Origin of the sequence: uncultured Croceicoccus sp. (assembly GCF_947496385.1) — a bacterium.
GTDB lineage: Bacteria > Pseudomonadota > Alphaproteobacteria > Sphingomonadales > Sphingomonadaceae > Croceicoccus.
Genome location: NZ_CANMCP010000001.1, coordinates 683,772 through 741,162, shown reverse-complemented (window position 1 = coordinate 741,162; position 57,391 = coordinate 683,772). Strand labels below are relative to the sequence as shown.

The following is a 57,391-nucleotide window of genomic DNA, read 5'->3' as shown; positions in this document are numbered from 1 at the left end:
CATCTTGAGGATCAGCTCCCATTCCTCCTCACGAACCTCGCCCACCGAAAGCCGGGAGAGCTTCACCAGCTCCATTTCTTCGAGTTCGGGTGTGGCCTTGACCTGCTTCAACGTGACAGGGTTTTCGAGCTTGCGAACGGGTTTCACCTTCACCGCGGCCCATTTGCCGGTTTCATCCGTCGGATCGGTGATACCATCCTCGCTGATCTCGACGATGCCGACGATCTCCAGCCCGATATTCGAGTGATAGAAGAACGCCTGATCGCCCTTTTTCATCGCGATCAGATTGTTTTTCGCCTTGTGATTGCGGACGCCGTCCCAGGTGCCTTCGCCCTGCTCCACCAGATCGTCCCACGAATAGACATCGGGCTCCGACTTCATCAGCCAGTATCGACGCGCCATTTCTGCCTCCCTTTCAAGCTTTGGCCGTGCATAGGGATCGCGCACGCGGGCGCAAGACGCAGCCGGGCAAATTGCACAAGCGAAGGCAAAACGCATGAGAAGCGCGGCAGCCGAAGGCCGCATGCGTTTCGGAGATATAAGGAGGGATAAGGGAAAATGGTGGAGCCGAGGGGGATCGAACCCCTGACCTCTACAATGCCATTGTAGCGCTCTCCCAGCTGAGCTACGGCCCCGTCATTTTCCCGAAGGCGGCGATGGGCCGCGGCCTTCGTTTCGCCGACGTCATCGCGTCGGGAGCCGGCTCTTTAGGGAGAGGTTTCGATGCTGGCAAGCGGAAAAATTGCAAATTTCCGACCTCACCCCATTCATCCGCCCCTGTCGCTCACTGGCCGGCCGGAACGGCGCGCGAAGGCCGGGGATCGTCCCCGCTTCGCGCGCCATCGAGGATCAGCTGTCCTCTTCGTCGTCGTCCTTCACATTGGCGACACCGAGATCGTCGTCCCCGCCAAGATCGACGTCGTTGTCCGGCGAATCATCGTCGTCGTCCACGTCCAGATCATTGTCCAGATCGTCATCGCCCAGATCGGAATCGTCTTCCTTCTTCTTGTCCTTCGTTTCCTCGAAGGGGATGGGCTGCTTGCTTTTCAGCACGGGTTCGGGCGTCCATTCGTTCCCGCACTCGATGCAGTGGACCGGGTCGTCCTTGCCGAGATCGTAGAAGCGGGTTCCGCATTTCGGGCAGGTGTGCTTTGCACCCCATTCGGGCTTGACCATGAAATTCCTCGTCTGGCGATGCCGGCAAAACTGCGCCGGCATATCTGGCTGCAATATTAAATGGGCGCGCGAGGGGCGGGCTTCAACCGCATGTCCGTCCCTGCGAAGAGCGCGCGCCTTGCCATAGGCCGGTCCCCCTGTCAAAAGCCCGCCGCAATGACCACACCCGGACCCCGCACGATGACCGCACCCGATCCCCACGCAGATCGTCTGCGTCCCCGCCGTTTTCGCAAGCCGGGCGCATTGACCGGGCGCATGCGCGTGCCCGGCGACAAATCGATCAGCCACCGCTCCATCATGCTGTCCTCACTGGCCGTTGGGCAAAGCACGATTTCCGGCCTGCTCGAAGGCGAGGATGTGCTTGCCACGGCGGCCGCCATGCGGGCGATGGGCGCGACGGTCGTGCGCAATGACGACGGCATCTGGCATGTCGACGGGGTGGGAAGCGGCGGATTGCTGCAACCCGAAACCGCGCTGGAGATGGGCAATTCGGGCACATCGACGCGGCTGCTGATGGGGCTCATCGCAAGCCATGGGATCACTGCGACCTTCACGGGCGACGCCAGCCTGTCGAAGCGGCCGATGGGCCGGGTGATCGAACCGCTTTCGCGCATCGGGGCCGAATTTACGGCCAGTCCCGGCGGGCGCCTCCCGCTCACCATGCGGGGTGCGCATCCCGGCGTGCCGATCCGCTACGAACTGCCCGTCGCCTCGGCGCAGGTGAAGAGCGCGGTGCTTCTGGCGGGGCTGAATATCGCGGGGGAAACCAGCGTCATCGAGCCGGTCGCGACGCGCGATCATTCGGAGCGGATGCTGCGCGGGTTCGGTGCCGATCTTTCCGTCGGTGAGGAAAACGGCGCGCGGGTCATCACGCTCGCCGGGCCTTCCGAATTGCACGCGTGCAATATCGTTGTGCCCGGCGATCCGTCCTCCGCCGCGTTTTTCGTCGTGGCTGCATTGCTTGTGCCGGGCTCCGATCTGATCCTCGAAAATGTCGGGCTGAACCCCACCCGCGCGGCGCTTCTCGACGTGCTGCGCGCCATGGGCGGCTCGATCGAGGAGCAGGACCGCCGCGAGGTCGGCGGCGAGCCTGTGGCCGATCTGCGCGTGCGGCATTCCGCGCTTTCGGGCGTGGAGGTGGACCCCGCCGTCGCGCCGGCCATGATCGACGAGTTTCCTGTGCTCTTCGTGGCGGCGTCGATGGCAAGCGGGCGCACGGTGACGCGCGGGCTCGAGGAATTGCGGGTCAAGGAATCGGACCGGCTTTCCGCGATGGCGGCGGCGCTCACGCTCGCGGGGGCGCAGGTGGAGGAAACCGCCGACGGGCTGGTCATCGACGGGCGCGGCGGCGACCCCCTCCCCGGCACGCCCGATGGCGCGCAGGTCGCTACCCATCTCGACCATCGCATCGCCATGAGCATGGCCATCGCCGGCCTGTGCAGCGTGAACGGCGTCGAAATCGACGATGTGACGCCCATCGCCACCAGCTTTCCCGCGTTCGAGCGGCTGCTCGACGAGGCCGCGCGGTGACGAGCGGTACCGCCAATATCGTGGGATTTGCCGGCATGCTGTGCATCGTGTCGGCCTATGGTTATCTCACCGCGCGTGAGGCGCCCAACCCGTTCGTCGTCCACAGCGTGAACCTACTCGGCGCCGGTTTGCTGGCGATCTCGCTCACCGTGAACACCAATCTGCCCTCGCTCGTGCTCGAAGGCATATGGGCATGCGTTGCCATCTGGGGCCTGGTGAAGGCCGCCGCCGCCCGCAGGAGCGTGCCATGATCATCGCCGTGGACGGCCCGACCGCATCGGGCAAGGGTACCATCGCCAAGGGGTTGGCCCGGCATTACCAGCTGCCGCATCTCGACACCGGCCTTCTTTATCGCGCGGTCGGGCGGCAGGTGCGGCTGAATGGCGGAGATCCGGACGATCCGCTCGACGCGGCGCGGGCCTGCGAATTCCCGGACAGCCTGCTCGCCGAACCGATGCTTCGAACAGAGGCGGTCGGCGCGCTGGCGAGCCGGGTGTCGGTGCACAAGCGCGTCCGGGCGGCGTTGCTGGCGCGGCAACGCGCCTTTGCCGCGCGGCCCGGCGGCGCGGTGCTGGACGGACGCGACATCGGCACGGTGATCGCGCCCGACGCCCCGGTAAAACTGTTCGTCACGGCCAGCCTCGAGGCACGGGCCATGCGCCGTTTCCGCGAAAGCCAGAGCCGGGGCGAGGATGTCACGCTGGACGCGATCCACGCCGATCTGGTGCGGCGGGACGCGCGCGACCGCAACCGGGCGGAGGCGCCTCTGGTCGAGGCAGCGGATGCGATGGTGCTCGACAATTCAGACCTCGATGCAGCCGAATCGCTGGCCGCGGCCATCGCGCTGGTCGAAAGGCGGCGCGGCGAGCAGGCCTGACCGAAGACGAAAGCTTGCCGCGCGGGCGGTTTCGCTTGCAATTCTCCGCAAATTCACTTAGGCGCGCGCCCGTTCGACGGGTTTTTGAAAACGTCGTTCGAAGGCTGGCAGGACGCACCGACAGGCGCATCCTTTGCGCGCATCGCTTGGTTTCGTGTTGTCCCGTTCGTCGGGCCACGCCGCCTGTGTTTCGCAATTCCGTCCGCTTTCGACCGGCGAAAACCCCGAAGGACGCCTGTATCGGCATGGGGCCGTGCGGGCAGTTCGGCCAAAAGACCGGCGGAAAAACCGCCTGGCCGGAAACATCGATTGAACAGGATTTCACCTACATGGCCACTTCGGCAAATCCGAGCCGCGACGATTTCGCGGCAATGCTCGACGAAACGCTTGGTAATGAGGCCGATGGCGGCTTCGAAGGCCGCGTCGTCATGGGCACCGTCACCGGTATCGAGAATGACAAGGCGATCATCGACGTCGGCCTGAAGAGCGAAGGCCGCATCCGCCTGTCCGAATTCGCGCCGCAGGGTCAGCCGCACGGCCTGTCCGTCGGTGACGAAGTCGAAGTGTATGTCGACCGGGTGGAAAATGCCGACGGCGAAGCGATGCTGTCGCGCGACCGCGCCCGCCGCGAAGCCGCATGGGACCGCCTCGAAAGCGAATTCGGCGAAGGCAAGCGCGTCGAGGGTCAGATTTTCGGCCGCGTCAAGGGCGGCTTCACCGTCGATCTCGACGGCGCCGTGGCGTTCCTGCCCGGCTCGCAGGTCGATATCCGCCCCGTGCGCGACATTGCCCCGCTGATGGGCATTCCGCAGCCTTTCCAGGTGCTGAAGATGGATCGCCGCCGCGGCAATATCGTCGTGTCGCGCCGCGCCGTCCTCGAAGAAACCCGCGCAGAGCAGCGTCAGGAACTGATCGAGAAGCTGGCCGAGGGTCAGGTGATCGACGGCGTGGTGAAGAACATCACCGATTATGGCGCGTTCGTGGATCTGGGCGGGATCGACGGCCTGCTCCACGTCACCGACATGAGCTACAAGCGGGTCAACCACCCGAACGAGATCGTGAACATCGGCGACACCGTCACCGTGCAGATCATCCGCATCAATGCCGAGACGCAGCGTATCTCGCTCGGCATGAAGCAGCTTGAAAGCGATCCGTGGGACGGTGTCGCGGCCAAGTATCCGGTCGGCATGAAGATGTCGGGCACGGTCACGAACATCACCGAATATGGTGCGTTCGTCGAACTGGAACCGGGCATCGAAGGCCTCGTCCACGTCTCCGAGATGAGCTGGACCAAGAAGAACGTCCACCCCGGCAAGATCGTTTCGACGAGCCAGGAAGTGGAAGTCATGGTCCTCGAAGTCGATTCGGAAAAGCGCCGCATCTCGCTCGGCCTCAAGCAGGCGCAGTCGAACCCCTGGGACGATTTCGCGGAGAAGCACCCGATCGGCTCCACCGTCACCGGCGAAGTCAAGAACGCGACCGAATTCGGCCTGTTCATCGGCCTCGATGGCGACGTCGACGGCATGGTTCACATGTCCGACATCGCGTGGGGCATTTCGGGTGAAGACGCCCTCGCCCTGCACCGCAAGGGTGAGGAAGTCGAAGCCGTCGTGCTCGACATCGACGTCGAGAAGGAGCGCATCTCGCTCGGCATGAAGCAGCTCGAAAAGGGCGCACCGGCCGTTGGCGGCGGCGCGACCGACGGCCTGCGCCGCGGCGAAGTCGTCACCGTCACCGTTCTCGAGGTTCGCGATGGCGGGCTCGAAGTGCAGGTCGGCGAAGACGGCGCGACCGGTTTCGTGAAGCGTTCGGACCTTGGCCGCGACCGCGACGAGCAGCGTCCCGACCGTTTCCAGACCGGACAGAAGGTCGATGCGATGGTCACCGGTTTCGACCGCACGAAGAAGCCCAACTTCTCGATCAAGGCCCGTCAGCTGGCCGAAGAGAAGGAAGCGGTTGCGCAGTACGGCTCGTCCGATTCGGGCGCATCGCTCGGCGACATCCTGGGCGAGGCGCTGAAGGGCAAGAACTAAGCCCTTCACGCTTTCCCTACGGAAACAACAAAGGCCCGTCCGCTGGAAACAGCGGGCGGGCTTTTGCTATTGCGGGCCTGCATCTGTCGTCGCCCCGGAACCGGCGAAGGGGCCGGCGGATTGATACGGAGAACGCAGGCCGCCATAGTTCCATTCTGCCGATCGAAGGACCGCCATGTTGCACATTCACCAGTTTCCCTGCCTGTCCGACAATTACGGATACCTCCTGCACAATGCGGAAAGCGGGGAGACCGTCTGCATCGATACGCCCGATGCCGACGCGTATCTGCGTGAGGCAGAAAGCAAGGGCTGGACGATCACGCAGATCTGGAACACGCACTGGCATCCCGACCACGCCGGTGGAAACGAGGCGATCAAGGCCGCGACCGGATGCCATATCGTCGCGCCCGCCGCAGAAGCACCGAAAATCGCGGCGATCGACCGCACCGTCGCGGGCCGCGACACGGTTCGCGTCGGCGCGCACGAGGCGCAGATCATCGATGTCGGTGGCCATACCCACGGCCATATTGCCTATCACCTACCCGACGCGGAAATCGCCTTTGTCGGTGACGCGTTGTTCGCGCTCGGCTGTGGCCGCATGTTCGAGGGGACGGCCGATCAATTCTGGAACAGCCTGCTGCGCCTTAAGTCATTGCCGCCGCAGACGACGATTTATTGCGCACATGAATATACCGCCGCAAACGCCCGATTCGCGCTGCATGCGGATCCCGATAATGGCGCACTTCGCGACTATGCCGAAGAGGTGGAGGCGCTGCGGGCGCAAGGCAAGCCGACGGTTCCCACGACGCTGGAACGGGAACTGGCGTCCAACCCGTTTCTTCGGGCCGATGACGCCGGAATGCAGGGGCGCTGGGGTGGCGGTGATGCGGTGGCGACGTTTGCAGCCCTGCGCGCCGCGAAGGATGCATTTTGAGATCAGCTTGCGCCGCGATAGCTGACAAATACGAAAAGCCCGGCAGGATCGCTCCCGCCGGGCTTTTATTCTGACGCTGGCAATAGGGTCAGAAGCTGGCGATCGCCTTGTCAACCAGCGCACGATCGGCGACCGCGTTGTGGTTGCGGGCGATGATCTGCCCCGATGCTTCGGCCGAGGCGCGGGCTGCCTGCGCGCGCAGTTCCTCGACCGCGGCGCGTTCGGCGCCGGCAATCTTGTCCTGCGCCATGCGTTCGCGGCGGGCGATCATCGCCGCCGTGTCGGTTTCCGCACGCTCGACAATGGCACCGGCCTCGCGCCGCGCATTTTCGAGCATGGCCTCCGCGTCGCGTTCGGCACCGGCAATCTTGTCGGCATATTCTTTGCGAAGAGCTTCGGCTTCGCCGCGCAGGCGCTTTGCATCGTCGAGCTGCTCCCGGATGGCAGCGATACGCGCATCCAGGCTGCCTGCGACGAGTTTCGGCACACCTTTCCACAACAGGATAAGGATGAACACGAGCATCGCCATCGACACCCATGCACCCGGCCCGATGAAGCCGAACGCCACAGGTTCGACATGCTCGCCGCCGTGGTCCTCGGTCATGCCTTCGAGTTCGGCAGCATGATCGAGGCGTTCCTCGACCCCGACGGAGGTAACGGCCATGCCGTTCAGAAACAGTTGGTAATCAGCCACGGACCATGACCTCCTTGACGGCGTTGTGCGCCTCGGCCTGCGACACGTTGAGCGCGGCAATGCGCTTCACGATGTCCTGGGTCGCTTCGGTGGCGACATTCTCGATCTCGGTCGCGGCATTGCGGCGCGAGGCATCGATGCGTGCCTCGGCCGCGGCGAGCTTCTCGTCGATGCGGGACTGTGCCTCGGCGACGGCACGCTCGGTCTGGCCGGCGGCATCGGCTTTCGCCTCCGCGATGAGAGCCTGAGCCCGCGCGCGATTGTCGTTTTCACGTTTGCGCCATGCCTCTTCCTGCTCGTCCGCTTCGCGGCGGGCGGTTTCGGCGGCGGTAAGATCGTCGGCGATACGCTTGTCGCGCATGTCGACCGTGCCCATGACCTTGGGCACCATGCCTTTTCCGACCACGAAAAACACGAGACCGAAAATCAGCAGCAGCCAGAAGATCTGGCTGGCATAGGTCGCGGCGATTTGTTCGATTTGTGGCATCGATCAGTCCGAAGGCATGATTGGATAGGTATCGATCCGGCCAGGGCCCCTGCCCCGGCCGGATCGCACAGGCAATGCGATCAGGCCACGAAGACCAGGATCATCGCCACGACGAACGCCAGCAGACCGAGAAGTTCGGCAGCGGCGAAGCCGATGAACAGGCGGCCCTGCTGACCGTCTGCGGCGCCCGGATTGCGCAGCGCGCCTTCCAGGAACTTTGCAAAGACATTGCCGACACCCAGCGATGCCAGACCGGCACCGACAGCGGCGAGACCGGCACCGAGCATGCGTGCGCTTTCTGCGTCCATGGTAATAAACTCCCTTTCGTAGATTCGGTAATTCGAAGACTTAGTGAAGGTTTTCCGCGTCATTGATGTAGAGCGCGGTCAACAGGGCGAAAACATAGGCCTGCACGGCAGCGACGAGCAGTTCGAGCGCGCAGATGCCGATCATCAGGAGGAACGTGGGAATGCCGACGAGCACGCCGGTGCCGACCCCCGCGTTCGAGCTGCTGATGACGAAGCCCGACAGGACCTCGAGCAGAAGGTGCCCGGCCATCATCGCCACGAAAAGCCGCAGCGCGAGGCTGAACGGGCGGACCATGAAGCTGACCAGCTCGACCAGGAAGATGAACGGGATCATCAGCGCGGGCGTGCCATGCGGCACGAACAGCGACAGAAAACCGATCCCGTGCTTCGCAAATCCGACGATCAGCACGATCGAGAACGACATGATCGCGAGAATGCCGGTGACCGTGAAATGGCTGGTGAAGGTAAAGGGGTGCAGGCCGACGACGCCGAGCGGCAGCAGGCCGAGCACGTTGGCGAACAGGATGAACATGAACAGCGAGAACACGTAGGGCACGTATTTGCGCCCGGCCTTGCCGATGTTCGCCTCCAGCATGTCGTCGACGAAGCCGGTGAAGCTTTCGACCGCCATCTGCCAGCGCCCGGGGACGAGCTGCCCCTTCATGCCCAGCGCGACGAAGCCCCAGAGCACGACCGCCGTCAGCGCCATCCAGAGCGCCGAATTCGTGAATGCGAGATTATATCCGGCCACTTCCCACCCATCGGAGCCGAAAAGCGGCTCGATGGTGAACTGGTGCATCGGATCGACCTTGGCTTCGGTTGCCACGCGATTGTCCCTGTCGTTCGAGGCGGCCCATGGCAATCTGCCCGGATCGTCCCTTATCCCTCAACGCGTCCCCGCCCCGTGTGGGCGACGATCGCAGCTATGCAAAAACACCGGCGCCCCTTTCGATACTGCCCGTAAAGCCAGGCAGATCAATCGGAACGCGTGTTCGAAATCCTAATTATGTTTCTGAAAGCAACGACTATCCCGAGGAACAGCATCACCAACAGACCCCACGGCCCGGTACCTGCAAACCGGTCGATCACCCAACCGATCAGCGCGCCGCCGATAAGCCCGCCCAGCAATTCCGCAAGCACCCTGTTTCCCATGCGATAATTCGCATCGGTCCCGTGGGATTGCGGCCGGTTGCGTTGCTCTTCCCGCTCTTTCGCAGCCTTGAGCTGCGCGTCGAGCGCGTCGATTCGCGCATCCTCGCCAAGTGGCTCCCGCCCGGACCGCTCTTCACCCATGCCTGTAGCTCCTCCAACCAAGAAGTCCGCTCGGCAAGTGCGATTAGCTGCCCGTCGAGGGCGCCGCTCCTTTAGGAAAGGGGTTCGGGCAAGTCAACACAAGCGCACGCCTTCATCGCAGTAGCGGCGAAGGATCGTTCCCGCGCACCCATCGATGCGGCGGCCCCCCGGACGTTCAGCCCACCGCGGGACAGCGCGGATCGAGCTGCGGCGCGCCGCTCCCGCGGGTCTGCCAGCTTCCACCCGGTGCCTGATACTTTTCGCCCGGCGAGGTGCGCGCGATGAGGATGCAGCCCTGGGCAAAGGCGAATTCCTCGATCGTGACGCCGGCGGCCCGGGCACGGTCGGCATAGCTGGCCTTGCGGCGGATATTGATGTCGTCGATCACCGCGCGAAGCCCGGCCGGCGGCGCGCCGGTAAAGCCGAGATAGCCGTCGATCCTCTCGCCGACGGTGCCGTTGGCGCGCGCCTCGGCATAGGCGGGTTCGCGCTGCATCGCGCCGGCAGGCTGCGCCATGGCGAGAAGCGCGAACGCCGGCAGGGCGAGGCCGGCAAGGCGGCGGGCAAGAGTGTGGCGGGGCATCAGAATATCTCCGGATTGCTTTCGATGTTCTCTTCGGCCGAGGCGACGAGCCTGTAGAGAACTTCCTGTTTGATGTTCACGTTCAATTCGATGACGATCGGGTCGGACGGCGCCGTCACATTCACGCATGCGGTGACAAACGGGCCGAGCATCGCGACCATCACAATGCCGCGTATCATAATGGCACGCCTTCGAACGCCATGCACAGCTATCGTCAAATTGGTCCGGTTCATGGCACGGTCTCGCTTTCTGCGGGCTGAATGATGGGGGTCGGCTCGGCGTCCGGCGATGGCGCGGGGACGGCGCGGTCGTCGGGGATCAATCGCACCCCGTCGTCGTCGACCAGCCCCAATTCGCGCGGATCGCGAACCGCCGAAGGATCGTAGAGTGACTTGAGGCTGCCGATGAGTTGATAGAACGGTGCGCGTATGTTCACGTTGAAGCGGAACGGAAGCTTCGCGATGCGCCGGGTGAGGAAGTTCGATTGCGTGCCCGGCCCCTGCGACACGCCGTCGAAGCGGACCCGCGTGACGATCTCCCCTTCGAGCGCGCCGTCGATCGCGACGCTCATCCGCTTGTAATCGAGCGAGCGCAGCGCCGCGAAGGCGAAATTGGCGATGGGCGACAGATCCTTGTAACTCAATTCCCCGACATAGGCGATGTTGCCCCCCGGCGGACGCGATTGCAGGCTACCGCCCTCCACCCGGCCGCCCGCCTCGTCGAACACGATGGGAATGCGCCCGTCGAACGTGCCGCTCGCACTCAGATTCGCGACGCCGAGCCGTTCGATCACCCGCCCCGCGTCCAGCCCGGCGATGACGAGCGTGAAACTGCGCCGCTCCGTCGCGCCGAGCGTCAGCGAGGTCGGCTCCAGAACGAGCCTTCCGCCCAGGAACGGCCAGCTGCCCCCATTGAGGTCGAGCCGCAATCCCGGGCGCAATGTCACGAACACCTCGCCATCGGACACCGGCACGCCGGGGTTCAGCTCCGCAATAGACAACCGCTGGTCCGGCGCGGTTTCGAGGTTCAGAAGATCGGTAAAGCGCAACGTCCCCGCCATCCCAGTGACCGGGCCGAAGGCAGCCGCGAAATCCAGCGAATCGGTGCTGACCACCCCGGTCGATTTGACGCCCTCGCCGTTCCAGTCGATCCGCCCCCGCCCGCGCACCGACCCGCGCGCATTGGCAATATTGCCGAGAGCGAGCCGCGTGATGTCGGTCGGTTGCAGGTCGTCGCCGAAAGCAATTCCCGCGACCGAAAGATCGGCCCGGCCCTGCCCGTCGGTCAGGTCGTGGCGAATATCGGCATCGACGATGGCAATTCCGGTCCTTGGCTCGCGGAAAAGCGCCTCTGCGCTGATGATGTTATCGGCAAGGACGAGGGTCGCGCCCCTTGCGATCATGGGCTCGAATCGCGCGTCGTCCTGCCGGTCGGTGAGGACGAAGGCGCCGTCCTCGATCCGCAAGGCCCCGTCGCGATACGACCATTCGCCGCCCGCCTCCCCGATGTCGAGCGGCACGGACGGAAGCGTCACCTCGGTCCCGGAAAACGCGCCGCCGATGTCGCGCCCGATCCGCGCGGTGAGATCGTCGATGGCAAAGCGCACCGCCGTCGCCTGCGGTCCGAGCGCCACATTCATCGTCCGGGCGCGAACCACCGCAGGCTGCCCCCCGCGCAAGGCAAGCCCGACCGGCCCGGACACAAGGCGCACCGGCGTTTCACCAAGCCGTCCCGAAAGATCGAGCCGCGGCGCCCCGACGGCCACGCGCGTGCCGCCCGGCCCGATGGCCAGCATGGCGGACCCGCCCGCCGGGCACAGCAGCAGACTCTGCCGATTGAGCGTGAAATTCGCATAGCGCAGCGAATCGAAGCGCGGCGCCATGCAATCATCCCACATCCGCAAGCCGCGACGCGACAAATACGTCCCCGATACCGGCAGGCGCAGCCCCTCCACCGCGCCGCCGGGGAGCGGGCCGCTCGCCAGTATCTCGCCGTTCATGACGAACCCGTCGCGCGATTGCCGCACCTGCATTTCGGGGATCGCGATGCGCGCGTCGCCCGCCGCATAATCCGCCATGCGCAGGCGGAGCAGCGGCGCATCCCCCTCCCCGTCGATCGCGCCGACGAGCCGGGGCATGCCCGTGCCGCCCGTGGCGAAACGCGCGCGATAGAGACGCAGGCTCTCGCCCAACCCGATCTGCACCTGATTGAGCGAGAGCAGCGGCGCGCCGTCCCCGCCGCGAAGCCCCGCCCGCGCGATGGCAATGCGCGTCTCCCCCTCGGCGGCGCGCGCCTGTAGCGCGGCGGAAAAGGATGCTCGCGGCATGGAGCGGCGCAGCACGGCGCGCACCCGGCCTGCGAGCGGCGCGAGCAAGGTATCGGCGCCGGATCTCTGCACCTGTTCCAGCGCCGGATCGACGACGCCGGACAGGTCGAACCCGCCGCCGGACACATCACCGGACAATTGCCAGCGATCGAACCCGCCCGCGCTCCGGATATTGCCGTCGAGCGCGACGCGCGCAACCGCGGCCCCCGCAAACGCCGCGTCGCGCCCGGAAAGGTCGAAATCCGCCACCATCGCGCCGCTTTCGCGCACCGATACCGCAAGCCGCCCGTTCAGCGCGCCGACCGCATTGCCGCCCACCGCAACCCGCCCGGTGCGAAGCGCGCCGCTCACCATGGCGCGGCGCAAATCCGCGCCGGTCTCCCCGCGCACGGTCCAGCTCGCCTGCGCCAGCGAAAGGTCCGATTCGGGACAGCGCGCCACATCGGCGCGCAGCGGCCCGACAAAGCGCGGCGCCTCGTCCGCGATGGCGAGCCGGCCATAAAGGCTGAGCCCTTGCGCGGTGCAGCCTTTGGCGGAAAGGCGCGGCACCACCGCACCCATCGTCGCGGCGAACCCGTCGCGAAGATTGCCCCCGCCGGTAAGCTTCACACCGAGATTGCCATAAGGCGACAGCACGCGCGCCCGCCCATCCAGAATGTCGATGTCGAGATCGGGCAGGCGAAACGGCTCCCCCGTGCTTTCGGGATAGAGCACCGGATCGAGAGTGCCGAAACTGACCCTGTCGCCGCGCAGCACGCCATAAAGCCGGGGCCGCACGAGCCGTATCCCGGTGATTTCCGGCGTCCCGAAACGCAGGCGCGTGGCAACCACCGCCCGTTCGATCACAAGGTCGGGACGGTCTGGGTCGCCAACCACGATATTGGCGAGCACCTGGCGATCCGGGCCGATTTCGACGATGTCGTAGCGGGCCGGCACATCCATGTCCGCGAGCATGTCGTCCACCGCACCGCGCGCGAGCCGTTCCCGCGCGATCCAGATTCCAGCCGCGAAAAGAGCCACGACCGCGAAAAGCCCCGCGACGATGCGGGGCCAGCGACGGCGGCGTACGGGCGAATCGCCCACCGCCCTATCGTCCTCGCCTTGCGTCATTGCGTCCTGCCGTCATTCCTCGTGCGACCGCGCGGAACCGCGGCGGCGCAGACTTGCGCAGCATCGCGGCGAAAGGCAATGGAAAGCATGATCTGTCCACACACCTTCCCGGCGGGGCGCTTTGGCCCTCCCCGACACGCGCGCTGCTGTGCGTGCTGCTACCGCTCGCGGAAAAGCGCATCGTGACAAAACCGCAGGACGAATTGCCGATGGACGCAGGGCCCACGACGCCGGTCGAGCCGAAAGCCGGAACCGACCCCAGCGGCCATCGCGCGCGCCTGCGCAAACGCCTCCTTCAAGGGGGCAGCGACGCGCTGGCCGATTACGAGATCGTCGAATATCTGTTGATGACGGCCATCCCGCGCCGCGACGTGAAACCGCTGGCCCGCGCGCTGATGAGCCGGTTCGGAAGCCTTGCCGGGATCTTCAACGCCGACAGGACCGCGCTCGAAAACCACCCCGGCATGGGCGAGACCAGCGCCGCGGCGATGAAGATCGTCGCCGTGGCCACCCGCCGGCTCGCCCGGGCGGAGGTCATGGACAAGCCGGTGCTGGGAAGCTGGCAGGCCTTGCTCGACTATCTCACCATCGACATGGCGCATCTGCGGGTGGAGCGTGTGCGCGTGCTCTATCTCGACAAGAAGAACCGGCTCATCCGCGACGAACATCTGGGGGATGGCTCCCTCGACGAGGCCGCGATCCACCCGCGCGAGGTGATCGGCCGGGCGATGGAACTGGGCGCGGCCGCGCTCATCCTCGCGCATAATCACCCCAGCGGCAATCCGCAGCCCAGCCGCGCCGACATCCAGATCACCAATCGCATTGCCGAGGCCGGCCGGCTTCTGAACATCGCGGTACACGATCACGTCATCATCGGGCGCGAGGGGACCGTCTCGATGAAGGCGAAGGGCCTGATCTGAGCCGCATCGCGCCCGCCGCACTTGCCAAATGCGCGCCTGCGCCCTAGCCGCGCGGCCAAAGCCCCCAATTCTTGCGAACCGGAGTACGCCCGATGGTCCCACGCTATGCCCGCCCCGCCATGACCGCGATCTGGGAGCCGGAGGCGAAATATCGCATCTGGTTCGAGATCGAGGCCCACGCCACGCAGAAGCTCGGCGAATTGGGCGTCGTGCCCGAAAGCGCGGCAAAGGCATTGTGGGACTGGTGGGCGACCGACCCGAAAATCGACGTGGAGGCGATCGACGCGATCGAGGCGGTGACCAAGCACGACGTCATCGCGTTCCTCACGTGGGTCGCGGAACAGGTCGGCGACGAGGCCCGCTTCATGCATCAGGGCATGACGAGCTCCGACGTGCTCGACACGACGCTCGCGGTGCAGCTCGACCGGGCGGCGGCGATGCTGCTCGACGACATTGACGCACTCCTCGCCGCGATCAAGAAGCGCGCCGAGGAGCATAAATACACCCCCACCATCGGGCGCAGCCACGGCATCCATGCCGAACCCGTCACCTTCGGCCTGAAAATGGCGGAGGCTTATGCCGAGTTCAGCCGGTGCCGCGAACGGCTCGAATTCGCGCGACGTGAAATCGCCACCTGCGCGATTTCGGGTGCGGTCGGTACCTTTGCCAATATCGACCCGTCGGTGGAGGCACATGTCGCGGAAAAGATGGGCCTCGCGATCGAGCCCGTCTCGACGCAGGTGATCCCGCGCGACCGTCACGCGATGTTCTTTGCCGTGCTGGGCGTGATTGCGAGTTCGATCGAGCGGCTTTCGGTCGAGGTGCGGCACCTCCAGCGTACCGAAGTACTCGAGGCGGAGGAATATTTCTCCCCCGGCCAGAAGGGGTCGAGCGCCATGCCGCACAAGCGTAACCCGGTGCTGACCGAGAACCTCACCGGGCTTGCGCGCGTGGTGCGCTCCGCCGTGATGCCCGCGATGGAGAATGTGGCGCTGTGGCACGAACGCGACATATCGCATTCCTCGGTCGAACGGTTCATCGGGCCGGATGCGACCATCACGCTGGATTTCGCGCTCGCGCGGTTGACCGGGGTGGTGGAAAAGCTGCTCGTCTATCCCGAACGCATGCAGAAGAATCTCGACCGGATGGGCGGGCTCGTCCATTCGCAGCGGGTTCTGCTCGCGCTCACGCAGGCCGGCGTCAGCCGCGAGGATGCCTATCGCCTGGTGCAGCGCAATGCGATGAAGGTGTGGGAATCGGATGGCGAGCTTTCGCTGCTCGAACTGCTGAAGGCGGACGGGGAAGTCACCGCGGCCCTCACGACGCAGCAGATCGAGGAGAAATTCGACCTCGATTACCATTTCCGGCAGGTGGACACCATCTTCGACCGCGTGTTCGGCTGAACCCGGCCGCGATTGCAGCAGGGTTGGCCAAACGGGCGTTGCGGCGTAGGCTGCACGCCCGACGACCCGATCCCGAGAGGAGGCCAGGACCGCCATGCAGGTTCTTCGCACGATAATATGGGTGGCGCTGCTGGTGGCGCTGGCGCTGTTCGCCGCGTTCAACTGGTATCCCGTGGATGTGCGAATCTGGGAAAACCTGGTGCTCGAAACGAAGCTGCCGATGGTGATCCTTGCCGCGTTCCTCATCGGGCTGGTTCCCATGTGGCTCTATCACAAATCGGCGAAATGGCGGCTCAAACGGCGGATCGCCTCGCTCGAAACCTCGCATCGCAGCCTTGTTTCGAGCCAGCAGGCCGATCCCGCCCACCGCCCCCACGATGCAGATGACGCCCCGCTGCGCAGGACAGAGCCATGACCAATCCCGTTTATCTCGCGCTCGACGTGCCGCAGCTCGATGCCGCGAAGGCGCTGGCGAAAAAGGTCATGGGGCATGTCGGCGGGTTGAAGCTGGGGCTCGAATTCTTTTGCGCGCATGGCCATCACGGCGTGCATGAGCTGGCGCAGCTCGGCCTGCCGATCTTTCTCGACCTGAAACTGCACGACATTCCCAATACGGTGGCGGGCGCGATGCAGGCGATCCACGTGCTCGAACCGGCGATCGTGACCGTCCATGCAAGCGGCGGCCGCGCCATGATGGAAGATGCCAAGGCCGCGGCCGGCGAACATACGCGCGTCGTCGCCGTGACCATGCTCACCAGCCTCGATGACAAGGATCTGTCGCGCACCGGCGTCGCCGGCACCGCCCACGATCAGGTCATGCGCCTTGCCGAGCTCGCCGAGAAGGCCGGGCTCGACGGGATTGTATGTTCGGGCGAGGAAGTCGCCGCCGTCCATGCACAGTGGAAGGGCGGCTATCTCGTGGTGCCCGGCCTGCGCCCCGCGGGCAGCGAAACGGGCGATCAGAAACGCACCGTCACCCCGCGCAGCGCCCGCGACAATGGCGCGAGCGTGCTGGTCATCGGGCGGCCGATTTCGAAAGCGCCCGACCCGCTCGCCGCGGCGCGCGCGATCGAAGCGACGCTCTGAGCCACCGACCGCATGGCCTCAGAACCTGAGATACGCCGGGCCGGGCCGGACGATGCCGCCATGCTCAAACCCCTGCTCGAAGGGGCATATCGCGGCGATCATGCGCGGCTGGGCTGGACGCACGAGGCCGACATCGTTCAGGGTGAGCGCATTGCCGAGGCCGAGCTTCACGCGATGTTGCGCGATCCTGCGGTGCACATGCTGCTGGCCACGGATCGGGCGACGGGGGCCGCCATCGGCTGCGTCGCGATTACGGACCGGGGCGGCGGGCTTTCCTATCTCGGCATGCTGTGCATCGCGCCCGAATTGCAGAGCGCGGGCCTCGGCACCATGCTGCTCCATGCAGGGGAGGCACGCGCCGCATCCATCGGCGCCGCGCGGATCGAGATGACCGTCATCGAAAATCGCGACACGCTGATCGCCTGGTACCTGCGCAAGGGGTACAAGCGCACGGGCGAACGCCGCCCCTTCCCCGTGCCGCAGACGCCTGCGTTGTTCTTCATCGTCTTGGAAAAAACGCTGTGACCCCGCGCATCAAGATATGCGGCATCAATACGCCCGCGGCCATGGAGGCGGCGATCGCCGCGCGCATCGATTATGCGGGGCTGGTCTTCTTTGCCCGGTCGCCGCGCCATGTCGATGCGGCCGGCGCGCGGAAACTGGCCGCGATTTCGGGCGATTCGATCCGGCGCACCGGGCTGTTCGTGGATGCGGGCGACGACGCGATTGCCGAAGGCGTGAGCGCAGGCGGGTTGAGCGCCATTCAGCTCCACGGGGATGAAACGCCGGAACGCGCCGCTGCGCTGCGTTCCCGTTTTGGCATCGCGGTGTGGAAGGCGCTCCCCATCGCAGGGCCGGACGACATTGCGCGGGCGCGCGATTATACCGGCGCGGTCGACATGCTCCTGTTCGATGCGAAGACGCCGGTGGGACAGCTTCCGGGCGGCATGGGCCTGCGCTTCGACTGGGCGCTGGTGCATGGTTACGATGGCGGCGTGCCATGGGGTCTTGCGGGCGGATTGTCCCCCGCGAATGTCGGCGAGGCGATGGCCGAGGCGCGGCCCGCACTCGTCGACGTGTCGTCCGGTGTGGAAAGTGCGCCCGGTGTGAAGGATGCCGCCGCCATCGCCGCCTTTGCCCGCGCGGTGCGCACGCGCTGACACATCTGGACTTCGCCGCGATGCTCTGCCAATCGCGGGCGCATGGAAACCACATCGCAAACCGGCATGCCCAACAGCTTTCGCAACCAGCCTGACGACCGGGGCCATTTCGGCCAGTTCGGCGGGCGCTACGTGTCCGAAACGCTGATGCCGCTGATCCTCGATCTCGACCGGGAATATCGCGCGGCGAAGGAAGACCCCGCCTTCGACGCGGAGTTCCAGGATCTCCTCACCCATTACGTCGGACGGCCCAGCCCGCTCTATTTCGCGGAACGACTGACCGAGGAATTGCGCAAGGATGCGCCCGACGGCAAGGGCGCTCAGATCTGGTTCAAGCGTGACGAACTCAATCACACCGGCGCGCACAAGATCAACAATTGCATCGGGCAGATCCTGCTCGCCGTGCGCATGGGCAAGACGCGGATCATCGCGGAAACCGGCGCCGGACAGCATGGCGTGGCGACGGCGACGGTGGCGGCGCGTTTCGGCCTGCCCTGCGTCATCTACATGGGGGCAAAGGACGTAAAGCGGCAGCAGCCCAACGTATTCCGCATGCGGCTGCTCGGCGCGAAGGTGGTGCCGGTCAGTTCCGGTTCGGCGACGCTCAAGGACGCGATGAACGATGCCATGCGCGACTGGGTCGCGAATGTGCATGACACGTTCTACATCATCGGCACGGCCGCCGGGCCGCACCCCTACCCCGAAATGGTCCGCGATTTTCAAAGCGTCATCGGCCACGAAGCGCGCGAGCAGATGATGCAGCGCACCGGACGCCTGCCCGACCTGCTCGTCGCGGCGATCGGCGGCGGGTCGAACGCCATCGGGCTGTTCCATCCCTTCCTCGACGATGCGGATGTCGGCATGCTCGGGATCGAGGCGGCGGGCCACGGCCTCGACAAGGAACACGCCGCCTCGCTCGCGGGCGGATCGCCGGGCATTCTCCACGGCAACAAGACCTACCTGCTGCAGGACGAGGACGGGCAGATCATCGAGGGCCACTCGATCAGTGCAGGCCTCGACTATCCCGGCATCGGCCCCGAACACAGCTGGCTCAAGGAATCGGGCCGGGTCGATTATTCGCACATCACGGACAAGGAAGCGCTCGACGCGTTTCAGCTGCTCTGCCGGACGGAGGGGATCATCCCCGCGCTCGAACCCAGCCATGCCATTGCCGCGGTCGTGAAACGCGCGCGCGAAATGCCGCAGGACGCGATCATCCTCGCCAATCTGTGCGGACGCGGGGACAAGGACATCTTCACCGTCGCCGAAGCATTGGGAGTGGAGCTGTGAACCGCTTTCAAAAGGCATTCGGCAAGGGGCACCCCGCGCTCATCTGTTTCGTGACGGCGGGCGATGGCGATACCGCCGCCAATCTCGACGCGCTGGTCGCGGGCGGCGCCGATGTGATCGAACTGGGCATGCCGTTCACCGATCCGATGGCCGACGGCCCCGCGATCGAGAATGCGAACCTGCGCGCGCTGGCCAAGGGCACGACGACGCGGGACATCCTCGACCTGGCGAGGGGGTTTCGCGACCGCCATCCCGACGTGCCGCTCGTGCTCATGGGCTATGCCAATCCGATGGTGCGGCGCGGGGCGGACTGGTTCGCGCGCGCGGCGAAGGATGCGGGCGTCGACGGCGTCATCTGCGTCGACATTCCGCCCGAGGAGGATAGCGAGCTCGGCACGCATCTTCGCGGCGAAGGGCTCGACATCATCCGTCTCGCCACGCCGACCACGGACGCGGCGCGGCTGCCCGCCGTGCTCGACGGTGCGGGCGGGTTTCTGTACTACGTGTCGGTCGCCGGCATCACCGGCAAGCAGCAGGCCGCGATGGCCTCCATCGAAACGGCGGTCGCCGCATTGAAGGCCCGAACCGAACTCCCGGTGGCGGTCGGTTTCGGCGTGCGCACCCCGGAACAGGCGGGCGCCATCGCCGCGGTTGCCGACGGGGTCGTGGTTGGCTCCGCGCTGGTCGAGCTGATCGCCGAACACGGGAACGCGGCGGCGGACCCGATTCGCGAGCTGACGAAGGCGCTGGCCGATGCGGTGCACGGCGCAAGAAAGGAAATCGCATGAGCTGGCTCACGCAGGTACGCAATCGCCTGCCCTTCACCACGAAGCGGGAAACGCCCGACAATCTGTGGGTCAAGTGCCCGTCCTGCGAAGAGATGCTCTTCGTCAAGGATTACGAGGAATACCTCTGGGTCTGTCCACGGTGCGAGCATCACGGGCGGATCGGCGCCGATACCCGCCTGACGCAGATCATGGACGCTGGCTACGAAGTGCTGCCCTCGCCCGCGGTGAGCGAGGATCCGCTCAAGTTCCGTGACACCAAGAAATATGCCGACAGGCTGAAGGCCGCGCGCCACAATGCACCGCATCCCGATGCGCTGACCAATGCGCTGGGCACGATCGACGGGCGCCGCGCGGTCGTCGCGGTGCAGGATTTCGGCTTCATGGGCGGCTCCATGGGCATGGCGGTGGGCGCCGCGTTCCTTGCCGGGGTGGACCGGGCGGTGAAGGAAAAATGCCCGTTCGTCATCTTTACCGCGGCGGGCGGCGCGCGCATGCAGGAAGGCATTCTGTCGCTCATGCAGATGCCGCGCACCACGGTCGCGATCCGCCGGCTGAAAGAAGCGGGCCTGCCCTATATCGTCGTGCTGACCGACCCGACGACGGGCGGCGTCACGGCAAGCTATGCCATGCTCGGCGATATTCAGATGGCGGAACCCGGTGCGCTCATCGGCTTTGCCGGACAGCGCGTCATTCAGGACACGATCCGCGAAAAACTGCCCGACGGGTTTCAGCGCGCGGAATATCTGCTCGAGCACGGGATGATCGACATGGTGGTCGACCGGCACGACCTGCGCGAACGGCTGGTGACGATCATCGACTATCTGATGGCCGGTGCCAGGGCCGCCTGAGCCCGCACGCCCGCGCGATTTCGCGACGTCGGACGATCCGCGGGTTCAGGAACAGCTGAACCGGCTGGCCGCGCTGTCGCTGCCGCAGGGGCGGTTAAGCCTGCGCCCCGTGCGGCAATTGCTCGCCGCGCTGGGCGATCCGCATCTGCGCCTTGCGCCGGTGTTCCATGTCGCGGGCACCAATGGCAAGGGGTCGACCTGCGCGTTCCTGCGCGCCATGCTGGAGGCGGATGGAAAGCGGGTCCACCAGTTCACCAGCCCGCATCTCGTCCGTTACAACGAACGGATTCGCATCGCGGGCGAACTGATCGGCGATGCCATGCTGGCCGATCTGCTGGGCGAGGTGCTCGACGCGCGCGGGTCGATCGCGGCGAGCTTTTTCGAGATTACGACAACGGCGGCGTTCCTCGCCTTCGCCCGGCACGAGGCCGATGCCGCCATCGTGGAGGTCGGGCTTGGCGGCAGGTTCGATGCGACAAATGTCATTGCGGATCCGGCCTGTTGCGGGATCGCGTCGCTCGGGCTCGACCACGAACAATTCCTGCTCGCACCGGAGGATGGCGCGCCTGCCGAACCGATGGCGCGCATTGCGTTCGAAAAGTCAGGCATCGTGAAGCCGGGGCGCCCGGTCGTCACCCAATCCTACGGACCCGATGCGCAGGCCGAGGTGGAGCGTGCGGCGCGCACCGCCGGTGCGCCGCTGCACATGCGCGGGGCGGATTGGTCGATCACGGGCGGCGACATGCTGGAATATCATGACCGGCACGGCGCGCTCACCCTCCCCCCGCCCGCGCTTTCCGGCGCGTTTCAGGCGGAGAATGCCGGGCTCGCCATCGCGATGCTCCGGCATCAGGATTTCGTCACCGTGTCGGCAGAGGCCATCGCCGCGGGGCTGCGCAATGCGCGGTGGCCGGGCCGGCTTCAATGGCTGCGCAAGGGGCCGCTGACCGCGATGGCGCCGGGCTTCGACGTGCTGCTCGACGGAGGGCATAACCCCGATGCCGCGCGCGTGCTCGCCGCATTCTGCGCGGGGCTGGACCGCCCCGTGCACGCAGTGATCGGCATGCTGGCGAACAAGGATGCGGAGCGGTTCCTCGCCCTTGTCTCACCGCATTTGCAAAGCGTGACGGGCGTTCCGATAGGCGGCCATCCGCACCATCCGCCCGAACGGATCGCGGCGATGACGGACGGGGACACGGCGCGCGATGTGGGCGACGCACTCGCCCGTATCGCCGGGCGCGCCGATGGCGGGGTCATCCTCATCGGCGGCTCGCTCTATCTCGCGGGAGAGGTGCTCCGCGCCAACGGAGAATTTCCGGATTAGGCCGTGCGCGCGTCGCGGCGCGTCACCCGTATCCATTCCAGCACGCACAGCACCACCGCCACCGCCCCGATCAGCGCAGTAAACAGGAACACGTCGTAATATCCGCGCTCCTCGATCAGCTGTCCGAGCGCGCCCCGCCCCAATGTCCCGACCAGGAGCGTCAGCGACGCGAGCAGCGCATATTGCACCGCGCTATACCCCTTGGCCACGATGGACGACAGCCACGCGATATAGGCCGCCCCTGCAATCCCGACCGCAAGATTTTCGCCCGCGATGGTGATCATCAACCGTGCGAGCCGCTCCGTCCCGCCGAAGGTCTCGACAAGATATGTGAAGCCGATCGCATCGCTCACCGCCTGCATCGTGGCGCCGCCGATGGCGAGATCGGCGTATAGCAGGTTCGTCGCCGCGGCCAGCACCGCACCCAGCGTCAGCACCGCCATCCGCCCCAGCACGGTGATGAGATACCCGCCGAGCGCCAGCCCGAGGATGATCGCACCCACGCCAAAGAATTTCGACGCGACCGCCACCTCGTCATTGGTGTAGTTCAGCTCGCCGAGATAGAACGGATAGGCGAACGTGCCCCAGATCGCGTCGCAGATCCGGTAGGTCAGCACGAGCGCGAAAATCAGCACGAGCGACCACCCCATCCGCCCGACGAATTCGGTAAGCGGCAGGATCAGCGCGCGGTAGAGGTGATCCGCAACCGGGTTGACGGCATCCGCGCCATCCGCGCTTTCGGTGAGCACGTGGCGGCCCTCGCGCTGCATCTTGACCAGCCATGCCGCGATGAAGGACGGCAATACGATCGTCGCCACCACGATGAGCGGGCCATAGGTGGCCGTGAACTGCGTCGGATCGGGGCGCAATTCGGGCACCGCGGTCATCGACCGGTACATAAACACCCCCACGGTGACGAGCGCCCAGCCCCACAGCAGGCCGACGGCGGCCAGCGCATAATTGCGCACCTTCGGCGTCAGCTCGCCCTTGGTATAAAGCTGCTCCAGCTCCTCGGCGCTCGCCGCGACGCTGGCCGCGCTTCCGGCGCGGGCATCGGGCGCGAACAGGCCCACGATCCCGATGAACAGCATGATCCCGCCCATCATCACATAGGTTCCGGGCCATCCGATCCGCTCCGCCACGATCAGCGCGAGCGCACCACCGACGAGCGATGCGAGCCGAAATCCCATCTGCGTGATGGTGGACAGGATGTCGATCGTCGCCTCTTCATCGGCGATGTCGATGCGCCAGGCATTGATGACGATATCCTGCGTCGCGCTGGCAAAGGCGCCGACCGCCGCCAGCAGGGAGAACCACCCGAGGCTTTCACCGGGATTGAGCAGCGACATCGTGATAAGGATGATGCCGAGCAGCAATTGCGCCGGCGCGATCCATTGCTTGCGCTTGCCGAGGCGGCGGACAAACGGAATATCGACCCGGTCCACGAGCGGCGACCACAGGAACTGAAACGAATAGGCCAGCCCGATGAGCGAGAACACGCCCATCGTTTCAAGGTCGACGTCGGCCTCCGTAAACCAGGCATAGAGCGTGCCGAGAAACAGCGCGAAGGGCAGGCCCGAGGCAAAGCCGAACAGCGCCATATACGCCGTCTTGCGATTGCGCAGCGCGGCCAGCAATTCGCGCCAGCCGGGCTTCTTCCCCTCCCCCGGCGCGGCGTCGGCCGGGGTTTGCGCGGCATTTGCCGCAGAATGGTTGCTCGTCGTCTCGGTCAATTGCCGCTCCTGTACCCGCCGCGTCGCCGGCGCCGCCGATGGTGTTAGAGCATCGCCGCACGTCTGCAAACGATGCCGCCCGTTTCATGTCCACGCTTGTAACCAAAGAGCCGATGGCGCATGGCGCAAACGTGAACGACAAGCAACGCCCCCCATCGCGATCGTCCCGCCGGACGGACGGTTCCTCCCGCAACGGCCCGCGCCCCGAACGCGGCAATTTCGACCGCGCCAATCCGGATCGCGGGCGCCCGCGCAAGAAACCGGCGGGCCGCGACACGACGCGTCCCGAACCCTCGCTCCCCAAACGCGAAGGCGACCGTATTGCCAAGCTGCTGGCGCGCGCAGGGGTCGCCTCCCGCCGGGATGTCGAGCGCATGATCGAGGATGGCCGCGTCACGCTCGACGGGGAAAGGCTCGACACGCCGGCGGTGGTGCTGACCTCGCTGCGCGGTGTGGCGGTCGATGGCAAGCCCGTCGGCGCGGCGGAGGCCCCCCGCCTGTTCCGTTTTCACAAGCCGAGCGGATTGTTGACGGCGGAGCGCGATCCCAAGGGGCGCGCGACGATCTATGACGCCCTGCGCAATGCCCTGCCGCGCGGGGCGCCGCGCGTGATGCCGGTCGGACGGCTCGACCTCAATACCGAGGGTTTGCTGCTCATGACCAATGACGGCGAATTGAAGCGCGCCATGGAATTGCCGAGCAGCGAGATCCCGCGCACCTATCGCGCGCGCACCTTCGGCGACGTGAGCCAGGAACAGCTCGAGGATCTCATGGACGGGATCGAGATCGAAGGCGTGCGTTACGGCAGCATCGATGCCAATCTGGAACGGCGCACAGGCCGGAATCAGTGGATCGAACTGACCCTGACCGAGGGGAAGAACCGGGAGGTTCGCCGCGTGCTCGAACATCTCGGGCTTCAGGTTTCCCGGCTGATGCGATTGTCCTACGGGCCGTTCGCGCTCGACGATTTGCCGCGCGGCGCGGCGGATGAAATCCGGGGCAGCGACGTCGCGCAGTTTCGCAAGCAGATCATGCGCAAGGCCGAAAAATGAGGATCATTGCCGGCGAATGGCGCGGGCGTGCGATCACCGCGCCCGATGGCGATGCCACGCGGCCCACGGCGGACCGCACGCGCGAAACGCTGTTTTCCATGCTGACGAGCCGGCTCGGCAGTTTCGAGGGGCTTTTCGTCGCCGATTTGTTCGCAGGGTCCGGCGCGCTCGGGCTCGAAGCGTTGTCGCGCGGTGCGGCGCGGGTGTTGATGGTGGAACAGGACGCCGCCGCGATCCGGGCACTGCGCCGCAATATCGCGAACCTGCGGGCGCAGGACCGCTGCGACGTGCGCGCGGGTTCCGTGCTTTCGCTCGGCCCCGCGAAGGAGCAGCCCGACCTCATCATGATGGACGCGCCTTATGATACGGGCGCGGGATCGGTGGCGCTCGACCGGCTGAACCGGCTGGGCTGGATCGCGCCGTCGGCCTGGATCAGCATCGAAACCGCACGCGGCGAGGACGTCGCGGTCAAGGGTTTCGACGTCGAAACCGTGCGCCATAGCGGCAAGGCCAGCCTGCACCTCCTTCGCCTGCGCTGAACCCCGGCACTCGTATGGCGCGCATGAAAAAGGGCGGCCGCCTGCGACGGGACCGCCCTTCTCCTTTTGCCTGGGTAGCGCTTACATTTCGCTGGCAGGCTTGCCGGGCCAGTAGTCGAGCGGCTTGGGCCCGCGCTGTCCTGCGGCATAGGGGTTGATGCAGCTGTCGGTGATGGTCGCGCTGCACACCGGATAATCGGCGGGCTGCGTCGCGCGGGCACCGCCCTGCACGATTTCCTTCTTCACATAGCGGACCTGGCCGTTGTTCGACGCCATCGATCCGCTATTGCTCATGGTGCTGTTGCCCATGTTGTTATTTCTGGCGGATGCGGAATTGCCCTGCATCTGGTTGCGCATCTGCGTGGTGACGGCATCCCATGCGGCGCCGCGTTGATCCGCGTTCATGGCATAGAGCTTGTTGCGCTGCTCCGTCGTGAGGAGCCAGAAAGCCTGCTGTTCCATCGGCTCCAGCATCCAGAAATCGGTCTGCTGCGCCTCGGGGAGGAGCCAGTAGCTCGTCTGACGCTCCATGGGCCAGCCATCGTACATCGTGCGATAATTCGCGGGCCAGCCTTCGTAAGACGACATCTGATCCGCGGTCATTTCATAGGACGCGCTGTCGTCCATGTCCTGCGCCGTGGCGGCCAGGGGAGCCGCACTAAGCATCAATGCCGCGCCTGCCATCAGGATATTCTTCATGTGAGTCCTCCTTCGTAAATTCGTCATTCCCGATAGTTACGCCCCGTTCCACAAATTGTTCCGCCCCCGCCTGCACCGGCGCTTGCGCGGTGGGCCCGCGTTCCCTACCTGTTCGCGGGTGACGCATATCGATCCCCCCGCACCCGCCCGCCTTTCCGATGACCATTCCGAAGCGCCATGGCTGCGCGGATTGAACGCGCCGCAACGCGATGCGGTGCTGACGACGGAGGGGCCGGTGCTCATGCTCGCCGGTGCGGGGACGGGGAAGACCGCGGCTCTCACCGCGCGCATGGCGCATCTCATCGCGACGCGCCGCGCCTGGCCGAGCGAGATCCTGTGCGTGACGTTTACCAACAAGGCCGCGCGCGAAATGCGCGAGCGCGTCGGCCACCATATCGGCCCGGCGGTCGAGGGTATGCCATGGCTCGGCACGTTCCACGCCATCGCGGCCAAGATGCTGCGCCGCCATGCCGAGCTTGTCGGGCTGCAATCGAATTATACCATCATCGACACCGACGATCAGCTCCGCCTGCTCAAGCAGCTGATCACCGCGAACGACGTGGATGAAAAACGCTTTCCGGCCAAGCAACTCGCCGGGCTCATCGACCGCTGGAAAAACCGCGGGCTGAACCCGGGCGATCTCGATGCGGAGGAGAACGAGGCCTACGCCAACGGGCGGGGCGAACAATTCTACCGCCTGTATCAGGATCGGCTGAAGGCGCTGAACGCCTGCGATTTCGGCGATCTGCTGTTGCACATGCTGAACATCCTGCGGCGGGAGGCGGACGTCCTCGACCAGTACCGCAGCCGCTTCAAATATATCATGGTGGACGAATATCAGGACACCAACACGGTGCAGTATCTTTGGCTGCGCATGATTGCGCAGAGCAAGGGACCGGACGGGCACAATATCTGCGTCGTGGGCGACGATGATCAGTCGATCTATTCATGGCGCGGCGCAGAAGTCGCCAATATCCTCCGGTTTGAAAAGGATTTTCCCGGCGCGAAAGTGATCCGCCTCGAACAGAATTATCGCTCCACCCCGCAGATCCTCGCCGCCGCCTCGCAGCTCATTGGCGCGAACAGCGAACGGCTCGGCAAGACGCTCTGGACCGAGGCGGACGCCGGCGACAGGGTGAAGGTGATCGGCGTGTGGGACGGGCCGGAGGAAGCGCGGCGCGTCGGCGAAATGGCCGAGACGATGATGCGCGACGGCATATCGCTCGACCGCGCGGCGATCCTCGTGCGCGCACAGTTCCAGACCCGCGAGTTCGAGGATCGCTTCATCCAGATCGGGCTGAATTACAAGATCATCGGGGGGTTTCGTTTCTACGAACGGGCGGAGATCCGGGATGCGATCGCCTATCTTCGCATCATCGCGCAGCCGAGCGACGACCTCGCCTTCGAACGCATCTATAATACGCCCAAGCGCGGGCTGGGTCAGAAGACGCTTGAGAAGCTGCACCGTCATGCGCGGGCGAACGAAATGCCGCTGGCTGCCGCCGCACTCGACATTTGCGACAGTGATGAATTGCCGGCGCGGGCGCGCAATACGCTGCTCGCCCTGATGCGCGATTTCGCCCGCTGGCGCGACGAGGCGAAGACGCTTTCGCCTGCGGAGCTGGCGCGCACCGTGCTCGACGAATCGGGCTATACCGAGGCGTTGCAGAAGGAAAAAAGCGCCGAGGCGGCGGGACGGCTCGAAAACCTGTCCGAACTCGCCCGCGCGATGGAGGATTACGAGACGCTCGGTGCGTTCCTCGAACATGTCAGCCTCGTGATGGACAACGATCGCGGGGATCAGGAAAACACGCTGACGATTATGACGATCCATGCGGCCAAGGGGCTGGAATTCGATTATGTCTTCCTGCCCGGCTGGGAAGAAGGGGTGTTCCCGTCGCAGCGGGCGCTGGACGAAGGGGGGCTGCGTTCGCTCGAGGAGGAGCGGCGGCTCGCCTATGTCGCGATCACGCGGGCGCGGCGGCACTGTACCATACTCTATGCCGCCAATCGCCGCATTTACGGGCAATGGAACAGCGCGATCCCCTCCCGCTTTATCGAGGAATTGCCCGACGACATGATCGATGCGGAAACCACCATGTCGGGCGGCGCATCGCTATGGCGCGCGAACTGGTCGGAGCGGGACGACCCGTTCGCCCATGTCGCCGAGGCGCGCCCATCGCGCACGCAGACGCGCGGCCCCGGCTTCAAACGCGCCAGCGCCGGCAATTTCGACGCCGCGCCCAAACGTATCGCGGAATCGCGGCGCAGCGCGGCGAGCTTTGCCGCGAAACCACGCTCCGACATCGCCATTGGACAGCGCGTGTTCCACGACAAGTTCGGTTATGGCGAGGTGCAGGGCCAGGAAGGCAATAAGCTGGAGATCGCGTTCGAAAGCGGAACCGTCAAGCGCGTGATCGACAGCTTCGTGCAACTGGCCTGAGGCCGCACGCCGCCCTTCCGCCCGATCACCGGGCGGCAGGGCGGGCAAGAGCGGCTCAGGTCGCCGATACCGCGAGGAAATCGGGAACGGGCCCGTTCCACTCGCCCGCAGGTTCTGGCATCCGCGCCTTTGCCTCACGCTTCGGCGCGGGTGCCGGCGCCGGTGCTGCACGGGGCGCGGCGGTATCGTCTTCGGACCGTGCGGCGCGTTCCTTGCGCGGCGGTGCGGGCTGGTCGTCTGCGTTCTGCCGCTTGGTTCTGCGCGTGCGCTTCGGCTTTTCGCCGCTTTCCTTTTCGGAAGTGTCCTTTTCGGGGGCGCCCTTCTTCGCGGTGTCCTGTTCGGAGGCACTGACCGCTTCTTCGGTCGAAGGTTTCTTCTGCGATTTTGCAGGCTTGTCCTGCGCATCCTCGAAACTTTCGAGCTTTGTCCCGGTCAGCTTCTCGATCTCGCGAAGAGCCTCGGCATCGGCGTCGGTGACGAAGGTGAAGGCCCGGCCACTGGCCCCGCCGCGACCGGTGCGGCCCACGCGGTGCACGTAATCGTCCGGGTGCCAGGGCGCGTCATAGTTGAAGACGTGGCTCACCCCTTTGACGTCGAGGCCGCGCGCGGCGACGTCGCTTGCGCACAGGATGTTGATCTCGCTCGCCTTGAACCGTTCCAGCTCCTTCGTCCGGCTCGACTGGTCCATGTCGCCATGGATTTCGCCCGCCTTGAAGCCATAGCTTTGCAGGTTCTTGGCCAGTTCCTTCACCGTGGTCTTGCGGTTGGAAAACACGATAGCCGTGCGGACATTGTCTTCCTTGAGCAATTTGCGGAGCATGCCGCGCTTGCCCCGCGGGGTGACGGGCACCTTGAACTGCGTGATGTTGACATTCGTGGTCGCGGCACGCGCCACCTCGATATGCTTGGGATTGGAGAGGAACTTGTCCGACAGCTTCTTGATGGGCGGCGGCATCGTCGCGGAAAAGAGCAGGGTCTGACGCTGCGTCGGCAGCTTGGTGCAGATATTCTCGATGTCGGGAATGAAGCCCATGTCGAGCATCCGGTCCGCCTCGTCGATGACGAGCAGGTCGCAACCGGTGAGCAGGATCTTGCCCCTCTCGAACAGATCCATGAGCCGGCCCGGCGTCGCGATCAAAACGTCGACCCCTTCGTCGAGCGCGCGGACCTGGTCGCCCATCTGCACCCCGCCGATGAGCAGCGCCATTTTCAGGTCGTGATTGACGCCGTACTTCTCGAAATTCTCCGCAACCTGCGCGGCGAGTTCGCGCGTCGGCTCGAGGATGAGCGAGCGCGGCATGCGGGCCCGGCGGCGGCCATGCGCGAGAATGTCGATCATGGGGAGCACGAAACCCGCGGTCTTCCCCGTACCGGTCTGCGCGATGCCGATGAGGTCGCGCATCATCAGCACGGACGGGATCGCCTGCGCCTGAATCGGCGTGGGTTCGTCGTAACCGGCCGCTTCGACCGATTTCAGCAATTCTTCGGAAAGGCCGAGATCGGCAAATTTCATTGAGGCACTCTATTTATAAGGGATACGAAAAACGGTCGCATCCGGACCGGGTTGGCCGACCGATGGGCGGGCGGCAACGATGGGACGGCAACAGGACGCGGGGCATTCGATTATGCCCGCATCCCTGTTGGCTTCGGCGGCAAGCCAAGACATGCCGGCATTCGAAAGGCCCCGGATCGGGACCCCATATCACTGCGGCGAACCGTCCGCGGGGCTATGGAGCAAAGCGGGAAAAAGTCAAGTTCTCCTCGTATTTCCGTGCATGCCGGCGCGTCAATCCTCCGCCGTCATGCCGCGAAAACTGCTGAGCGTGCAGTCGGCGCCGGACCGGGCGTGCAATTCCTCTCGCCCGGCACAGATGCGTCCGTCGCTCGGCCGTTCCACGTAAAAGCCGGAATAAAAGCTTTCGACAGGGCAGGAGCGTTCGAAATTCGCACTGTAGATCCGGCGGTCGCGCATGAAGAGCAGCAGGCGCCCCTGCCCCAGCCGCACACCCGCGACATCGGCGAGCGCCAGGCATTCCTCGCTCTTCCCGTCGAGCGGCCGCAATTGCGTGACGGCCTGCCGCTGCGGATCGCGATTCTGCGAACCGAACGGCGTGACCCGCACGACGATCCGGCTGCGCGTCTGTTCGAATGTGAGATCGTCGCCGGGGGCATGGATGGCATCCTCCAACTCGTTCGTGTTCCAGCCCATTTCCGCCGCGCCGATCGCGAACGCCCCGCTCAGCAGCGAAAGAGGCGCAATCCAGAGAACGTCGAAAGCCATTATGATTGTCCGAAACCGACCCCGTACTGGTTGAACGACAACAGCTATGAAACCGCTGCTGTGCAGGTGCAACATGCAATTTGGGGCGGTCTGGGCTTCGCGCCTTGAATGATGGCTTAACCTTTCGGATTCTGTGGGAAAATTCGACGGCATCACAAATTCGCGGGCGGTGCGCGCGATGCAGCCACCCGCAACCCGCAAACGGGGGCGACATGGCGCGCGCGATATGGCAAGGCGCGGTGCCATGACGAATGCGAACGACCACGATCACGAAACCTTTCTCGCACACGCGCACGACATCCTCGGCGACAAGGGGTTGAGCCGCGACGCGGATGCGATGGAGCCCTGGCTCACCGATTGGCGCGGGCGCTATACGGGCCGCGCGCGCGCGCTTGCGCAGCCCGCGGATACGGCGCAGCTTTCGCGCATCGTGGCCCTGTGCGCCGAACACGGCGTGCCGATCGTGCCGCAGGGCGGGAACAGCGGCATGGTCGGCGGCGCGACGCCCGATGAAAGCGGCGATGCGCTGCTGCTCTCGCTGCGCCGGATGAACGCCATGACCATCGACGGCGAAGCGCGCACCGCGCGGTGCGGCGCAGGCGTCGTGCTTCAAACCCTTCACGAAGCGGCGGAGGCGGAGCGGTTGCGCTTCCCCCTTTCGCTCGGCGGGAAGGGTTCGGCGACGGTCGGCGGGCTGATCGCGACGAACGCGGGCGGGACGCAGGTCTTGCGCCACGGGGCGATGCGCAGCCTCGTCGCGGGGATCGAGGTCGTGCTCCCCGACGGGCGCGTGCTCGACCTCACGACCGCGTTGAAGAAGGACAATCGCGGTTTCGATCTCAAGCAATTGTGGATCGGCTCCGAAGGGACGCTCGGCATCGTGAGCACCGCGGTGCTGCGCCTTTCGCCCGAAGTCGCGGAGCGGCGCGTGGTCTGGGCGGGTGTGCCCGACCTTCACCAAGCGCGCCGGCTCCTCCTCCATTGCGAGAATGCGATGGGCGACGCGCTCGAAGGGTTCGAGGTGTTGCCGCAAGCCTGTCTCGACGATGTTATCGCCTATCTTCCCGATGCGCAGGCGCCGCTGCAGGAGGCGCATGGCTGGCACGCCCTGCTCGAATTCGTGGCGGACGAGACCAATGCCGAGACGCTGGGCGACCGGGTGGAGGCCGCGATGATGGCCGCGTTCGAGAACGGCCTGGTCGAGGATGCCGCCATCGCGGCCAATGAAACGCAGGCCGAAGCGTTCTGGCAATTGCGGGAGACGATCGCGCCCGCCGAAAAGGCGCGCGGCCCCGCGGTGCAGCACGACATTTCCGTGCCGGTCGCGAAAATGCCCGATTTCATGGATTTCATCGCCGGGGACATCGCCGCCGACTGGCCCGACCACGATGTCGTGGGATTCGGCCATCTGGGCGACGGGAATATCCACCTCCACGTGATCGCGCCCGATGGTGCAGAGGAAGCCGCGTGGGAGGCCGCCGACGGCAAGGCGATCAGCCGCCGCGTCTATGCCCGCGTCGGCGAATGGGGCGGCTCGATCTCCGCCGAACACGGCATCGGGCAGGACAAGCGCGACATGCTGCGCGATACGCATGCGGCGGCCGCGCTCGACGTGATGGCGGCGATCAAGCATGCGCTCGACCCTGCCAATATCATGAACCCCGGCAAGTTGATCTGAGGCTGCTCGCGGACGCATGGGCCGCGATGCGACCGCCTTGCACCGCCTGCACCGCTCGCCTAAAGCGCCATGCCATCCGGGGGGCGGCCACCGTCCCCGCACGATATTTCGCAATCACCCGAAGCTCAATTGTCTGTACCGGAGAATTCCTATGGCCAGCGCGCCGCAAAACGCCAACCTGCCGATCTTCTACAACGGCCTTGTTCCGCTCAACAGCAACGAACACGGCAATTTTCGCGCGCTGAGCACGGAAAAGGCGCCCTGGCTCGCGAAGCAGCATGCCGTTCCGCTCACGGTCGAGGAGTTCCCCTCGGCGCAGCGCAACTATCCCATCATCTTTTCGTCCGGCGACAATCCGGTTCCGCTCGCACTGATGGGGCTGAATGAAGGGATCAACACCTTCTTCGACGACGAAGGCACGATGACGACACCCGCCTATGTCCCGGCCTATGCGCGCCGCTATCCCTTTCTCCTCGCCAAGCTGTCGCCCGACACGGATCAGCTTTCGCTGTGCTACGACCCGTCGAGCAATCTTGTCGGTGAATTCGACGAAGGCGAACGCCTGTTCAACGACGAGGGGCAGCCCAGCACCGCGACGCAGAACATCCTCAAATTCAACGAGCAGTTCGAGCAGGCCGGCCAGCGCACCGCCGCCTTCATGCAGGAACTGAAAAAGCACGACCTGCTCATGGATGGCGAGGTTGCCATTCGCCGTGACGAAAGCAGCGACCCGTTCATCTATCGCGGTTTCCAGATGGTGGATCAGGAAAAGCTGCGCGAAATGCGCGGCGATCAGCTCCGCACCTGGAATCAGAACGGGCTGCTGTCGCTGGTCTATGCGCATCTCTTCTCGCTCGATCTGACGCGCGAAATCTTCGGGCGCCAAGTGAACCAGGGCAAGGGCCCCGTGTCACAGACCGCCAACGCCTGAGTTCATTCTACACGGACAGGAACGTCGCCGGCCGCGCGCAAAACGCGGCCGGCGTTTTTGTTCCCGTTAAAAACAAATATTTGTTTCGTGATGCAGGCTTGTCACGATCCGACAATCGACCTATCTGCAGAGTCGTTCTCGCCGGTTTCCCTCATGGCCGGCAGACAGGCGCCATTGGCGCCACCTCCCTGAACCTTGACCACCTCGCGCAATGCGCGGGGTGGTTTTTTCTTGGCTATTCCGCTGCCTGCGCACGCGCGGCCCGTTCGCGCGCCACCGCCGCCAGCGCATGGACCAGATCGGCGATGAGAGCGGCCTGCCGCTCCACCCCGTCCTCGCGAGGCGCGTGATCGTCGGCGAGATAGGTCGCGCGGTCGATTTCCAGCTGTATCGCATGAACCCCGCCACGCGGATCGCCATGCCGGTCAAGCACATATCCGCCAGCATAGGGCCGGTTGAAGGCCGCCTCCACCCCGCCCTGCTCCAGCATATGCATCGCCGCCGCGGCGAAATCGCCCGAACAGCTGCGCCCGAAACGCGTGCCGACGACATGAGTCGCGGCTGGCCCGCCGCCGCCATCCACCGGCACGAGCGAGGGCATCGAATGCAGGTCGAGCAGGACCGCCTCGCCCCAACGCTCCCGGATGTCGGCCAGCATCCGCCCGAGACAGCCGTGATAGGGCGCATGGATCGCACCGATCCGGCGCCCCGCATCTTGCGCCGGAATGCTCCCGCGCCAGATGTCGCCCATCCCCGAAAGCCGCCGCGGAAACAGGCCCAGCCCGCGCAGCGAACGCGCCCCCGCCACCATCCCGGTGCGATCGCCGCGGAACATCGCCGGGTCGATGTCGCCCGGATCGCGGTTGAGGTCGATCATCGCGCGCGGCGCCTGCGCGATGAGCATCGCCGCACCGGTCTTTTCCGCGACGCGGCGCGCGATGGCGTCGACATGACGATCCTCGAGCCGGACCATCGCCTCGCCCGGATCGCGCATATGGTCGAGGATCGCGGGCGGATAGGCGCGCCCCGCATGGGGAACCGCGATCAGAAGCGGCAGGCCGGCCCGGCGGCCCGCCTGGACGGTGAACGCGGCACGGGCAAGCCCCGGTATCGATCCGCCGGACTGCGCCATATCGTCGCGGTCGGCTCTTGCCGGAGTCTCATCGTCGCCATCGTGCATTGGGCGGGAGGATGCCCGCTTCCCACCATCGAATCAATCGCCGTAGGGGTTTACCCTCGCTTGCACAGGATTTGTTTACGCGTCACCTGCTATGCGAAATCTGCCGTGGAAGTCCGGCCCCCGGATTTGCGCGACCCATCTTGATCGAGGCAACCATGATTCGAATTCTGCTGGCCGAAGACGAGGAGGCCATGCGCACATACCTGCACCGCGCACTCGAAAACGCAGGGTACGAAGTGGTCGCCGTCGACAGGGGCACCGCCGCCTTGCCGCTGTTGCAGACGCATCATTTCGATCTCCTGCTGTCCGATATCGTGATGCCGGAGATGGACGGTATCGAACTTGCGCAACGCTGTGCGCAGGTATCGCCCACGACGAAGGTCATGTTCATCACCGGTTTCGCGGCGGTAAGCATGCGCGCCAGCAAGGAGGCACCCCAGGCCAAGGTGCTGTCAAAACCCTTTCATCTCAAGCATCTCGTCGCCGAGGTGGAGCAGCTGTTCGAACGCTCGCCGGTCCGCGGCCCGCGCTGAGCACTTGCAAAAAAGGAGCGTGTCGCAAAAACTTTGAAATGACGGCTTGCGCATTCGGGAAAGCCCCGGTAGTGGGACGCGCCTACCGGCGGTAAACGGGCTTGCCCCTTCCGCCGGACGATGCCGAAGAGTGGGCGTATAGCTCAGTGGTAGAGCACTGTGTTGACATCGCAGGGGTCGGAAGTTCAATCCTTCCTACGCCCACCATCGGCCCCCTCCCCCCGTTTCGATATTCGTGAGATCGCTGCTGCGGTCCGCTTTGCATGTCCGCGCCCCTTGCGCCGCGTCGCACCTTTGCTAAGAGGCCTTCGACGCGGGCCGATGGCGCCCATTTTTCATGCAGACGAGAAAGAACGAGGCCGATGGAGAAGATCAAGGTTAAGAACCCCGTCGTAGAGATCGACGGCGACGAAATGACGCGGATCATCTGGGAATGGATTCGCGAACGCCTGATCCTTCCCTATCTCGACATCGACCTGAAATATTACGATCTGTCGGTACAGAAGCGCGACGAGACCGATGACCAGATCACCGTCGATGCCGCCAATGCGATCAAGGAACATGGCGTCGGCGTGAAATGCGCGACGATCACCCCGGACGAGCAGCGGGTCGAGGAATTCGACCTCAAAAAGATGTGGCGTTCGCCCAACGGCACGATCCGCAACATCCTTGGCGGCGTGGTTTTCCGCGAACCCATCGTGATCGACAACGTGCCGCGGCTTGTCCCCGGCTGGACCGATCCGATCGTCGTGGGCCGTCACGCATTCGGCGATCAGTACAAGGCGACCGACACGCTGATCCCCGGCCCGGGCAAGCTGCGCCTCGTGTTCGAAGGCGACGACGGCCAGGTCATCGACAAGGAAGTGTTCGAATTCCCGAGCTCCGGCGTCGCGATGGCGATGTACAACCTCGACGATTCGATCCGCGATTTCGCCCGCGCCAGCTTCAACTACGGGCTCAACCTCGGCTGGCCGGTGTATCTGTCGACGAAGAACACGATTCTGAAAGCCTATGACGGGCGCTTCAAGGATCTCTTCCAGGAAGTGTTCGACACCGAAGGCTTCGCCGAGAAATTCGCCGAAAAGAAGATCACCTACGAACACCGCCTGATCGACGACATGGTCGCCTCCGCGTTGAAGTGGAGCGGCAAGTTCGTGTGGGCGTGCAAGAACTACGACGGCGACGTGCAGTCGGATACGGTGGCGCAGGGCTACGGCTCGCTCGGCCTGATGACCTCGGTGCTGATGGCTCCGGACGGCAAGACGGTGGAGGCCGAGGCCGCCCACGGCACCGTCACCCGCCACTATCGCCAGCATCAGCAGGGCAAGGCGACCAGCACCAACCCGATCGCGTCGATCTTCGCATGGACGCGCGGCCTGATGTATCGCGGCAAGTTCGACGAGACGCCCGAGGTGGTGAAGTTTGCCGAAACGCTCGAAAAGGTCTGCATCCAGACGGTCGAGAACGGCCAGATGACCAAGGATCTTGCTCTGCTCATCGGCCCGGATCAGAACTGGCTGACGACCGAACAGTTCTTCGAGGCCATCGTGAACGGGCTCGAAACCGAAATGGGCAAGCGCGGCTGATCCTACCGCCCTTGCCGGATTAAGGGAAACACCGGTCGCGCAGGGTGCGTGGCCGGTGTTTCTTGCTTTGACGACGACATACGGAGCCCATCATGGCCAACACCACCGCCCGCCTCGAAGTGCGTCAGGCCCGGCCCAGCGATGTGAGCGGCATCGCTGCGCTAATCCGCCGCGCCTATGCCGATCTGCCCGCCTACACCTATGGCGAGATCCGGGGGCAGATGAACAACTACCCCGAGGGTTGCTTCGTCGCGAAGCTCGACGGGAAGGTCGTGGGGTATTGCGCGTCGATGCGGCTGGGTTCGGTCGCGCTGCGTCCGCATAGCTGGGACGAGATTACGGGCAACGGCTTCGGTTCGCGGCACAATCCGACGGGCGAGTGGTTGTATGGCTACGAAATGTGCGTCGATCCGAAGGTGCGGGGAACGCGGATCGGGCGGCGCCTTTACGAAGAACGACGCGCGCTGGCCGAGCGGCTCGACCTTACCGGCATCACCTTTGGCGGACGTCTGCCGAACCTGTCGCGGCACTGGCGCAAGGTGGAGGGCCCGCAGGACTACGTCGATCAGGTCGTCGCCGGAAAGCTGCACGATCCGGTGTTGAGGTTTCAGCTTGCAAACGGCTTTGAACCCATTGGTATCCTTGAAAAATACCTTCCCGAGGACAAGAAGTCGAAGTCCTTTGCCGCGCATATGGTGTGGCGCAATCCCTTCGTCGATCGCGATCAGCCGACGAAGTTCCGCCTGCCCCGCGATGTCGAAAGCGTGCGCGTCGCCACCTGTCAGCTTCAGGCCCGACAGGTAAAGGATTACGAAGAGTTCATGCGCGGCATCGAATATTTCGTCGATGTTGCAGCGGATTACGACGCGGACTTCATCCTGTTTCCCGAATTGTTCACCCTGCCCCTGCTGTCCTTCGCGGATCAGGAATTGTCGCCAAGCGAGGCGATCGAGGTGTTGTCGAACTACACGCCGAAAATCCGCAAGGCGCTGTCGAAAATGGCGCTGGAATATAACATCAACATCATCGGCGGTTCGCACCCGACGCGGATGGAGGACGGCGATATTCACAATGTCGCCTATGTCTGTCTGCGCGACGGATCGGTCCACGAACAGGAGAAGATCCACCCCACCCCGAACGAGGATTACTGGTGGAACATCAAGGGCGGTGACAGCATCGACGCGATTCAGACCGACTGCGGCCCGATCGGCGTGCTGATCTGCTACGACAGCGAATTTCCGGAACTTGCCCGCCGCCTCGTGGATGAGGGTGCGCGCATCATTTTCGTGCCCTTCTGTACCGACAGCCGCCAGGGCTACATGCGGGTGCGCTATTGCGCGCAGGCCCGCGCGATCGAGAATCAGTGCTTCGTCGTGATGAGCGGAAATGTCGGCAACCTGCCCAATGTCGGCAACATGGACATTCAATACGCGCAAAGCTGCATCCTGACGCCGTGCGATTTTCCGTTCGCGCGCGACGGCATCGCCGCGGAGGCGACCGAGAATGTCGAAACCCTCACCATCAGCGACGTGAACCTCGCCGACCTGTCCTGGGCCCGGGCCGAAGGCACGGTGCGCAACCTTGCCGACCGCCGTTTCGACCTTTACCAGATCGAATGGGCCGGCAAGGTCGGCAAACCTCTGGAAGACAAGGTCGGACAGAACGACGAGGCCGCGGGCGGGCAACCGCTCGGTCCGCGTTCGCCCGGCGGCGGTTGATGGGCGCGCTTTCACAAATCCGCGGTTCGGTATAATCAGAAGAGCACGATGGCGAGCGAACTCCATTTTTCCCCGGTCCTGTCCGACGCGCTGGTCATCCTCGGGGCGGCGGGCATCGTCATTCCGGTCTTTGCCCGGTTCCGCATCACGCCGATCATCGGTTTCATCCTGGTCGGCATGCTGGTCGGGCCGTTCGGCCTGGGCCGGTTCGTGTTCGAATATCCCTGGCTTCAATACGTAACGATCACCGATCCGCAGGGGCTCGAACCCTTTGCCGAGTTCGGGATCATCCTGCTGTTGTTCACGATCGGGCTGGAACTGTCGTTCAACCGGCTCTGGTCGATGCGGCGGCTCGTCTTCGGGCTCGGCGCGTTCGAGCTTGCGATTTCGGCGGCGCTGATCGCGTTCGTGCTCATGGTGATGGGGCAATACTGGACAGGTGCGATGGGCCTGGGGCTGGCGCTGGCGCTGTCGTCGACGGCGCTTGTGCTGCCTCTATCGGGCACGCGTTCGCCGGTGGGCAAGGCGGCGCTGTCGATGCTGTTGTTCGAGGATATCGCCATCGTGCCGATCATCTTCCTGCTCGGCGCGATGGCACCCTATGCCGCGTCGGAGGGGATGGAGGGGCTCGTCCATACGCTCTGGACAGGCGCGCTGACCGTGGCCGTGCTGATGGTCGCGGGGCGCCTGCTGCTGCCGCGGCTTTTCGCACAGGCTGCCCGGACGAAGAGCCCGGAGCTGTTCCTTGCCGCCAGCCTGCTCGTCGTGATCGTCGCCTCGCTCGCGACCGCGGCCGTGGGGCTTTCGCCGATCGTGGGCGCCCTGCTCGCAGGGTTGCTGATCGCCGAAACCGAATATCATACTGAGGTCGAGGGCATCACCGCGCCGTTCAAGGGGCTCGCGCTCGGCGTGTTCCTGATCACGGTCGGCATGGGCGTGGACCTCAGCGTGATCGCCGCGAACATCTGGCCGATCACGCTGGCGGTTACCGGGATCCTGCTCCTGAAATCGGTGGTGACGGGGTTCCTGCTGCGGATGATGGGCGCCCGCCGCGGCACCGCGGTCGAAACCGGGATCATGATGAGCAGCCCCTCGGAAACGACGCTCATCGTGCTCTCCGCGGCAGCGAGCGCGCAATTGATTCAGCCCACCACCGCGCAATTCTGGCAGATCGTGACGGCCATCGGCCTGACGATTACGCCGATTCTCGCGCTGATCGGGCGGAAAATGGCGCGGCGGATCGACGCCGCGGGCCTGCCGCCGCTCGACACCGATACCGAAACGTCCGAACGCGCGATTATTATCGGCTACGGCCGTGTCGGTCGCCTGATCGCGGACATGATGGTGAAGCACGACCGGCCGTTCCTCGCCATCGACAGCGACCCGGAATGCGTGACCATTGCGCGCGCGCGCAAACATCCGCTTCTGTTCGCCGATGCGCGCGGACCGGCGCTCGACCGGATCGACATTTCGGAGGCGTCTGCCGTGATCCTCACCATGGACGAGCCGGTGCTGGCGGCGACATTGGTGAAGAAATTGCGCGCCGCCCATCCGCAAATGCCGATTTTGGCCCGCGCGCGCGATTCCGCCCACGCGGCGGAACTCTATCGGGCAGGCGCGACCGATGCGGTGCCCGAAACGCTGGAAAGCTCGCTACAGCTGTCGGAATCCGTGCTGGTCAACATGGGAGTCGGCGTCGGGCCGGTCATCGCCTCGATCCATGAAAAGCGCGACGAATTTCGCGAACGCATCATGCGCGAGGGCAAGCTCAGCCAGAAGCCGAAACTGAAAACCTCGCTCGCCGATCGCGACCTGCACGCCGCCGCCGAAACGCTCTAGGCATCGCGACGGCGGCACGGGTTTTATTGCGCCAGCGCCGCCCGCACCGAATCGATCGCGGCATCGGCCTTGTCCCCATCGGGGCCGCCGCCCTGCGCCATGTCGGCGCGGCCACCGCCGCCCTTGCCGCCGAGTTCCGCCACGCCGACCCGCACGAGATCGACCGCGCTGAACCGTTCGGTGAGATCGTCGGTCACGGCCACCGCGAATGCGGCGCGTCCTTCGTTCACCGCGGCAATGGCCGCGATCCCGGAACCCAGGCGCTTCTTTGCCTCGTCCAGCAGGCCGCGCAATTGCTTCGGGTCCATGTTCTGCAGCACCTGGCCCGAGAAACCGACGCCGCCGATATTCTCGGCCGCGCTGGCCTGCGCCGTGCCGCCACCCGATGCTTCGGCCAGTGCAAGCGCCTTGCGCGCCTCGGCCAGTTCCTTTTCGAGGCGGCGCCGTTCCTCCACCATGGTGCGGACGCGCTCGGCGGCATCGTCGGCGCTGGTCTTCAGGCTTGCGGCGACCTGCTTCAACGCATCGTCACGCCCCACCATCCAGAGCCGCGCGGCCTCGCCGGTCAGCGCCTCGATCCGGCGCACGCCGGAGGATACCGCGCTCTCCGACACGATGCGGAACAGGCCGATATTGCCCAGCGCATCGACATGGGTGCCGCCGCACAATTCGACCGAGTAGGAGCGCGCCCCCTCGTTCGCCCGGCCCATGGACAACACGCGGACCTCGTCGCCGTATTTCTCGCCGAAAAGCGCCATGGCCCCCGCCTCGATCGCCTCGTCCGGGGTCATGAGCCGGGTCGTAACCGCCTCGTTATGGCGGATTTCCGCGTTCACCTCGGCCTCGACCCCGGCGATTTCTTCATCGGAAAGCGGCTTGGGATGGGAAAAATCGAAGCGCAGGCGGTCCCGCCTGACGAGCGAGCCTTTCTGCGTGACATGATCGCCGAGCGCGCGGCGCAGCGCCGCATGCAGGAGGTGCGTCGCCGAATGGTTGGCGCGAATGGCATCGCGGCGCTCGGCGTCGATCGCCATCTGCACGGTCTGTCCGACGGCGATGCTGCCCTTCTCGACCTCGCCATGATGGGTGATGAGACGGCCAAGCGGTTTCCCGCAATCGTCGATGCGCAGGGTCAGCCGGTCCTCGTCGCGGATCGTGCCGGAATCGCCGCTCTGCCCACCGCTTTCGCCATAGAACGGCGTCTGATTGGTGAGCACGGTCACGGTTTCGCCGGCGTCGGCCTGCTGGACTTCCTTGCCGTCCTTGACGATGGCGACGACGCGGCCCTCGCCCTTCGTCGTCGTGTAGCCTGTGAATTCGGTCGCGCCTTCGCGTTCGGCGATGTCGAACCAGATTTCGTCGGAGGTTGCCTCGCCCGAACCCTTCCACGCGGCGCGCGCGGCGGCCTTCTGCTCCGCCATGGCGGCGTCGAAACCGGCCCGGTCGACGCCGATGTCGCGGGCGCGCAGGGCATCCTCGGTCAGGTCGTAGGGGAAGCCATAGGTGTCGTAGAGCTTGAACGCGGTCGCGCCGGGCAGGCTGTCGCCGGCGGTCATCGCGGCGGTTTCATCGTCGAGCAGGCGCAACCCCTTGTCCAGCGTCTGCCGGAAACGGGTTTCCTCACGCTCCAGCACCTCCTCGATCAGGGCCTGCCCCCGGCCCAGTTCGGGATAGGCCTGCCCCATCTCGCCGATGAGCGCGGGCACGAGCCGGTGCATCAACGGTTCCTCCGCGCCGAGGAGATGCGCGTGCCGCATGGCCCGGCGCATGATCCGCCGCAGGACATAGCCGCGCCCCTCGTTCGAGGGCAGCACCCCGTCCGCAAGGAGGAAGCTCGTCGAACGCAGATGGTCGGCGATGACCCGATGGCTCGCCACGCGGTCGCCCTCCGCCTTGACGCCGGTCAGCGCCTCCGACGCGGCAATCAGCGCGCGAAACGTGTCGATGTCGTAATTGTCATGCTCGCCTTGAAGCACGGCGGCGATGCGTTCAAGACCCATGCCGGTGTCGATCGACGGACGCGGCAGCGGCTCGCGCGTGCCGTCGGCCGATTGCTCGAACTGCATGAACACGAGATTCCAGATCTCGATGAAACGGTCGCCATCCTCGTCCGGCGATCCGGGCGCGCCGCCGAAAATCCCCTCGCCATGGTCGTAGAAGATTTCGCTGCACGGGCCGCAGGGGCCGGTGTCGCCCATGGACCAGAAATTGTCGGCGGTCGCGATGCGGATGATGCGCTCGTCAGGCAGGCCGGCGATCTTCTTCCACAGGTCGAACGCCTCGTCGTCGCTGTGATAGACCGTCGCCGTCAGCCGGTCGGGGTTCAGCCCCCACTCCTTCGTCAACAGCGTCCAAGCGTTGAGGATCGCCTCTTCCTTGAAATAATCGCCGAAGGAAAAATTGCCGAGCATCTCGAAAAACGTGTGATGCCGCGCGGTATAGCCGACATTGTCGAGGTCGTTGTGCTTGCCACCGGCGCGCACGCATTTCTGCGACGAGGTGGCGCGCGGGCGGTCCCGCTTTTCAAGGCCGGTGAACACGTTCTTGAACGGGACCATGCCTGCGTTCACGAACATCAGGGTCGGGTCGTTATACGGGACCAGCGGCGCGGAGTGCACCTTTTCATGGTCCTTCCCGGCGAAATAGTCGAGAAAGGATGCGCGGATGTCGTTCGTCGAAGTCATGGCACGCAGTTAGGACAGCGCGCGATGCCGGGCAAGCCGGGAAATGCGCGCGGGCGGAAGGGCACGGCCTTCCGCCCGCATCGCGATCAATCCTCTTCGCCGTCATCCTTGCCGGGGTTGACCATCATTTCCTCGGCGACCTTGTCGGTCTTGCCGCGGATGGCAGCCTCCAGCTTTTCGCGGAGTTCGTCGTTTTCCTTGAGGAAATTCTTCGCGTTTTCACGGCCCTGGCCGATCCGCACGCTGTCATAGCTGAACCAGGCGCCGGATTTCTCGACCAGCCCGGCCTTCACGCCGAGATCGAGAATCTCGCCGATCTTCGAAATGCCCTCGCCATACATGATGTCGAATTCCACCTGCTTGAACGGCGGGGCGACCTTGTTCTTCACCACCTTCACGCGGGTCGAATTGCCGACGATCTCGTCGCGGTCCTTGATCTGTCCGGTGCGGCGAATGTCGAGCCGGACCGACGCATAGAATTTCAGCGCATTGCCGCCCGTCGTCGTTTCCGGATTGCCGTACATCACGCCAATCTTCATGCGCAGCTGGTTGATGAAGATCACCATGCATTTCGAACGGTTGATCGACCCGGTCAGCTTGCGCAGCGACTGGCTCATCAAACGCGCCTGAAGGCCGACGTGGCTGTCGCCCATCTCGCCCTCGATCTCCGCACGCGGGACCAGCGCCGCGACCGAATCGACCACCAGCACGTCGATCGCGTTGGAGCGCACCAGCGTATCGACGATTTCGAGTGCCTGCTCGCCTGTGTCGGGCTGCGACACGATGAGTTCGTCGACATCGACGCCGAGCTTCTTGGCATAGACGGGATCGAGCGCGTGTTCGGCATCGACGAAGGCGGCGGTTCCGCCGTTCTTCTGCGCCTCCGCAATGACGTGCAGCGCCAGCGTGGTCTTGCCCGAGCTTTCGGGGCCATACACCTCGATCACGCGGCCCTTGGGCAGGCCGCCGATGCCAAGCGCAATGTCGAGCCCGAGCGAACCGGTCGAGATCGCCTCGACATTCATGGCCTCCCGGCTGCCCAGCTTCATGGCCGAGCCCTTGCCGAAGGCCCTGTCGATCTGCGCGAGTGCGGCGTCGAGCGCCTTTTGCCGGTCCACGATAGAATTCCTTCACGAAAAAATTGGGATTCGCTGCCGTTCAGGGCAACGTATCAATGCCTAGGCGGCCAACACGAAACGTCAACCGCAAGCCGTATGTATTCATTTTGTTCCGCCGGGACAAGATGGCGGGTGATCATTCGACGCGCGGATTGTCCGCACCCGCCGCGCCCCCTTCGCGCGCCTTGGCGAGGACGCGGGCGACCTGCTCGCCGATCTGCGCCACGGAAAATGGCTTGGCGAGGAAATACATGCCGGCGATGTCGATTTCGCGGCGCAGCTGCTCCTCCGCATAGCCGGACATGAAGATGACGGGGATATGCGGATATTGCTTGCGGATTTCGCGGACCATCGCGGGCCCGTCCATCGTCGGCATGACGACATCGCTCACCACCAGGTCGAACCGGCCATCGCGCCCGATGATCTCCAGCCCTTCCTCGCCATCGGCGGCGCAGGTCACCTCGTAGCCCTGCCTCTTGAGCGCGCGCTCCGCGACGGCGCGTACCGTGTGCTCGTCCTCGACCAGGAGGATCGCGCCATTGCCGCCGAAGCTGACCGCGCTTTCCGGCTCCGGCACGCGCTTGGCCTTCTGCTCGGCGACGATCTCGCCCGGCTGCACCGTGTGCACGGGGAGGTAGACGGAGAATTGCGCGCCGCCGCCCGGCGGGCTGTCGGCAAAGATGAAACCGCCCGACTGCTTCACGATGCCATACACGGTGGACAGGCCGAGCCCGGTACCCTTGCCCGTTTCCTTCGTCGTGTAGAACGGCTCGAAAATCTTGCCGAGCTTGTCGACCGGAATGCCGCCGCCCGTATCCGTGACGCAGAGCGCGGTATAATGCCCCTTCGGCAGGATATCATTGTTGAGCTCGCGCACTTCGGCCGGGCCGATGCGGTGGGTGGAAATCTTGAGCGTGCCGCCATCGCTCTTGGCGAGCATCGCGTCACGGGCATTGACGGCGAGGTTGACGATGACCTGCTCCAGCTGCCCCGGATCGGCGCGCACCGGACCCAGCGCACGGTCATGCGTCACCACGAGCCGGATCTTCTCACCGATGAGCCGCTTCAGAAGGACCGAAACCTCCGATATCACATCGGGAAGCTGCAAGGTTTGCGGGCGCAGGGTCTGCTGCCGCGAAAAGGCCAGCAATTGCCGGGTCAGCGAGGCGGCGCGATTGGAATTGGCCTTGATCTGCTGAATATCATCGTAATCGATGTCGCCCGGCGTATGGCGCAGCAGCATGAGGTCGCAATAGCCGATGATCGCGGTCAGAACATTGTTGAAATCATGCGCGACACCGCCGGCAAGCTGCCCAACCGCCTGCATCTTGGTGGCCTGCGCGACTTGGCGTTTGAGGCGGGTTTCCTCGGTCGAATCCTTGAGGCTGAGCATGACCGCCGCCTCGCCCAGCCCGCGCACGCTCGCCAGGCTGATCGAGACGGTTTCGTCGGGCATGCTTTCGAGCCGGACCGGCACCTTGGCCGAACCGGGCGCGCCCGCCGCATGGCGCCGCACCGCATCGGCAAGCGCGCTTTTGTCCTCGTGCACGACCAGTTCGGCGGGGAAGGACGGCGTCTCGACCTTTTCGTCGAGCGCGACGGCACGCCGGAACGCGCGATTGACGAAGAGGAACCGTCCGTCCCTGTCCGCCATGGCAAGCCCCAGCGGCAGGAGCGACATCAGCGCCTCTATATCCGGCAGGCTCGACACCGCGGATGCGCGCGGCCCGCTGTTGAGGATCAGGAACAATGTCGGCGGAAGTTCCGGAATGTCGCCCGGCGCAATATCGGGGTCCGCGATGGGCACGTGAACCAGCGTGAGCGGATCGCCGTCCTCGCCCTCCCGCGCGTAGAAATAGCGTTCGTATTCGTCGCCCGTCAGGAAATCGACGAAATCCTGCCCCGTGGTCGATCCGTCCGCACGGCCCGTCGCACGCGCGGCGAACGCATCGTTCGCGCCGAGGATGGTCCCGTCGGGATTGACCGCCGCCGCCTGTATTCCCGCCGCGCCGAGTGCGCGCCCCACGCGTCCGCGCAAGTGGCGGACGACCTCAGCAACTTGGTTCTCGCTCGCCACCGGGGTGAAGGTCCAGATGAGGTAATCCTCGCCCCGCCCTGCCCGCGCGAGCTTGAGATTCCAGCGCCCGTTTCGCCGCACCAGCCGGTCGAGCGATGCCTCCCCACTGCGCCAGGCATCCTTGACCGCCTGCGGGAGCCGTTCCGCATCGCCGCGTTCGAACGGGCCGCCCGGCGTCGCATCGTCGAAACCGAACCATTCGCCGTAACGGGCATTGGCGCACACGATGCGGCCGCGCCGATTGGTGATCGCCATCGCAACATCGGGCCATTCGATCGCCGCCGCCGTCACGGACCAGTCCTCGACGTCCGGGCTATCGGCCTCCGCAATGGAAAAGCGCGCGGAAAGCCGCGGCATCACCGCCCAGACGATGCCGAACATCACCGCCAGCCCGCTGAGATAAACCCCCGTGAGCAGCCATTGCCCGCTGACGAGTTGGAGGAGTATCCCGCTCAGCAGCGCTGCCGCGGCGAGCCAGATCCCGTCCCGCCCGCGAATCGGCAATCGGGCCCGTACAGGCTCCGCCGGGGTCAATCGCCCGACCCGGCCTGACGTTCGCGGGCGAGAATGCGGGCCTCCTGCCGGATGGAAAGCGCGTGGCGGCGGCGGCGCCCCACCTGCCAGCGCCACAGCCAGCCGGACACGAAATAGCCGACGATCGCGGACCCCACCGCAAGCACGACGAAGCCGAACGCGGTGACGCCGGCGGTTTCGAAGAACTGCCCCATCCGACTCCACCAGCCATTGTCGATATGATCGGACAGAGGCGCCCCGGCATAATAGTCCGCCCGCAAAAGCGCGCCGCCGACCCGGTTCGCGAACACGACCCAGAACGGCACGGTGAACGGGTTCGTCACGAAGGTCACCGCCGCGGCAAGCGGCACGTTCGCCCGCGTGGGAAGCGCCAGGAACGCGGCGAGGAAAATCTGGCCCAGCGGCACGATGAACGCGGCAAAAAGGCCGAGCGCCACGCCGCGCGGGACCGATCGGCGGGTAAAGCGCCACAATTCGGGGCTCAGAAAACGATGCGCGATCGGGGCGAGAAAGCGGTTGCCCGCCATCCCCTCGCGCGTGGGCATCCGGCCCCGCGTCCAATCGATCAGTCGCTTTTTCATCCGCCGCTCTTCATCGTCGGTCCCGCAAGTACGCCGTGACCCCGCTGCGCGCAATACGCATTGCGGGGACTATAACGGATGGTTTCGGCAAAACATAAGGCTTGCGGCCTGCATCGCGAATGAACCGCGATGCCGAACGGATCAGCTATGTTCGCGCAGAATGCGCTGCTGCTGCCGTTTCCAGTCGCGATCCTTCACCGTCGCGCGCTTGTCCGCGACATTCTTGCCGCGGGCGAGCGCGAGTTCCACCTTCGCCCGGCCCTGCCCGTTGAAATAGATGGAGAGCGGCACAAGCGTCATGCCCTTGCGTTCCACCGCGCCGTGAAGCTTTGAAATCTGCCGTTCGTGGAGCAGCAGCTTGCGCGGGCGTTTCGGTTCGTGATTGAACCGGTTGCCATGGCTGAATTCAGGGACGTTGGCATTGACGAGCCAGACTTCGCCCTTGCGCAATTCGGCATAGCTTTCCGCGATCGAGCCTTCACCCCCGCGCAGGCTCTTCACCTCCGTGCCGGTGAGCGCGATGCCCGCCTCGAACACCTCGTCGATATGGTAATCGAACCGGGCGCGCCGGTTTTCGGCGACGGTCTTCTGCTTGTCGAAGCTTGTGGGTTTGGGACGTGCCATAGGCGCTGCGATGTAGGGTGCGATCGCGTCCAAGAAAAGGGCGATCGGCCAATTACCCGGTTACAGGAGCCCCGCATGGTCGAGCGCGGCATCGACCGCGCGCCGTGCCGGTTCGCTGCACAGCGTGAGCGGGAGCCGCAATTCGTCGCTGATCCAGTCGTGCACGCGCGACAGGGCATATTTGACCGGCGCGGGGGAGCTGTCCTCGAACATGGCGTAGTGCAGCGGGTAGAGCCGGTCGTTGATCCGGCGCGCCTCGGCAAAATCATTCTCGACACAGGCTTGCTGAAACTCCGCGCACAGCTTGGGGGCGACATTGGCCGTCACCGAGATGCACCCCACCGCGCCCGCCGCATTGGCGGGAAGCGCAAGCTCGTCATCGCCCGAAAGCTGACAGAACGCGCGACCGATGCCCATGCGGTGATCGACCACGCGCGACAGGTCGCCGCTCGCATCCTTGATACCGATGATCTTGTCGGGGAACAGGTTGACCAGCTCGCACACCGTCTCCGGCTCGATATCCGTCACGGTGCGGCCCGGCACGTTATACAGCACGATCGGCAGCGCGGAATTGTTCGCAAGATGCGAGAAATGCGCGATCAGCCCGGCCTGGCTCGGCTTGTTGTAATAAGGCGCGACGACGAGTGCGGCATCCGCGCCGAACTTCTCCGAATATTCCATGTGCATGAGCGCGCTCGCCGTGTCGTTCGAGCCGCATCCCGCGATCACCGGCACGCGGCCCGCGGTGTGCTCGACGCAGACCTCGATCACGCGGTGATGTTCGTCATTGGTCAGCGTCGAATTCTCACCCGTGGTGCCGCATGGAACGAGCGCCTTCGACCCGTTCTCGATCTGCCAGTCGATCAGGCGGCGAAACGCCTTTTCATCGAAAGCCCCGTCGCGAAAGGGGGTCACCAAGGCAGGAATGGACCCTGAAAACATCGACATGGCTCCGTATCACAAAACAGGTTGCGCGCCGGGGACGACCGGCACGGGACGCAGGCCGGAACGCGATGCGCCCCCGACCGTTCAGCGCGTGATAAGGAGGGTCGCCCCATAATGTCCAGCATGACCACGAACCAAACCCAAATTCGCCCATCCCGAATGCGCAGTCCGAAGGGCCGCGACCGTTTGATGCGTGCCGGCATGGCGACCGCGCTGGCGATGGGACTTGTGAGTTCCGCGCCCTTACTGGCCCAGGATGCAGGCAGCTTTGCCGATATTCGCTGGTCGCCTGCCGACTGGGACCGGGCGCGCATGCAGAACATGGCCGTCGCCCCCGGCCCGATGGCACGCGCGGTGATGCAGTGGAACACGCTGATCGCGCGGCGCGACGCGGGGTTCGACGCCTATGCCGGGTTCCTCAACCAGTATCCCGGTTTCCCGCAGCAGGACACGCTTCGCCTTCGGGCGGAGGCGGCGTTGAGCGACGAATATGTCGATCCGACGCGGCAGGTCGCCTATTTCGACCGGCATCCGCCCATCGGCAATTCGGCGCGGGCGCAATATGCCCTCGCGCTCAAGGCGCTGGGCCGGCCCGAGGCGACCGGAATGGCGCGCGCGGCATGGCGCGGCGGCGAGATGAGCCCCACGGCGGAGGCCAGCCTTGCGGCGCTCTATGGCCCGCTGTTCACGGCCGAAGACCACGAGTCGCGCATGGACTCGCTCCTGTGGCAGGGTGCCAGGGAGGCGGCGGAGCGCCAGATCGGCTTCGTCACCGGCGAACGGCGGCAGATCGACATGGCCCGGCTTGCCGCGATGCAGGGCACCGCCCCCGCCTCGATCGGGCTTCAGGTGCCGGCATCGGCGAACAGCGATCCCGGCTATATCTACAATCGCGCGCGGCAATTGCGCGAATCGAACCAGTTCGCCGCGGCGCAGAGCCTGCTGGCCAATGCGCCGCCGTTGGCGGGTCTTCCGGACGATGCGGAGCACTGGATCGAGGAATTGCGCCGCAACGCGGAATTCGCGCTGCAATCGGGCGATGTCGGGACCGCCGCGCGCATCGCCGACCGCGCGGGCGAGGCGTTCGCCCCCGGCACGGATGTGAGCAAGCTTTCGGGCAGCATCCGCGACGATTACGAAAAGCTGTTTTACCCCATTGGCGAGGCGGCGCTGGCACGCGGCGACACCGGCACGGCGGCGCGCATGTTCGCCACCTATGGCGCATCGCAGCGCACCGCCCCTGCCCGCACGAAAGGGTTCTATTTCGCCGGGCTTGCCGCCGAACGCGCCGGGATGGCCGATTTCTCGCGGCAGCAATACGAGGCCGCGGCCGGCTACCCCGATCAGTTCTATGGGCAGCTCGCGCTCGAACGGCTGGGCCGGGAGCTGAATGCGCCTGCCGCCACGCTCCCCACCCCGACGAACCAGGCGCGCGTGCAATTCGCCGCCCGCCCGCTGGTGCAGGCGGTACGCGAAGTGGGCCGGATCGGCGACTGGCGCACGGCGGTCTATTTCTTCCGCGAACTCGCCGAAAGCGCGGAGACGCCGGAGGATTTCGCGCTCATCGCCGAACTCGCCCGCGAGACCGGACGCCGCGACCTCGCCGTGATCGCCGGGCGTGAAGCCGCAACGAAGCAGGTCTACGGCTTTTCGCAATATGCCTTTCCGCGCATCGACGTGCCGGCGGGCCACGAACGCCACTGGTCCATCATCCACGCCATCGCGCGGCAGGAAAGCCAGTTCGCGACCGACGCGGTCAGCCATGCCGGTGCACGCGGGCTGATGCAGCTCATGCCCGGCACCGCGCGGGAGCAGGCGGGCAAGCAGAACCTGTCCTATCAATCGAGCGCGCTGATCGACGATCCGCAATATAACATGCGGCTGGGCGCGGGATATTTCGGGCGCATGCTCGACAGCTACGGGAGCTATCCGCTTGCCGTTGCGGCCTATAATGCCGGGCCGGGCAATGTGAACAAATGGCTGCGCGCCAATGGCGATCCGCGCAATGGCGGCATCGGCTGGGTCGAGTGGATCGAGGCGATCCCGTTTACCGAAACGCGCCGCTATGTCGCGCGCGTGCTCGAAAACGCGGCCTATTATGATGCGCTCTACCCCGATGCGGGCAATCGCAGCGGCCCCTATCCGCTGAGCCATTATCTGGGGAAACAGCCCGGACGGTGATGACAATAATCGCCCCTGCCCGATATGGGTGGGGGCGATGAAGACACCGGGCAATCCCATATCGCCGCAGGGCATGGCCGCCCTGCGCGCACGTTACGACCATCTCTTGGGCGAGGAACGCCCGCGCATCGTCGACATCGTGAGCTGGGCCGCGGGCAATGGCGACCGCAGCGAGAACGGCGATTACATCTATGGCCGCAAGCGACTGCGCGAAATCGACCGGGAGCTTGGCCATCTGTCGCGCCGGATGAAGGCGGCGCGCGTCATCGACCCCGGCGCCCCGACCGATCCGGACCGCGTATTTTTCGGCGCAAAAGTCACCATCGCGGACGAGGATGATGTGCAGCGGATCGTGCAGCTTGTCGGCGATGACGAGGCGGACGCCGGCGATGGCCGGATCGGCTGGGGCTCTCCGCTCGCGCGGGCGTTGCGCGGCGCGTCGGTCGGCGACGTGCGCATCGTGCGCCTCCCCGCCGGGGACAAGGAGTGGGAAATTGTCGCCATCGACTATGCATGAACGGGGCCGGCCGTGACGCTTTTTCCCCTTTCACTGAGCGAGGAACGCGCTGCCGTGTTGGCGCGGTCGTTCGCGCGCGATGGCCGTTTGCGGATCGGCGATATTCTGGCGCCCGACGATGCGGGTGCACTGTATCGGTACCTGTCGGACGATGGCGAATGGTGGCGCACGCTGAACATGGGGGAGAAGAGCTGGGATCTCGGCCCGGAATCTCTGGCCGCCCTGACCGCTAAGAAGGAACGCGAACTGTCCGCCGCGATCCATGCGCAGGCGACGGGCGGGTTTCAGTATGTCTACGATCGTATCCGCGTGTCCGACGACCCGGACGAACGACGGGCGCGCGACTGGCCGGTCGACCGCTTTGTCGAGGCGATGAACAGGCCGGAAACCCTCGCTCTCCTGCGCCTCGTGACGGGCAGCGATGCCATATCGCATGTCGATGGGCAGGCCACGCGCTACCTCCCGGGTCAGTTCCTCACCGCGCACGACGATGCCGTCGCGGGAAAGAACAGGGTCGCGGCCTATGTCCTCAACCTCACGCCGAAATGGCGCAGCGAATGGGGCGGCCTCCTGCAATTTCACCGGGCGGACGGCGATATCGAATGCGGCTTTTCGCCGGGCTACAACGTCCTCAACCTGTTTCGCGTCCCGCAAATGCACAGCGTATCCTTCGTCGCGCCATTCGCCGCGGAACCGCGGCTCGCGATTACCGGCTGGCTCCGGCACGACTAAGGCTTGCAGCACGAAGGCAAAGCGGGCCGGAACCATGCATCTGGTCCCGGCCCGCCGCCTGTGTCATCCCGCCCGTAAGGACGGTGTCATGCTCTTCGGATCAGAAGCGGATACCGGCCGATGCCACGATCTGGTGACGGTCGGTGTCGATGTCGTAACGGTTCGAATCCACGCCGTCGAAATCAATCTCCGCCTCGCCATAGTTCGAGTAGCGATACTCGATCTTGGTGAACGTATTCTGGTTCAGCGCATATTCGAGACCGGCACCCAGGCGATAGCCGTCGGTGTCGATATTCTCGCGGATCTCGCTCTCACCATCGCGGCTCAACACGTTGTAGCGCGCATTGGTGTAGCCGCCCTTCACATAGGCGAGGAGATCGGGCCGGACCTTCGCGCCGACGCGCGCGCCGATATAAAGGTCGCGCCCCGTGTCGACCCGGCCAAGGCCGAAGCCTTCGAAATCGGTGCCGTCGCTGAATTCGGTCTTTGCCGTGGAATCGGTGTATTCCCCTTCCACGCCGACGACCGCGCCGCCCAGATCGACGTCATAGCCGACGCCCACGCCGTAAAGTAGGCCGTCGATGGACTGATCGTCCTGATCGTTGATGTCATTGTCGGCGTCGCTGCCAGCCTTCGAGATGTCGTAGCCGACGATGGCCTCGACCCGCGGCCCGGTGAAGGTCGCGTCCTGTGCCATGGCCGGTGCGGCGAGGCCCAGAAATGCGGTGCCGGTTGCAAGTGCGATAGCTGTCTTTTTCATGATTACTCCAGTGTATCCCTCATGGGTTGGACGGGAGAAATGAGCGAGCGCAGGTTCGGTTTCATTAACCTCAAACAACATGTACATGAACGCAGGACAACAAACGTAATGCCGATTACACGGCACGGTTCGCCGTGAATTTGCTCTGTTCACCGCGTTTTTCCGCGACAATCCGCGACATGAAAGGCGCGGGTGTCCTTGCCGTCGGCGGCGCTGCGATGGGCTTTGCGCAATGGCGACGAAATGCCTATATCGCGCGCATGGATATACGCATGGATATACCGGGCCACATCGATCCCGTCCCCGTCCCCCGCCCCGTCACCCCGCGCGAGGATGGGCGCACCGACATTCTCGGCCTGCCCAAGGCGCAGATCGCGGACCTCTTCCGCGAGGCCGGGCTGGACGCGAAACAGGCGAAGCTGCGCGCGAAGCAGGTGTGGCACTGGATCTATCACCGCGGCGTCTCCGCGTTCGAGGACATGACCGACATCGCGAAAACGATGCGCCCGTGGCTGGCCGAACGTTTCGTCATCGCCCGGCCCGAAGTGGTCGAGGCGCAACATTCGTCGGACGGGACACGCAAATGGCTGCTGCGCACGGCGGACAGCCATGATTTCGAGATGGTGTTCATCCCCGACGCGGATCGCGGCACGCTCTGCGTGTCGAGCCAGGTCGGCTGCACGCTGAATTGCCGGTTCTGCCATACCGGCACGATGCGGCTGGTGCGCAACCTGACCCCCGGCGAAATCGTGGGTCAGGTCATGCTGGCGCGCGATGCACTGGGCGAATGGCCGAAGGGGCGCATGGATGTCGGCGAGGTCGAGGACGAAAGCGAATATCGCGCCGATGGCCGCCTGCTCACCAATATCGTGATGATGGGCATGGGCGAGCCGCTCTATAATTTCGACAATGTTCGCGACGCATTGAAAATCGTGATGGATGCCGAGGGGCTGGCCCTGTCGCGGCGGCGGATCACCCTGTCGACCAGCGGCGTCGTGCCGATGATGGATCGCTGCGGTCGCGAGATCGGCGTCAATCTCGCCGTGTCGCTGCATGCCGTGAACAAGGAAACGCGCGACGAGATCGTGCCGCTCAACCGGAAATACGGGATCGAGGAACTGCTGCAGGCCTGCGCCGATTACCACGGGGCGTCGAATGCGCGGCGCATCACCTTCGAATATGTCATGCTGAAGGACAAGAACGACAGCGACGAGGACGCGCGCGAGCTGGTCCGCCTCATCCGCAAATACGATCTGCCGGCGAAGGTGAACCTCATCCCGTTCAACCCGTGGGACGGGTCCGCCTACGAATGTTCGGACCCGGCGCGGATCCGTGCGTTTTCCAATATCGTGTTCGAGGCCGGCATCAGCGCGCCGGTCCGCACCCCGCGCGGCCGCGACATCGACGCTGCCTGCGGACAGCTCAAGACCGCGGCGGAGCGCAAGAGCCGCGCCGAACTCGACCGGCTGGCGGAGGAAAAGCAGGCCGCGCTGGGATGAACAGGCGCAGGGGTTGAACTTCGATGGTGCACCGCACCATATGGGCGGTCAATCGAACCACTATCGGAGTAACCCCCCAATGCAGATCCTTCGCATCGACAGCAGCACCAATGGCGCAAGTTCGGTCAGCCGCGAGCTGACGCAGGCCATGCTCGACCATTTCAAAGAGAAGCACCCGGATGCCAAGATCATCGAGCGTGATCTCGGTACGATGCCGCTCGCCCATCTCAACCCTGTGACGACGGGCGCGATCCGCCTCCCGCAGGATCAGCATACGGACGACATGGCCGCCGCCTTCGGCCCCGAACGCGAGGTGCTGGACGAATTTCTCACCAGCGACATCGTCATCGTCGGTGCGCCGCTCTACAATTTCACCATTCCGAGCGCGCTGAAAAGCTGGATCGACAGGCTCGGCGTGGCGGGCGTGACGTTCAAATATGGCGAGAACGGCCCGGTCGGCCTGGCCGGTGGACGCCGTCTCATCATCGCATCGGCACAGGGCGGGCAATACGGCGACGACGGCGCGACGGAGCATCAGGAAAGCCTGCTCAAGACATTCTTCGGATTTATCGGTATCGAGGATATCGAGATCGTCCGCGTCGACAAGGTCGGTTTCGGCGAAGACGTGCGCGAGGCCGGCATCAAGGCCGCGAAGGAACAGATCGCAAAACTCTGATCCGCGCTCACCTGCCGCAAAAGAAAAGCCCCGCCGGTCGGCGGGGCTTTTCTGTGTCCGGGGTGAACGCGGGGTTCAGACCGCCGCGCCGTGGCAATGTTTGTACTTGTTGCCCGAACCGCACGGGCATGGGGCGTTGCGGCTGATGTCCTGCCCGGCCCAGGGGTTTTCGCTCTCCGCCCCCCCCGGCCCGGCCTGCGCGAAGCTCGACCCGGCGAGCGCGCCGAACAAGGCTTCCTGCCCGCGCGAACCGTCGCCATCGTTGGAATTGTCCCGTCCGGTCAGCGGATCGACATGGCCGGTCATCATGCCCGGATTGGTCAGGAATTCCGGCAGGTCCGGCAACACCGGCGGCGGCGCCTGCTCCGTCATGCGCAGCTGGCTCTTCATCAGCAGGCCGGTGACATCCTCGCGAATGATTTCCAGCATGCGTTCAAACAGGGCGAAGGCCTCCTGCTTGTACTCGTTCAGCGGCGTCTTTTGCGCATAGGCACGCAGAAACACCACCTGCCGGAGAGCGTCCAGCGTGGCCAGATGCTCCTTCCAGTGATGATCGAGCCGGTCGAGCAGCACGGATTTTTCGACCTGGCGCCACATGTCGATTTCGACGTCGGCCATCTTCGCGTCGATCTTCGCATCGGCAATCGCAGCGAGCCGCTGCTCGATATCCTCGGGATCGATGCCGTCCTCTTCCATCCACGCCTCGATCGGCGCGTCTTCGCCGGTAATCTCGGCAAAGCGGGTCTTCAGCCCCTCCACGTCCCATTGTTCGGGATAGGAACCGGGCGGGCACGCATCCGCCGTGATGGCATTGATGGTATCCTGCCGCATTTCGACGACGACGTCGTCGACGGTCGCGGAATCCATGATATCGGCACGCTGCTCATAGATCACCGTGCGCTGATCGTTCATCACATTGTCGTATTCGACGACCTGCTTGCGAATGTCGTAATTGCGCGCCTCGACCTTTTTCTGGGCCGTTTCGATGGCTTTCGACAGCCATTTGGACCCGATCGCCTCGCCATCCTCCAGATTCGAGTTCATCATTTTCGAGAACATCGTATCCGGCCCGAAAATACGGAGCAGATCGTCTTCGAGGCAGAGGTAGAACCGCGACAGGCCGGGATCGCCCTGACGGCCCGAACGGCCGCGAAGCTGATTGTCGATGCGGCGGCTTTCGTGCCGCTCGGTGCCGAGCACGAAAAGCCCCCCTGCGTCGAGCACTTGCTGACGTTCGGCGGCGACTTCTTCCTTGATCCGGGCGATGGCCGCATCGCGGTCCGGGCCCTCGGGCACATCGGACAGCTCGTCTTCGGTGCGGAATTCCACATTGCCGCCGAGCTGAATATCCGTGCCGCGGCCCGCCATGTTGGTGGCGATGGTCACGGCGCCCATGCGCCCGGCCTGCGCGACGATATGGGCCTCGCGCTCGTGCATGCGGGCGTTCAGCACCTCGTGTTTCACGCCTTCCTCGGTCAGGAAGCGCGACAGGAGTTCGGATTTCTCGATCGAGACGGTGCCGACGAGCACCGGCTGCCCCGTTTCGTTCTTCTCGGCGATGGCGCGCGCGATGGCGCGGAACTTGTCCTGCGTGTTCTTGAAGAACTGGTCCTCCTCGTCCACCCGGCGGATCGGCAGGTTGGTCGGGATGGTGACCACGTTCATCTTGTAGATGTCGAAGAATTCCGCCGCCTCGGTCGCGGCGGTGCCGGTCATGCCCGACAATTTGGGATACATGCGGAAATAGTTCTGGAACGTGATCGAGGCCATGGTCTGGTTTTCCGGCTCGATCTTGACGCCTTCCTTCGCCTCCACCGCCTGGTGCAGGCCGTTGGACCAGCGGCGGCCGTCCATCATGCGTCCCGTGAACTCGTCGATGATGACGACCTTGTCATCCTTCACGATGTAATCGGTGTCGCGCTTGAACATCACATTGGCCTTGAGCGCCTGATCGAGGTGATGAACGACCTGCGTGTTTTCGAAATCGTACAGGTTCTCGGTTTCGAGAAGCCCCGCCTCTTTCAGCAATTGTTCGGCATGTTCGATGCCGTCCTCGGTCATGGTGATGGAGCGGCTCTTCT

The 57,391-nt window shown here is 64.9% G+C and carries 52 protein-coding genes and 2 tRNA genes (2 of these 54 only partly in view); 30 read left to right on the top strand and 24 right to left on the bottom strand.

The window, feature by feature from the left end; all coding sequences use genetic code 11:
• From Q0897_RS03485 to Q0897_RS03475, 3 genes are all read right to left on the bottom strand, one after another.
• Window positions 1–402 carry the 5' portion of an EVE domain-containing protein gene (locus Q0897_RS03485; RefSeq protein WP_299307507.1) on the bottom strand. It extends 12 nt beyond the left edge of the window, so the window shows 402 of its 414 coding nt (coding positions 1–402); the start codon lies at window positions 400–402; the stop codon falls past the left edge of the window.
• Between the two features lie 157 nt (window positions 403–559).
• A tRNA-Ala gene (locus Q0897_RS03480) sits at window positions 560–635 on the bottom strand.
• Window positions 636–849: 214 nt separating this feature from the next.
• Window positions 850–1,176: an FYDLN acid domain-containing protein gene (locus tag Q0897_RS03475; RefSeq protein WP_202084377.1), complete on the bottom strand. Its 327-nt coding sequence runs from the start codon at window positions 1,174–1,176 to the stop codon at window positions 850–852.
• A gap of 156 nt (window positions 1,177–1,332) precedes the next feature.
• Here Q0897_RS03475 and aroA point away from each other — a divergent pair, with 156 nt between their 5' ends.
• From aroA to gloB, 5 genes are all read left to right on the top strand, one after another.
• The gene (gene aroA / locus Q0897_RS03470) at window positions 1,333–2,706 is read left to right on the top strand and encodes a 3-phosphoshikimate 1-carboxyvinyltransferase (protein ID WP_299307506.1); all 1,374 of its coding nucleotides are present in this window, start codon (window positions 1,333–1,335) and stop codon (window positions 2,704–2,706) included.
• A complete protein-coding gene (locus Q0897_RS03465) occupies window positions 2,703–2,957 on the top strand; it encodes a permease (RefSeq protein WP_366519894.1) in 255 nt (84 codons plus the stop codon). Before aroA ends, Q0897_RS03465 begins: the two co-directional genes overlap by 4 nt.
• On the top strand, window positions 2,954–3,583 hold the full coding sequence (locus Q0897_RS03460) for a (d)CMP kinase (protein ID WP_299307505.1): 630 nt from the start codon (window positions 2,954–2,956) through the stop codon (window positions 3,581–3,583). Before Q0897_RS03465 ends, Q0897_RS03460 begins: the two co-directional genes overlap by 4 nt.
• A 329-nt stretch (window positions 3,584–3,912) precedes the next feature.
• The gene (rpsA, locus tag Q0897_RS03455; RefSeq protein WP_202084375.1) at window positions 3,913–5,616 is read left to right on the top strand and encodes a 30S ribosomal protein S1; all 1,704 of its coding nucleotides are present in this window, start codon (window positions 3,913–3,915) and stop codon (window positions 5,614–5,616) included.
• Window positions 5,617–5,791: 175 nt separating this feature from the next.
• Entirely contained in the window at window positions 5,792–6,550 is a 759-nt protein-coding gene (gloB, locus tag Q0897_RS03450; protein WP_299307504.1) for a hydroxyacylglutathione hydrolase, read from the top strand.
• Between the two features lie 88 nt (window positions 6,551–6,638).
• Here the strand turns inward: gloB and Q0897_RS03445 are convergent, their stop codons facing one another.
• From Q0897_RS03445 to Q0897_RS03410, 8 genes are all read right to left on the bottom strand, one after another.
• Window positions 6,639–7,244 carry a hypothetical protein gene (locus Q0897_RS03445; protein WP_366519893.1) on the bottom strand — a complete coding sequence of 202 codons (606 nt, stop codon included), beginning with the start codon at window positions 7,242–7,244 and terminating at the stop codon, window positions 6,639–6,641.
• Window positions 7,237–7,731 carry an ATPase gene (locus tag Q0897_RS03440; protein WP_299307503.1) on the bottom strand — a complete coding sequence of 165 codons (495 nt, stop codon included), beginning with the start codon at window positions 7,729–7,731 and terminating at the stop codon, window positions 7,237–7,239. Before Q0897_RS03440 ends, Q0897_RS03445 begins: the two co-directional genes overlap by 8 nt.
• Before the next feature lie 80 nt (window positions 7,732–7,811).
• Window positions 7,812–8,039, bottom strand: a complete 228-nt coding sequence (locus Q0897_RS03435; RefSeq protein ID WP_202084371.1) for a F0F1 ATP synthase subunit C — start codon at window positions 8,037–8,039, stop codon at window positions 7,812–7,814.
• Between the two features lie 40 nt (window positions 8,040–8,079).
• Window positions 8,080–8,865 carry a F0F1 ATP synthase subunit A gene (locus Q0897_RS03430; RefSeq protein ID WP_299307502.1) on the bottom strand — a complete coding sequence of 262 codons (786 nt, stop codon included), beginning with the start codon at window positions 8,863–8,865 and terminating at the stop codon, window positions 8,080–8,082.
• A gap of 149 nt (window positions 8,866–9,014) precedes the next feature.
• Window positions 9,015–9,332 carry an AtpZ/AtpI family protein gene (locus Q0897_RS03425; protein WP_299307501.1) on the bottom strand — a complete coding sequence of 106 codons (318 nt, stop codon included), beginning with the start codon at window positions 9,330–9,332 and terminating at the stop codon, window positions 9,015–9,017.
• 175 nt (window positions 9,333–9,507) lie between these two features.
• On the bottom strand, window positions 9,508–9,915 hold the full coding sequence (locus Q0897_RS03420) for a YdbL family protein (protein WP_202084364.1): 408 nt from the start codon (window positions 9,913–9,915) through the stop codon (window positions 9,508–9,510).
• Window positions 9,915–10,094 (bottom strand): YnbE family lipoprotein, encoded by a 180-nt coding sequence (locus Q0897_RS03415; RefSeq protein WP_202084362.1) that lies wholly within the window; start codon window positions 10,092–10,094, stop codon window positions 9,915–9,917. Before Q0897_RS03415 ends, Q0897_RS03420 begins: the two co-directional genes overlap by 1 nt.
• A 50-nt stretch (window positions 10,095–10,144) precedes the next feature.
• Entirely contained in the window at window positions 10,145–13,351 is a 3,207-nt protein-coding gene (locus tag Q0897_RS03410) for a YdbH domain-containing protein (RefSeq protein ID WP_299307500.1), read from the bottom strand.
• Window positions 13,352–13,560: 209 nt separating this feature from the next.
• On the opposite strand from Q0897_RS03410, the gene radC reads away from it, so the two are divergent.
• From radC to Q0897_RS03360, 10 genes are all read left to right on the top strand, one after another.
• Window positions 13,561–14,271: a DNA repair protein RadC gene (radC, locus tag Q0897_RS03405; protein ID WP_299307588.1), complete on the top strand. Its 711-nt coding sequence runs from the start codon at window positions 13,561–13,563 to the stop codon at window positions 14,269–14,271.
• Window positions 14,272–14,363: 92 nt separating this feature from the next.
• Window positions 14,364–15,674 (top strand): adenylosuccinate lyase, encoded by a 1,311-nt coding sequence (gene purB, locus Q0897_RS03400; RefSeq protein WP_299307499.1) that lies wholly within the window; start codon window positions 14,364–14,366, stop codon window positions 15,672–15,674.
• A gap of 94 nt (window positions 15,675–15,768) precedes the next feature.
• The gene (locus Q0897_RS03395; RefSeq protein ID WP_202084355.1) at window positions 15,769–16,089 is read left to right on the top strand and encodes a LapA family protein; all 321 of its coding nucleotides are present in this window, start codon (window positions 15,769–15,771) and stop codon (window positions 16,087–16,089) included.
• On the top strand, window positions 16,086–16,760 hold the full coding sequence (gene pyrF / locus Q0897_RS03390; protein WP_299307498.1) for an orotidine-5'-phosphate decarboxylase: 675 nt from the start codon (window positions 16,086–16,088) through the stop codon (window positions 16,758–16,760). Before Q0897_RS03395 ends, pyrF begins: the two co-directional genes overlap by 4 nt.
• A gap of 12 nt (window positions 16,761–16,772) precedes the next feature.
• Window positions 16,773–17,285, top strand: a complete 513-nt coding sequence (locus tag Q0897_RS03385) for a GNAT family N-acetyltransferase (RefSeq protein WP_299307497.1) — start codon at window positions 16,773–16,775, stop codon at window positions 17,283–17,285.
• Entirely contained in the window at window positions 17,282–17,920 is a 639-nt protein-coding gene (locus Q0897_RS03380; RefSeq protein WP_299307496.1) for a phosphoribosylanthranilate isomerase, read from the top strand. The genes Q0897_RS03385 and Q0897_RS03380 overlap by 4 nt, the downstream gene beginning before the upstream one ends.
• Before the next feature lie 66 nt (window positions 17,921–17,986).
• Window positions 17,987–19,210, top strand: coding sequence for a tryptophan synthase subunit beta (gene trpB, locus Q0897_RS03375; protein ID WP_299307495.1), 1,224 nt, complete (start codon window positions 17,987–17,989; stop codon window positions 19,208–19,210).
• Entirely contained in the window at window positions 19,207–19,998 is a 792-nt protein-coding gene (gene trpA, locus Q0897_RS03370; RefSeq protein ID WP_202084346.1) for a tryptophan synthase subunit alpha, read from the top strand. The genes trpB and trpA overlap by 4 nt, the downstream gene beginning before the upstream one ends.
• Window positions 19,995–20,846, top strand: a complete 852-nt coding sequence (gene accD / locus Q0897_RS03365; RefSeq protein WP_299307494.1) for an acetyl-CoA carboxylase, carboxyltransferase subunit beta — start codon at window positions 19,995–19,997, stop codon at window positions 20,844–20,846. Before trpA ends, accD begins: the two co-directional genes overlap by 4 nt.
• The gene (locus Q0897_RS03360) at window positions 20,830–22,170 is read left to right on the top strand and encodes a folylpolyglutamate synthase/dihydrofolate synthase family protein (protein ID WP_299307493.1); all 1,341 of its coding nucleotides are present in this window, start codon (window positions 20,830–20,832) and stop codon (window positions 22,168–22,170) included. The genes accD and Q0897_RS03360 overlap by 17 nt, the downstream gene beginning before the upstream one ends.
• On the opposite strand, the gene Q0897_RS03355 is transcribed toward Q0897_RS03360, so the two are convergent.
• Window positions 22,167–23,903 (bottom strand): MFS transporter, encoded by a 1,737-nt coding sequence (locus Q0897_RS03355; protein ID WP_299307492.1) that lies wholly within the window; start codon window positions 23,901–23,903, stop codon window positions 22,167–22,169. The two genes, Q0897_RS03360 and Q0897_RS03355, sit on opposite strands and share 4 nt — an antisense overlap.
• 86 nt (window positions 23,904–23,989) lie before the next feature.
• Here Q0897_RS03355 and Q0897_RS03350 point away from each other — a divergent pair, with 86 nt between their 5' ends.
• Both Q0897_RS03350 and rsmD read left to right on the top strand, forming a co-directional pair.
• A complete protein-coding gene (locus Q0897_RS03350) occupies window positions 23,990–24,955 on the top strand; it encodes a pseudouridine synthase (RefSeq protein WP_299307491.1) in 966 nt (321 codons plus the stop codon).
• A complete protein-coding gene (gene rsmD / locus Q0897_RS03345) occupies window positions 24,952–25,494 on the top strand; it encodes a 16S rRNA (guanine(966)-N(2))-methyltransferase RsmD (protein WP_299307490.1) in 543 nt (180 codons plus the stop codon). The genes Q0897_RS03350 and rsmD overlap by 4 nt, the downstream gene beginning before the upstream one ends.
• An 81-nt stretch (window positions 25,495–25,575) precedes the next feature.
• Here the strand turns inward: rsmD and Q0897_RS03340 are convergent, their stop codons facing one another.
• A complete protein-coding gene (locus tag Q0897_RS03340) occupies window positions 25,576–26,193 on the bottom strand; it encodes a hypothetical protein (protein WP_299307489.1) in 618 nt (205 codons plus the stop codon).
• Window positions 26,194–26,320: 127 nt separating this feature from the next.
• On the opposite strand from Q0897_RS03340, the gene Q0897_RS03335 reads away from it, so the two are divergent.
• The gene (locus Q0897_RS03335; protein ID WP_299307587.1) at window positions 26,321–28,636 is read left to right on the top strand and encodes a UvrD-helicase domain-containing protein; all 2,316 of its coding nucleotides are present in this window, start codon (window positions 26,321–26,323) and stop codon (window positions 28,634–28,636) included.
• 55 nt (window positions 28,637–28,691) lie between these two features.
• Here Q0897_RS03335 and Q0897_RS03330 read toward each other — a convergent pair whose 3' ends face one another.
• Entirely contained in the window at window positions 28,692–30,149 is a 1,458-nt protein-coding gene (locus Q0897_RS03330) for a DEAD/DEAH box helicase (RefSeq protein WP_299307488.1), read from the bottom strand.
• A 273-nt stretch (window positions 30,150–30,422) separates the two neighbouring features.
• Window positions 30,423–30,917 (bottom strand): hypothetical protein, encoded by a 495-nt coding sequence (locus Q0897_RS03325; protein WP_299307487.1) that lies wholly within the window; start codon window positions 30,915–30,917, stop codon window positions 30,423–30,425.
• Window positions 30,918–31,161: 244 nt separating this feature from the next.
• Here Q0897_RS03325 and Q0897_RS03320 point away from each other — a divergent pair, with 244 nt between their 5' ends.
• Together Q0897_RS03320 and Q0897_RS03315 are read left to right on the top strand one after the other, a co-directional pair.
• Window positions 31,162–32,595 carry an FAD-binding oxidoreductase gene (locus tag Q0897_RS03320; protein WP_299307486.1) on the top strand — a complete coding sequence of 478 codons (1,434 nt, stop codon included), beginning with the start codon at window positions 31,162–31,164 and terminating at the stop codon, window positions 32,593–32,595.
• 151 nt (window positions 32,596–32,746) lie between these two features.
• Window positions 32,747–33,526 carry a SapC family protein gene (locus Q0897_RS03315; protein ID WP_299307485.1) on the top strand — a complete coding sequence of 260 codons (780 nt, stop codon included), beginning with the start codon at window positions 32,747–32,749 and terminating at the stop codon, window positions 33,524–33,526.
• A gap of 235 nt (window positions 33,527–33,761) precedes the next feature.
• Here the strand turns inward: Q0897_RS03315 and Q0897_RS03310 are convergent, their stop codons facing one another.
• Window positions 33,762–34,706, bottom strand: a complete 945-nt coding sequence (locus tag Q0897_RS03310) for an N-formylglutamate amidohydrolase (protein WP_299307484.1) — start codon at window positions 34,704–34,706, stop codon at window positions 33,762–33,764.
• 155 nt (window positions 34,707–34,861) lie between these two features.
• Here Q0897_RS03310 and cpdR point away from each other — a divergent pair, with 155 nt between their 5' ends.
• The 5 genes from cpdR to Q0897_RS03285 all read left to right on the top strand — a co-directional run bounded on the left by cpdR (window position 34,862) and on the right by Q0897_RS03285 (window position 40,382).
• Window positions 34,862–35,239: a cell cycle two-component system response regulator CpdR gene (gene cpdR / locus Q0897_RS03305; RefSeq protein WP_202084328.1), complete on the top strand. Its 378-nt coding sequence runs from the start codon at window positions 34,862–34,864 to the stop codon at window positions 35,237–35,239.
• 132 nt (window positions 35,240–35,371) lie between these two features.
• Window positions 35,372–35,446, top strand: a tRNA-Val gene (locus tag Q0897_RS03300).
• Between the two features lie 155 nt (window positions 35,447–35,601).
• Window positions 35,602–36,825 (top strand): NADP-dependent isocitrate dehydrogenase, encoded by a 1,224-nt coding sequence (locus tag Q0897_RS03295; RefSeq protein ID WP_299307483.1) that lies wholly within the window; start codon window positions 35,602–35,604, stop codon window positions 36,823–36,825.
• A 92-nt stretch (window positions 36,826–36,917) separates the two neighbouring features.
• On the top strand, window positions 36,918–38,543 hold the full coding sequence (locus Q0897_RS03290; RefSeq protein WP_299307482.1) for a bifunctional GNAT family N-acetyltransferase/carbon-nitrogen hydrolase family protein: 1,626 nt from the start codon (window positions 36,918–36,920) through the stop codon (window positions 38,541–38,543).
• 48 nt (window positions 38,544–38,591) lie between these two features.
• The gene (locus tag Q0897_RS03285) at window positions 38,592–40,382 is read left to right on the top strand and encodes a cation:proton antiporter (RefSeq protein ID WP_299307481.1); all 1,791 of its coding nucleotides are present in this window, start codon (window positions 38,592–38,594) and stop codon (window positions 40,380–40,382) included.
• 23 nt (window positions 40,383–40,405) lie between these two features.
• Here Q0897_RS03285 and alaS read toward each other — a convergent pair whose 3' ends face one another.
• The 6 genes from alaS to dapA all read right to left on the bottom strand — a co-directional run bounded on the left by alaS (window position 40,406) and on the right by dapA (window position 48,942).
• Entirely contained in the window at window positions 40,406–43,066 is a 2,661-nt protein-coding gene (alaS, locus tag Q0897_RS03280) for an alanine--tRNA ligase (RefSeq protein WP_299307480.1), read from the bottom strand.
• 86 nt (window positions 43,067–43,152) lie between these two features.
• Window positions 43,153–44,184 (bottom strand): recombinase RecA, encoded by a 1,032-nt coding sequence (gene recA / locus Q0897_RS03275; protein WP_299307479.1) that lies wholly within the window; start codon window positions 44,182–44,184, stop codon window positions 43,153–43,155.
• A 136-nt stretch (window positions 44,185–44,320) separates the two neighbouring features.
• Entirely contained in the window at window positions 44,321–46,765 is a 2,445-nt protein-coding gene (locus tag Q0897_RS03270; protein ID WP_299307478.1) for a response regulator, read from the bottom strand.
• A 26-nt stretch (window positions 46,766–46,791) separates the two neighbouring features.
• On the bottom strand, window positions 46,792–47,376 hold the full coding sequence (locus Q0897_RS03265; RefSeq protein WP_299307477.1) for a DUF2062 domain-containing protein: 585 nt from the start codon (window positions 47,374–47,376) through the stop codon (window positions 46,792–46,794).
• 141 nt (window positions 47,377–47,517) lie between these two features.
• Window positions 47,518–48,000: an SsrA-binding protein SmpB gene (gene smpB, locus Q0897_RS03260; RefSeq protein ID WP_202084320.1), complete on the bottom strand. Its 483-nt coding sequence runs from the start codon at window positions 47,998–48,000 to the stop codon at window positions 47,518–47,520.
• 60 nt (window positions 48,001–48,060) lie between these two features.
• Window positions 48,061–48,942: a 4-hydroxy-tetrahydrodipicolinate synthase gene (gene dapA / locus Q0897_RS03255; protein ID WP_299307476.1), complete on the bottom strand. Its 882-nt coding sequence runs from the start codon at window positions 48,940–48,942 to the stop codon at window positions 48,061–48,063.
• A 162-nt stretch (window positions 48,943–49,104) separates the two neighbouring features.
• Here dapA and Q0897_RS03250 point away from each other — a divergent pair, with 162 nt between their 5' ends.
• Genes Q0897_RS03250 through Q0897_RS03240 form a run of 3 tightly spaced genes read left to right on the top strand, consistent with a single transcriptional unit; the run spans window position 49,105 to window position 52,375 of the window.
• Window positions 49,105–51,126, top strand: coding sequence for a lytic transglycosylase domain-containing protein (locus Q0897_RS03250; protein WP_299307475.1), 2,022 nt, complete (start codon window positions 49,105–49,107; stop codon window positions 51,124–51,126).
• Between the two features lie 37 nt (window positions 51,127–51,163).
• A complete protein-coding gene (greB, locus tag Q0897_RS03245; protein ID WP_299307474.1) occupies window positions 51,164–51,643 on the top strand; it encodes a transcription elongation factor GreB in 480 nt (159 codons plus the stop codon).
• A gap of 12 nt (window positions 51,644–51,655) precedes the next feature.
• Window positions 51,656–52,375: a 2OG-Fe(II) oxygenase family protein gene (locus Q0897_RS03240; protein WP_299307473.1), complete on the top strand. Its 720-nt coding sequence runs from the start codon at window positions 51,656–51,658 to the stop codon at window positions 52,373–52,375.
• A 100-nt stretch (window positions 52,376–52,475) separates the two neighbouring features.
• Here Q0897_RS03240 and Q0897_RS03235 read toward each other — a convergent pair whose 3' ends face one another.
• Entirely contained in the window at window positions 52,476–53,135 is a 660-nt protein-coding gene (locus Q0897_RS03235) for an outer membrane beta-barrel protein (RefSeq protein WP_299307472.1), read from the bottom strand.
• Window positions 53,136–53,395: 260 nt separating this feature from the next.
• Between Q0897_RS03235 and rlmN the strand changes: the two genes are divergently transcribed.
• On the top strand, window positions 53,396–54,634 hold the full coding sequence (gene rlmN / locus Q0897_RS03230) for a 23S rRNA (adenine(2503)-C(2))-methyltransferase RlmN (protein WP_299307585.1): 1,239 nt from the start codon (window positions 53,396–53,398) through the stop codon (window positions 54,632–54,634).
• A 79-nt stretch (window positions 54,635–54,713) separates the two neighbouring features.
• A complete protein-coding gene (locus Q0897_RS03225) occupies window positions 54,714–55,310 on the top strand; it encodes an NAD(P)H-dependent oxidoreductase (protein ID WP_299307471.1) in 597 nt (198 codons plus the stop codon).
• A gap of 75 nt (window positions 55,311–55,385) precedes the next feature.
• On the opposite strand, the gene secA is transcribed toward Q0897_RS03225, so the two are convergent.
• Window positions 55,386–57,391, bottom strand: partial view of a preprotein translocase subunit SecA gene (gene secA, locus Q0897_RS03220; protein ID WP_299307470.1) — the 3' portion only. The gene runs 763 nt beyond the window's last position; only the last 2,006 of its 2,769 coding nucleotides appear in the window; its start codon lies beyond the right edge, outside the window; it ends in the stop codon at window positions 55,386–55,388.

What these genes read in the sequence shown, in the direction of transcription:
- Q0897_RS03420 (WP_202084364.1), bottom strand. Translation starts at nt 9,915, where the DNA reads ATGCCCCGCCACACTCTTGCCCGCCGCCTTGCCGGCCTCGCCCTGCCG.
- purB (WP_299307499.1), top strand. Translation starts at nt 14,364, where the DNA reads ATGGTCCCACGCTATGCCCGCCCCGCCATGACCGCGATCTGGGAGCCG.
- Q0897_RS03235 (WP_299307472.1), bottom strand. Translation starts at nt 53,135, where the DNA reads ATGAAAAAGACAGCTATCGCACTTGCAACCGGCACCGCATTTCTGGGC.
- Q0897_RS03340 (WP_299307489.1), bottom strand. Translation starts at nt 26,193, where the DNA reads ATGAAGAATATCCTGATGGCAGGCGCGGCATTGATGCTTAGTGCGGCT.
- Q0897_RS03285 (WP_299307481.1), top strand. Translation starts at nt 38,592, where the DNA reads ATGGCGAGCGAACTCCATTTTTCCCCGGTCCTGTCCGACGCGCTGGTC.
- Q0897_RS03425 (WP_299307501.1), bottom strand. Translation starts at nt 9,332, where the DNA reads ATGGGTGAAGAGCGGTCCGGGCGGGAGCCACTTGGCGAGGATGCGCGA.
- Q0897_RS03315 (WP_299307485.1), top strand. Translation starts at nt 32,747, where the DNA reads ATGGCCAGCGCGCCGCAAAACGCCAACCTGCCGATCTTCTACAACGGC.
- Q0897_RS03395 (WP_202084355.1), top strand. Translation starts at nt 15,769, where the DNA reads ATGCAGGTTCTTCGCACGATAATATGGGTGGCGCTGCTGGTGGCGCTG.
- Q0897_RS03325 (WP_299307487.1), bottom strand. Translation starts at nt 30,917, where the DNA reads ATGGCTTTCGACGTTCTCTGGATTGCGCCTCTTTCGCTGCTGAGCGGG.
- rlmN (WP_299307585.1), top strand. Translation starts at nt 53,396, where the DNA reads ATGGATATACGCATGGATATACCGGGCCACATCGATCCCGTCCCCGTC.
- cpdR (WP_202084328.1), top strand. Translation starts at nt 34,862, where the DNA reads ATGATTCGAATTCTGCTGGCCGAAGACGAGGAGGCCATGCGCACATAC.
- Q0897_RS03295 (WP_299307483.1), top strand. Translation starts at nt 35,602, where the DNA reads ATGGAGAAGATCAAGGTTAAGAACCCCGTCGTAGAGATCGACGGCGAC.
- Q0897_RS03330 (WP_299307488.1), bottom strand. Translation starts at nt 30,149, where the DNA reads ATGAAATTTGCCGATCTCGGCCTTTCCGAAGAATTGCTGAAATCGGTC.
- accD (WP_299307494.1), top strand. Translation starts at nt 19,995, where the DNA reads ATGAGCTGGCTCACGCAGGTACGCAATCGCCTGCCCTTCACCACGAAG.
- Q0897_RS03290 (WP_299307482.1), top strand. Translation starts at nt 36,918, where the DNA reads ATGGCCAACACCACCGCCCGCCTCGAAGTGCGTCAGGCCCGGCCCAGC.
- Q0897_RS03310 (WP_299307484.1), bottom strand. Translation starts at nt 34,706, where the DNA reads ATGCACGATGGCGACGATGAGACTCCGGCAAGAGCCGACCGCGACGAT.
- pyrF (WP_299307498.1), top strand. Translation starts at nt 16,086, where the DNA reads ATGACCAATCCCGTTTATCTCGCGCTCGACGTGCCGCAGCTCGATGCC.
- alaS (WP_299307480.1), bottom strand. Translation starts at nt 43,066, where the DNA reads ATGACTTCGACGAACGACATCCGCGCATCCTTTCTCGACTATTTCGCC.
- dapA (WP_299307476.1), bottom strand. Translation starts at nt 48,942, where the DNA reads ATGTTTTCAGGGTCCATTCCTGCCTTGGTGACCCCCTTTCGCGACGGG.
- Q0897_RS03410 (WP_299307500.1), bottom strand. Translation starts at nt 13,351, where the DNA reads ATGACGCAAGGCGAGGACGATAGGGCGGTGGGCGATTCGCCCGTACGC.
- Q0897_RS03265 (WP_299307477.1), bottom strand. Translation starts at nt 47,376, where the DNA reads ATGAAAAAGCGACTGATCGATTGGACGCGGGGCCGGATGCCCACGCGC.
- Q0897_RS03415 (WP_202084362.1), bottom strand. Translation starts at nt 10,094, where the DNA reads ATGATACGCGGCATTGTGATGGTCGCGATGCTCGGCCCGTTTGTCACC.
- smpB (WP_202084320.1), bottom strand. Translation starts at nt 48,000, where the DNA reads ATGGCACGTCCCAAACCCACAAGCTTCGACAAGCAGAAGACCGTCGCC.
- greB (WP_299307474.1), top strand. Translation starts at nt 51,164, where the DNA reads ATGAAGACACCGGGCAATCCCATATCGCCGCAGGGCATGGCCGCCCTG.
- Q0897_RS03475 (WP_202084377.1), bottom strand. Translation starts at nt 1,176, where the DNA reads ATGGTCAAGCCCGAATGGGGTGCAAAGCACACCTGCCCGAAATGCGGA.
- Q0897_RS03350 (WP_299307491.1), top strand. Translation starts at nt 23,990, where the DNA reads ATGTCCACGCTTGTAACCAAAGAGCCGATGGCGCATGGCGCAAACGTG.
- Q0897_RS03385 (WP_299307497.1), top strand. Translation starts at nt 16,773, where the DNA reads ATGGCCTCAGAACCTGAGATACGCCGGGCCGGGCCGGACGATGCCGCC.
- Q0897_RS03320 (WP_299307486.1), top strand. Translation starts at nt 31,162, where the DNA reads ATGACGAATGCGAACGACCACGATCACGAAACCTTTCTCGCACACGCG.
- Q0897_RS03435 (WP_202084371.1), bottom strand. Translation starts at nt 8,039, where the DNA reads ATGGACGCAGAAAGCGCACGCATGCTCGGTGCCGGTCTCGCCGCTGTC.
- Q0897_RS03250 (WP_299307475.1), top strand. Translation starts at nt 49,105, where the DNA reads ATGCGCAGTCCGAAGGGCCGCGACCGTTTGATGCGTGCCGGCATGGCG.
- Q0897_RS03460 (WP_299307505.1), top strand. Translation starts at nt 2,954, where the DNA reads ATGATCATCGCCGTGGACGGCCCGACCGCATCGGGCAAGGGTACCATC.
- rsmD (WP_299307490.1), top strand. Translation starts at nt 24,952, where the DNA reads ATGAGGATCATTGCCGGCGAATGGCGCGGGCGTGCGATCACCGCGCCC.
- radC (WP_299307588.1), top strand. Translation starts at nt 13,561, where the DNA reads ATGGACGCAGGGCCCACGACGCCGGTCGAGCCGAAAGCCGGAACCGAC.
- aroA (WP_299307506.1), top strand. Translation starts at nt 1,333, where the DNA reads ATGACCACACCCGGACCCCGCACGATGACCGCACCCGATCCCCACGCA.
- Q0897_RS03440 (WP_299307503.1), bottom strand. Translation starts at nt 7,731, where the DNA reads ATGCCACAAATCGAACAAATCGCCGCGACCTATGCCAGCCAGATCTTC.
- gloB (WP_299307504.1), top strand. Translation starts at nt 5,792, where the DNA reads ATGTTGCACATTCACCAGTTTCCCTGCCTGTCCGACAATTACGGATAC.
- rpsA (WP_202084375.1), top strand. Translation starts at nt 3,913, where the DNA reads ATGGCCACTTCGGCAAATCCGAGCCGCGACGATTTCGCGGCAATGCTC.
- trpB (WP_299307495.1), top strand. Translation starts at nt 17,987, where the DNA reads ATGCCCAACAGCTTTCGCAACCAGCCTGACGACCGGGGCCATTTCGGC.
- Q0897_RS03225 (WP_299307471.1), top strand. Translation starts at nt 54,714, where the DNA reads ATGCAGATCCTTCGCATCGACAGCAGCACCAATGGCGCAAGTTCGGTC.